Below are 56856 nucleotides of genomic sequence, written 5' to 3'. Positions count from 1 at the left end.
GGACCGGGAGCCCTCGTAGATGCAGTCGACCGGGCACTCTTCGATGCACGCCTTGTCCTTCACGTCGACACAAGGCTGCGCGATGACGTAGGTCACGCTGTCGTTCCTCCTCGATAGGGCGCTGGCGGGCCTCCTCAGGCCCTGCCGCCTGGCGCGCGGGAGCGCGGCGTCGTCGATGCCCGCCCCTAGTATCTCCGTTCTTGGCCATGATCCGAACAGGAGGGGTGAACTGACCTGTGGAAATCTCTGCGACGGGGCGCCTCGAGGTCCGTATCACCACTGCTGACGTGGGTAAACGGGTCTCGGTACGCCGCCTGAACGATCCTGCGGTTCCGGGTGAGAAGTTCACCGACACGGTGGGTGTTCTCGCATCATGGGACGGCGGTGTGCTGCTGATCACACGGAAAGACGGCGAGACCGTCCACATCGCGGAATCCTCGCTGGTCGCGGGCAAGGTGGTGCCGAGCGCTCCGGCTCGCCGCCGGGGCCCCTCCGCCTCCTACGAGGAGCTCGCGCATGTCTCCACGCGCGCGTGGCGGCCCGTGGAGAGCGAGCGGCTCGGCGAGTGGGAGCTGCGGGCCGCGTCGGGGTTCACCCGCCGGGCCAACTCGGTGCTGCCGCTCGGCGACCCGGGCATACCGCTGGACGAGGCCCTGGACGCCGTACGGCGCTGGTACGGCGACCGTGGGCTGCCCGCCTACATCCAGACCGCCACCGGCGCCGAGGGCACGCAGGAGCAGCTGTGCGCGGAGCTGGAGCGGCGGGGGTGGGTGCGCGAGGTGACGGCCGAGCTGTGGACCGGCGCGCTGGCGCCGCTCGCCGACCGGGCCGAGGGCACCGCCGTGCTGCTCTCCCGGGAGGCGGACGAGGCCTGGCTGGCGCGGTATCAGCGCAAGGGGGTGAGCGAGGTGGCGCTGAAGGTGCTGGGGAGCGGACCGTCGGTGTGGTTCGCGACCGTGCAGGGCGCCTCCGAGGGGGCGGCTCCCGCCGCGATCGGGCGGTGTGTCGTCGACGGGCGCTGGGCGTCCTTCGCCGCCGTCGAGGTGGACCCCGGGCAGCGGCGGCGCGGGCTCGCCACCACGGTGATGGCCGCGCTGGCCGCGCGGGCGCTCGAGGAGGGCGCGTCGGCCGCCTGGCTCCAGGTCGAGGCGGACAACACGGGCGCGCGGGCGCTGTACGCCGGGATGGGCTTCGCCGCGCATCACGCGTACCACCACTACCGGGAACCGGCCGGTCCCGCGAGCGACCGGTACGGATCGCCGTGACCGGGCACGAGCCAGCTATGCGCCCCCTCTACCCCCCACCCCCGGAACGCTCCGCGGAACTGCGCCGCCGGTTCGCCGAAGAGGCGCGGGCCGAGCGACCCGACCTGTCCCTGCTCTGTCTGCTCGTCGCAGCGGAGGCGGACGGGACGCTGGACGAGGCGGGCATGGACGCGGCCCAGATCGAACTGGACCGGCTGGCGGGACAGCTGCCGTTCCGGCCGGGCGGGCCGCGGTCCTGGGCGGTGTCCCTGCGGGAGCTGCTCGGGGAGCGGTGCGGGTTCCGTGGCTCCGCCGCGGACTATCAGCGGCTCCAGTCGTCGTTGCTGCATTCCGTGCTGCTGCGGCGGCGGGGGCTGCCGATCCTGCTGTCCGTGGTGTGGATGGAGGTGGCCCGGCGGGCCGGGGCCCATGTGTACGGGGTCGCGCTGCCGGGGCACTTCGTCGTCGGGTTCGGGGCGGAGGAGGAGCAGGTGCTCGCCGACCCGTTCGACGGGGGGCGGGTGCTGAGCGGGCCGGACGCGGAGTTGCTGGTGGCGGGGGCGACGGGGGCCGCGCTGCATCCGTCGATGCTGACGCCGGCGGATCCGTTGGACGTGGTGCTGCGGATCCTCAACAACGTGCGCGCGTGGGCCACGGCTCGGCCGGAACGGTCGGATGTTGCGCTGTGGGCGGTGGAGTTGGGGTTGCTGCTGCCTTCGCATCCTGCTCGGTTGCGGTACGAGCGGGCGCAGTTGCTGGTGCAGCGGGGGGACTTCCTGGGCGGGGCCCGGGAGTTGGACGCGTACGCGGAGGTCGTGGGGGCCGTGGACGAGTCCGCCGCGGCGCGGGTCCGGGGACAGGCTCACGCGGCGCGGGCGATGCTGAACTGATGGTCGTGGGGCGCTACAGCCAGCCCTTCTCCCTGGCCAGGCGCGCCGCTTCCGCCCTGTTGCGTACCGCCAGTTTCTGGATCGCCGTCGAGAGGTAGTTGCGGACCGTCCCCTGGGACAAGTGGAGCTTGGTCGCCAACTCGGCGTTCGTGGAGCCGTCCTCCGCCGCTCGCAGCACCTCCCTCTCCCGGTCCGTGAGCGGGTTCGCGCCCTCCGCCAACGCCGCTGCCGCCAGGGTCGGGTCGATGACCCGCTCGCCCGCCAGCACCTTCCGTACCGCCGCCGCCAGTTGGGCCGCCGGGGCGTCCTTGACCAGGAAGGCGTCGGCGCCGGCCTCCATCGCGCTGCGGAGGTAGCCGGGGCGGCCGAAGGTGGTGAGGACGACCAGCTTCACCGCGGGCAGCTCCCGGTGGACCTGGGCGGCGGCCTCGATGCCGGTGGCACCCGGCATCTCGATGTCCAGCAGGGCCACGTCGACGTCGTGGGCGCGGACCGCGGCGAGGACCTCGTCGCCGCGGGCCACCTGGGCGACGACCTCGATGTCGTCCTCCAGGCCGAGAAGGGCGGCCAGGGCCTCGCGGACCATCGACTGGTCCTCGGCGAGGAGGACCTTGATCGCAGTGCTCATGCGCCGGATCCTACGGGCGCCGGGGTACCGGCGGGGACCCGGGCGACCAGCAGGAACCCGTGCCTGGTCCGGCCCGCCTCCAGGGTGCCGCCCGCCTTCTCCAGGCGTTCGGTCAGGCCCGTCAGCCCGTTGCCGGGACCCGCGCCGGAGCCCTTTGAGCCGTTGTCCTCGACGGAGAGCTCCCAGACCGGGCCGTCGAGGGTCTGCCGCCGCAGCACCTCGACCGTGCAGCGACTCGCGCCGCTGTGCCGTACGACGTTGGTGACCGCCTCGCGCAGCGCCCAGGCGAGGGCGCTCTCGCCCTCCTCGGCAAGGCCGTCGAGGTCGGGTTCGGCGGGGATCTCGGCGATGACGTCGGCGGCGTTCAACGCGACCTGCGCGCCCGCGAGTTCGTCGGAGAGCCGGGTGCGGCGGTAGCCGGAGACGGCCGCGCGGACGTCGACGAGGGCCTGGCGGCTGACCTGTTCGATGTCGGCGACCTGCTGGGCCGCCTTGTCGGGGTGGTCGGGGAGCATCCGCCCGGCGAGTTCGCTCTTGAGGGTGATCAGCGAGAGCGAGTGGCCGAGGAGGTCGTGCAGGTCCCTGGCCAGGCGCAACCGCTCCTCGTTGGCGGCCAGTTGGGCCACCGTCACCCGTGCCTTGCGCAACTCCACGGTCGTCCGCACCAGTTGCTTCACGCCCATCATCGCGAAGCCCAGGAGCAGCACCACCAGGACCAGGCTCCAGTCGTCCGACCCGACGTGCAGGCCGACCAGGAGCATCGCGAGCGTGTTGCCCCCGACCGCCCAGTACGCGACCCGCTGCGGCAGCGTGGCCCCGCAGGTGACGGAGACGTACACGAACAAGCCGATCCACGCGCCGCCGAGGGTGAGGCACAGGACCACGGCGAGGGTGCCCAGCAGGGCGACGAGGGCGCCCACGGTCGGGCCGGAGAAGGGCCGGCCCATGTTCCGGAAGACCAGGGTCAGATAGACGCCGGTGAAGGAGACCAGGGCCAGCCAGCCGGCCACGGTCGCGGCGGTCGAGTGGGCGCCGGAGTCCAGGTCCCGCACCGGCGCGCCGAGGAAGACCAGCCAGGGCAGGATCCAGACGAGCTTGCGCACCGCGTCGGCCCGGTTGCGGGGCGGCTGGCCCATCCGGATCCGGTGCTCGGCCCCGGGCCGTACGTCCGGGGGCAGCTGGTCGTCGGTCATCGCACTCACGCCTTCAGCGTGTCCTTCCGGTACAGCCAGGCCGCGCCGCCGGTGAACAGGACGAAGTAGACGGCGAGGACGGCGATGTCCTTGGCATGGGGCGTCCGGCTCTGCTCGATCGCCTGCCCGAGGGCAGCGTACGCGTGCGTGGGCACCCACTTGGCGATGTCCTGGAGCCATGTCGGGAACGTCGTCGTCGGCATCCACAGGCCGCCGAGGATGGACAGCCCGAAGTAGGTGATCATCGTGATCGGACGGACCGCGTCCCCGGTCGCGAGGTAGCCGAGGGCCACGCCGAGCGCGGCGAAGACCAGGCTGCCGGCCCAGATCGCGCCGGTCAGGGCGAGCCACTGCCAGGCGTCCAGCCGTACGTCCTTCACGACCGCCGCGACGGCGAAGACGACGACGATGGACGGCAGGCTGACCACCGCGGCGCTCGCCGTCTTGGCGAGGACGTACCCGCGGCCCGGCAGCGTGGTCAGCCGCAGCTGCCGTACCCACCCGCCTTCCCGTTCCTTGGCTATGCGCTCGCTGTTGCCCATCAGGACGGCCGTCAGGGCGCCGAAGGAGGCCATGGAGACCATCATGTAGGTCGGCAGGGTCAGGCCGGTGCCGTCGACCTTGCCGGTGCTGTCGGCGCTGCCGGCGATGAGCAGGAACAGAACCGAGGGGTAGATCACGGAGAAGAACAGGAACTTGCGGTTGCGCAGGGCGCGGGTGAGTTCCAGCTTGATCAGGCTGTTCATGACTGCTTCGCCTCCTCGGCGGCGGTGATGGCGACGAACGCCTGCTCCAGGCCGAGTCCGGCGACCTCGAGGTTGCGGGGGAAGACGCCGAGGCCGTAGAGAGCGTGGACGGTGGCGTCGGCGTCGCCGGACTGGATGCGGACGGTGGGTCCGGAGACGGTGAGCGTGGTCACGAACGGCAGGCCGCGCAGGGCGGTCTCGTCGACCGGACCCTCCAGATCGAAGGAGATCCGGCGTAGGCCCGCCTTGGCCTTGATCTCGGCCGCGGTGCCGTCGGCGAGGAGGCGGCCGCGGTGCAGGACCAGCACGCGGTCGGCGATCGCGTCGGCCTCCTCCAGGTAGTGGGTGGCGAAGAGGACGGTCCGGCCCTGGTCGGCCTGCTCGCGCATGGTGGCCCAGAAGCCCTGGCGGGTGGTGACGTCCATGCCGGTGGTCGGCTCGTCCAGGACGATCAGGTCGCTGTCGCCAGCGGTCGCGAGGGCGAACCGGACCCGCTGGGCCTGGCCGCCGGAGAGCTTGTCGACCTTGCGGTCGGCGATCTGGGAGATCCCGGCGCGGGCCAGCACCTCGGAGGGGCGGTACGGCCGCGGGTGCAGGTCGCAGGCGAGCCGCACCAGCTCGGCGACCGTCACCTCGTCCATCAGCCCGCCGCTCTGGAGCATCGCGCCCACCCGCCCGGCGACGATCGCCTCCCGAGGGCTTGCCCCGAAGAGCCGCACGCTCCCGCTGTCGGGGTTCTTCAGCCCGAGCAGCAGATCGAGCGTGGTCGACTTCCCGGCACCGTTGGGCCCGAGAAGGGCCACGGTCTCCCCCGGATGCAGCTCCAGACTCAGCCCGTCCACGGCCCGGACCTCGCCGTACGCCTTGCTCACCTGGTCGAACACGACCGCTGTCGTTGTCATGAGACCCAGGGTGGCGCTCTGGCCCCCTCGCCCGGCAGTGTCGGCGATCCTGACTGCCGGATGACAGATGTCATACGACGAGAGGGGGCACCCGGCGCGTGCCGGGTGCCCCCCTCTCGTCGGGGCGAGGACCGCTAGCTGGGGTTGGTGTCGATCGCCCCGGTGCGCTCCGCCGTCGTCTTGCCGAGCAGCACCTTGCGCAGTACGGCGACGACGTCCTGCGGCAGGACGCCCCGCTCGCCGGTCGCGGTCTTGACCTTCACGCCGTCGAAGACGCCGCCGTACGCCTCCTTCAGCGCCTTCAGGTCGTACGTGTCCACGAGCTTGCCGTCGATGGCCTTGACGCCGAGGATCTTCGGCAGGGACACGGCGCCGAACTGGATCGGCTGACTGCCGCCCGTGATGGTGACGACCTCGGACATCGCGGGCTCCGCGAACGCCTTCATCATGCGGTCGACCTCGGCGTTGGTGATCGACGGCTGCTGGGCGGTCGTCGCCACCGTCACGGTGCCGCCGTTGCCGGTCTCCACCTGGGTGCGGTACGCGTCCTCGACCGCGGTGGTCGACTTGGCGACGTCGATGCCCTTGCCCGCCTTGCCGTAGACGGCGACGGCCTTGCCCGCGGAGGTGAACTTGATCGTGCCCTCGGTCACCGAGCCGGAGGCGCCGCCCGCGTCCTTGAGGGCCGCGGTCAGTTTCTCCTCGTCGACCGGCATCTCCGGGTCGACGACCCGGTGGTTGCCGAAGAGGGAGCCGATGACGGACATCGGGTTGTAGTCGCTCTGCGCGGCCGCGGCGACCGTGGCCTGCTCGTCGAACTGGAGGCCCGCCTGGTCCGGCTTGAGCTCGACGGTCTTGCCGCCGACCGAGAGCTTCAGCGGCTTGTTCACCCGGTCGCCGAAGGCCTCGTCGAGCTTCTTGACGGCGTCGTCGCGGGTGCCGCCGCCGATGTCGACGCCGAGCACGGTGGTGCCCTTGGGCACGTCGGAGTGGTTCATCAGCAGCCCGGCGCCGTAGGCACCGCCCGCGATGACGAACACGCCGCCGACGACCAGGACCAGCTTGTTGCGGCCCTTCTTCTTGGGCTTCTTGGACGAGGCCGGCACGTTCTGCGCGACCGGCTCCGGGAGCTTGGGCGCGGTGTGCTGCATCGGCCCGTCGGACGGGGCGCCCGGCCCGAACGGGGAGGTCTGGGCGCCGGGCGGCACGACCGGGATACCGCTGGTGACGGTGTGCCCGGAGACGTTGTCCGGCGGCGCGCCGGGCATGCCGTAACCGGGGGTGCCCGGCTCGGGGGCGGGCTTCTGCGGGGTGAGGATCGCCGTGTCGTCGCTCAGTCCGCCGCCGGGACCGCGTCCGGGTCCGCCGTGCGGGAGGGTGCCCGCGCCGGGGCCCGCGAGGCCGGCCATCCCGGCCGAGGCGCCGGGAGCACCGGGGCCGCCGGTGCGGGGCTGCCCACCGGGGACGCCGGGGCCACCGGGGGCGCCAGGGCCTGCGGGGCCGCCGAAGCCGCCCTGGTTGCCGGGACGGCCGGGGCTGCCGGGGCCGTTGGGGCCGCCAGGGCCACTGAAGCCGCCCGGGACGCCGGGAGCGCCCGGGGCGCCAGGTCCGCCGGGTCCACCAGGCCCACGGTGGCCGCCCGGGCCGGTCTGGCCGCCGAGCGGCGGTACGACCGGGCCGTCGCCGGTGACCGGGCCGCCGGTCGGGCCCGCGGGGCCCTGGGGGCCGCCACGGCCGGCCGGGCCGCCGAAGTCGTTCGGACCGCTGAAGTCGTTGGAGGGGTCGAAGCGGTGCGAGCCCGTGGAGTTGTTGAAGTCGTTCAGGTCGTCGAGGCGGTGCGAACCGGTCGAGCTGTTGAAGTCGTTCGGACCGTCGAAGCCGCCCGCACCACCGTAACCACCCAGTCCACCCTGGCCGTTCTGACCACCCTGGCCGTTCTGACCGTTCTGCGCACCGCCGCCGTTCTCCGCGAAGTACGGCAGTTCGTCGCGCCGCGGCTCGCCGCCCGGGCGCGGGCCCGTCGCCAGCGCCTCGGTCACGTCGAAGGAGCCGGTGCCGCCGCCGTGTCCGGGCGCCACGGGGCCGCCCGTCGCGCCGCCGGGAAGACCCGCACCGTTCGTACCGCCGCCCGGACGGGAACCGCCCGGCACGCCCATGGAACCGACCACACCACCGGGGCGCCCCGCGCCGGGAGCGGGAGCGGCACCGGGACGCGGACCGGCCGGAGCCGCACCCGAACCCCCGGGCAGACCCGCCCCGTTGGACGCGCCGCCGCCCGGACCGCCCTTGGCGGGGCCGGACTTGCGCGGCGCGAACCAGTTGCTCGCCTTGTCCTCGGTGGCCGGAGCCGCCTCGGCGGGAGGCTCGACGGCGCCGATGGAGGTCGCGGCGCCCGGCGCCGGTGCCTCGGACTCGGTGTCGCCCGTGCCCTCCGCGTCGGCGACGGGCGTACGCACGACGACCGGCGGAATGGGCCGCGACCCGGGGATGTTGATCCGGATCCGGGTCGTCAGCGTGGTCTCGGTCTTGCGCTCCTCGGACTGCGCGCCCGAACGGCCCGCGTCCGTACCGTCGTCGGAAGCCATGGGGGTCCCATAGGGCGGCGTGCCCGAGGGGTAGGCGGCTCCGCCGCGCCCGTTGGGCCCGGAGGACGGACTGTCAGTTTCACGACTCAAGGCAGGTTCTCCCGGTTGGCTCCACCGCCCGTGTCGACCTGGACTGCGCGGACGGCTCGGCGGCGCGCACCACCATACTGGCCACTTCTGGCGCGTATCCCACGACCGCTGGGGAAACCCACACCGGACTCGCACGTCGCAGTTGCGGCGAAGTAGTACGTCACTTGGCAAGTCGGACGGGATCGCCGTCCGGTTGCCGCCCCTGCCCAAGCGTGGCGCAGATCACAGCTGTGGCCATCCCGCCGAGCAGGAAGAGATAGGAGCCGGTTCCCGCGCCGAAGAGGAAGTCCCCCTCCGGTCGGCTGGCGGTGAGCAGGATGACCGCGAGCATCCAGCCGCCGGCGGGCGCGACGGCCCCGCCCCGGCCGCCGACGGCACGCGCGCCGCCCAGACAGAGCCCGGCCTCCCCGGCGAGCGCGAGCAGCAGCCCGCCCGGGAACCAGCCGGCCTGCACCAGTGCCCCGGCGGCGCCGACGACCGCGCCGAGCACGAAGAGGCCGAGGAAGATCAGTGCCCGCCCGGCGGACGGGGCCCGCAGGGGCTGGGCCAGCATCGAACCGCGCCCGTCGCTCATGACGTCTCCCCCACACCCGCGAACAGATCGGTCTCCCGCGCCCCCGGCCCACGCTCGCCGCGCACCAACTCGTAGTACTCGGTGGTGAAGACGGGCTGCGCGAGGTCGTTGGAGAGCACGAAGTACGGCTCGGCGACCGTGACCTGGGTGGCGTGCGCGGCCATCGCGGCGGCCTTGGCCGCGGCGTACGCGGTGCCGTCGATCTCGGTGGTGATCCGCTCGTCGGCCACGACCCCGGGGACGTCGTCGAGGACGCCGGGCTTGTCGAAGGGAAGCCCCGGCAGCACCTCGGCCAGGCGCTCGAAGGCCTGCTCGCCGACCGAGCGCGGTACCCGGTTCCAGTAGATCTTGGGGATGGTCCAGCCCGCTTCGGCGGCCAGTTCGGCGGCGCGCATGGCGACGCGGTGGGCCTGGATGTGGTCGGGGTGGCCGTAGCCGCCGTTGTCGTCGTAGGTGACGAGGACGTGCGGACGTACTTCCTGGATCACCTCGACGAGGTGGGCGGCGGCCTCGTCGACGTCCGCCTGCCAGAAGCAGGCGGGGTCGTCGTTGTCGGCCAGGCCCATCATCCCGGAGTCCCGGTAGCGGCCGGCGCCGCCCAGCAGACGGAAGTCCTCGACGCCGAGCGCGCTCATCGCGGCGGTGAGCTCGCCCAGCCGGTACTCGCCGAGGGCGGCGCCGGTCAGGTGCTGGAGCTCGGCCGGGATGACCTCGCCGCGCTCACCGAGCGTGCAGGTGACCAGGGTCACCCGGGCACCCTCGGCCGCATAGCGAGCCATGGTCGCGCCGTTGTTGATCGACTCGTCGTCCGGGTGCGCGTGCACCAGCAGCAGACGCCGGGCGGATGGTTCCGTCATGGGACCACCCTAAAGGCGTCAGAACTTGATGCTGCCGATCATCCCCGCGATGTTCGTCGTCAGCTCACTGATCGTGGGGGCCATGGTGGAAGAGGCCAGGTAGAAGCCGAGCAGCATGCAGACGATCGCGTGGCCCGCCTTCAACCCTGACTTCTTGATCAGCAGGAAGACGATGATCGCCAGCAGCACCACCGCCGAAATCGAGAGTGCCACGGCGGCTCACCTCCAAAGATCCCAAGAACGCGGGGAACGGACCAAGGGGCAGATAAATCCATACGGGTGCCAGCAGGTTCATACCCACTATGCGCTAGTGATCATAACTATCCGTGCGCGCGCATCGGTCGGCGCACGGCCGCACAAGGGGGCGCATGGCCAAACTAAGGTCGGAGGATGACGACGACGTCCGACTCCTTCCCCCGCCGGCATGCCCGGACCCAGCGGTTCACGCTCGGGGCACCGCGCGCGTTCACGGTGGCCCCCGACGGTTCCCGTGTCGTGTTCCTGCGCTCGTCCTCCGGTACGGACCGGGCGAGTTCGCTGTGGGTGCTCGACCCCGCGGACGGCGGGGAGCGCGTGGCGGCCGACCCGCGCGCCCTCCTGGGCGGCGCCTCGGAGAACCTCTCCGCGGAGGAGCGGGCGCGGCGTGAGCGCAGCCGTGAGGGCGGTGCGGGCATCGTCGGCTACGCCACCGACACGGCGGTCGAGTTGGCGTCCTTCGCCTTGTCAGGGCGGCTTTTCGCGGCGGAACTGCGGGCCGGGACGGCACGTGAACTGCGCGTCCCGGGGCCGGTGATCGACCCGCGCCCCTCCCCCGACGGCCGGTTCGTCGCCTACGTCGCCCAGGGGGCCCTGCGGGTCACGGGCGCCGAGGGCGAGGGCGACCGGGCACTGGCCGAGCCGGAGCCCGCGGCGGGGGCGGGTCAAGTGACCTACGGGCTCGCGGAGTTCATCGCGGCCGAGGAGATGGGGCGGTCGCGGGGCTTCTGGTGGTCGCCGGAGTCGGACCGGCTGCTGGTCGCGCGCGTGGACGACACTCCGGTGCGGCGCTGGTGGATCTCGGACCCGGCCAGCCCCGAACGTGATCCACAGCACGTCGCCTACCCGGCGGCGGGTACGGCGAACGCGGAGGTACGGCTGTTCGTGATCGGCCTCGACGGGGCCCGTACGGAGGTGTCGTGGGACCGCGCCCGCTATCCGTATCTGGCGCATGTGCACTGGTCAGCGGCGGGTGCACCGCTGTTGCTCGTACAGGCGCGGGACCAGCGCAGCCAGCTGTTCCTGGCGGTGGACCCGGAGTCGGGGGCGACGCGGATGGTGCACGCGGACGAAGATCCAATTTGGCTTGATCTTTTCCCGGGGGTGCCCTGTTGGAGCCCTTCCGGGCAGCTCGTCCGGATCGCCGACGAGGGTGGCGCGCGGGTTCTGGCGGTCGGCGAACGCCCGCTGACGGGACCGCAGTTGCATGTCCGGGCCGTTCTGGACGTCGCCGCCGACGACGTGCTGATCTCGGCGTCGGCCGGGGAGCGCGCGGCGGTGCCGGAGACCGGCGAAGTGCATGTGTACCGGGTGAACGAGCTCGGCATGGAGCGCGTCTCGCAGGAGCCCGGCGTGCACTCGGCGGTGCGCGCCGGGGGTGTCACGGTCCTGGTGTCCGCGACGCCGGACCGGCCCGGGAGCCGGGTGCGGGTGATGCGGGACGGGAAGCAGACGGCGACTGTCACGTCGTATGCCGAAGATCCCGGTATGTCCCCGCGCGTGACGCTCACCGAGGGGGGCGCACGGCGGATCCCATGCGCCGTGTTGTTGCCTCGGGACCACCAAGGGGATGCGCTGCTTCCGGTTTTGCTTGATCCCTACGGGGGACCGCACGGCCCTCGCGTGCTGGCCGCGCACAACGCGCACCTGACCTCGCAGTGGTTCGCCGACCAGGGGTTCGCGGTGGTCGTCGCCGACGGACGCGGTACGCCGGGGCGCTCGCCGGCCTGGGAGAAGGCGATCCACCACGACCTCACGGTGTCCCTGGACGACCAGATCGAGGCGCTCCAGGACCTCGCGAAGTCCCACCCGCTCGACCTCTCCCGGGTGGCGATCCGGGGCTGGTCGTACGGCGGCTGGCTGGCGGGGCTCGCGGTGCTGCGCCGCCCGGACGTCTTCCACGCGGGGATCGCGGGGGCACCGGTGACGGACTGGCGGCTGTACGACACCCACTACACCGAGCGGTACCTGGGAGACCCGGCGACATCTCCGGAGTCCTACGCCAAGAGCTCACTGCTCACGGACGAGGGGCTCTCCTCCCCCGCCGAGCCGCATCGCCCCCTGATGATCGTCCACGGCCTCGCGGACGACAACGTGGTCGTGGCCCACGCCCTGCGCCTCTCCTCGGCCCTGCTCTCCGCGGGCCGCCCGCACGAGGTCCTACCGCTGTCCGGGGTGACCCACATGACCCCACAGGAACAGGTCGCCGAAAACCTGCTGCTCCTCCAAGTCGACTTCCTCCGGCGCGCTCTCGAACTTCCCACGGAGCACCGCAACCATTAATTGAGGAACCACGACGATGCACCGGCCAGGTCCGCGAGAGCGGCGCCGGTTTAGGCGCAAAAAGGGGCAACGGACCGGGGTGACATGGCGCACCCCGGTCCGTTTACGGCACCCGCACGGCCGTACGTTCTTCAGCCTGACGCGTCCGTATATCGGGACCGGGTCGGCGAAGTTGCCTGCGTGTTAACGCAGTTGATGGGCATTTGCGCCATTGGTGAGCAGCGCTACGGCGGTGAGCAGCGCGGCCACGGCGCTGATCGTCTCCGGGCTCAGCCCGGCGCACACCGTCACGATCACCGTGATCGTGATGATGACGACCACCCTGTGCCACCCGTTCGCGCCGTGTGTCCAACCCCTCCGGGGGGCATCCACACTCTGAGGTACGGTCATTCCGTATCACCTTCCAGGTTCGCCTGGGGGCGGGCCTTCAGCGCGGTGTTGGTTGGGAAGCCGATCGCGCTGGGGGCCCTTTCCTGTGCCGGGTCGTGCCCCGGTTCCTTTCCCGGAGTTGTACCCCGACTGCGCTATTGACCATAACTATCCGTGCGTGCGCATCGCTTGGCGCATGGCCGCACAAGGGGGCGCATGGCCAATATGGTCGGGGCATGACGGCCGGGCCACGGCGTCAGTCGCTGCCCTCGTCCACCGGCACCACCCGCTTCTCCTCCGCGAAGTGGCAGGCCGAGTCGTGGGCCGCCGGGCCCGGCAGCAGGCGGAACTCGCTCGGTACCGCGAGGGCCGGTACCTCCAGGGCGCAGCGTTCCTGGGCCTTCCAGCAGCGGGTGCGGAAGCGGCAGCCGGAGGGGATGTTCGTCGGGGAGGGGACGTCTCCGGAGAGGATGATGCGTTCGCGGTGTTCGCGGGCCTCCGGGTCGGGGACCGGGACCGCCGAGAGCAGTGCCTGGGTGTAGGGGTGCGTGGGGTGGTCGTAGATCTCCGCGTCCTTGCCGACCTCCACGATGCGGCCCAGGTACATGACGCCCACGCGGTCCGAGATGTGGCGGACGATCGACAGGTCGTGGGCGATGAAGACGTAGGAGAGGTCGAACTCGTTCTGGAGGCGGTCCATCAGGTTGATGACCTGGGCCTGCACGGAGACGTCGAGCGCCGAGACCGGCTCGTCGGCGACGATCACCTCGGGGCGGAGCGCCAGGCCCCGCGCGATGCCGATGCGCTGGCGCTGGCCGCCGGAGAACTGGTGGGGGTAGCGGTTGATGTACTCCGGGTTGAGGCCCACCACGTCCAGGAGGTCCTGGACCTTCTTCCGGCGGTCGCCCTTGGGGGCCACCTCGGGGTGGATCTCGTACGGCTCCCCGATAATGTCGCCCACCGTCATCCGGGGGTTGAGGGAGGTGTACGGATCCTGGAAGACCATCTGGATGTTGCGGCGGACCGATTTGAGGGCCTTGCCGGAGAGCTTGGTGATGTCCTCGCCCTTGTATCTGATCGTCCCCGAGGTCGGGCGCTCCAGGTTCACCAGCATCTTGGCGACCGTGGACTTGCCGCAGCCCGACTCGCCCACGATGCCGAGCGTCTCGCCGCGGCCCAGGGCGAAGTCGACTCCGTCGACCGCCTTCACCGCGCCGACCTGCTTCTTGAACAGGATCCCCGTCGTCAGCGGGTAGTGCTTGACCAGCCCGCTGACCTCCAGAATCGGCTCTCGGTGCTCAGCCATTCAGGCACTCCCTCCAGAAGTGGCAGGCGCTCCTGCGGTCCTCCGAGACCTCGTACAGCGGGGGCACGTCGGTGCGGCACACGTCCTGGGCCATGGGACAGCGGGGGTTGAAGGCACAGCCCGGCGGGATGTTCATGAGGTTCGGGGGCAGGCCCTTGATGGCGTAGAGCTCCTGGCCCTTCTGGTCCAGGCGCGGGATGGAGTCCAGCAGGCCCTTGGTGTAGGGGTGGGCCGGGGCCTTGTAGATGTCGTGGACGGGGGCGGACTCGACGATCCGGCCCGCGTACATCACCGCGATCCGGTCCGCGACGTCCGCGACGACGCCGAGGTCGTGGGTGATGAGGATGAGGCCCATGTTGTACTCGCGCTGCAACTCCGCGAGCAGGTCCATGACCTGGGCCTGGACCGTGACGTCCAGCGCGGTCGTGGGTTCGTCGGCGATGATGAGCGCGGGTTCCAGGGCCATCGCCATCGCGATCATGATGCGTTGGCGCATACCGCCGGAGAACTGGTGCGGGTACTGCTTGACCCGTTCCCTCGCGGCCGGGATACGGACCCGGTCCATGAGCTCGACGGCTCTGGCCCGCGCGTCCTTCTTCGACATGCCCCGGTGGACGATGAACATCTCGGCGAGCTGGTCGCCCACGCTCAGCACCGGGTTCAGCGACGACAGGGCGTCCTGGAAGATCATCGCCATCTCGGCGCCGCGGACCCTGCGCCGCTCCTCCTCCTTGAGCTTCAGCAGGTCCCTGCCCTGGAAGAGGATCTCCCCGCCGGTGATCCGCCCCGGCGGCATGTCGAGGATCCCCATCACCGCCTGCGCCGTCACCGACTTGCCGGACCCCGACTCACCGAGCACGGCGAGGGTCTCCCCCGCGTCCACCGAGTAGTCGACCCCGTTGACGGCCTTGGCGACCCCGTCCCGCGTCCGGAACTCCACATGCAGATCACGAACTTCGAGCAGCATGACGCCGACTCACCTCGGCTTCCGGTCGAGGGCGCCGCACACGCGTCGCCGGGCGGGATGACGCTGAGCAACGACCCGGTCCCCGGGCACCACGGCCTCCCGGACTACGGACGCCGCCACGGTGACCGGCTGGGCGGTGGCGCGGTCCGGGAGATCGCGGGACGCACCGCGCCGGACCAGGAGTTCGTCGGCCGGCCCGTTCGCTTGCCACGCGGTCACGCCGTCACCTCAGTTTCGGGTCGAGGGCGTCGCGGACCGCGTCGCCGAGCATGATGAAGGCGAGGACGGTGAGGGCGAGGGCGCCGGCCGGCCAGAGGAGCATGTGGGGGGCCTGGCGGATGTAGGCGGAGGCCGAGGAGATGTCGATGCCCCAGCTGACGGTGGGGGGCTTCAGGCCCACGCCGAGGTACGACAGGGTCGCCTCCAGCGCGATGTACGTGCCGAGGGCGATCGTCGCCACCACGATCACCGGGGCCACCGCGTTGGGCGCGATGTGGCGAAGCAGCTGGCGGGAGTTGGACGCGCCCAGCGCCTTCGCGGCCTGTACGTAGTCGTTCTGTTTGGCCGTGATGACCGAGCCTCTCGCGATCCGGGAGATCTGCGGCCAGCCGAGCAGCACCATGAAACCGATCACCGGCCAGACCGTGCTGCTGGTGACCACCGACAGCAGGACCAGGCCGCCCAGGACCACCGGGATCGCGAAGAAGACGTCCGTGATGCGCGAGAGCACCGAGTCCCAGAACCCGCCGAAGAAGCCGGCCAGTCCGCCGAGGATCGAGCCCAGGATCGACACCCCCAGCGTGGCGCAGACGCCGACCGTCACCGACGTACGGGCGCCGTACACCGTGCGGGTGTAGACGTCGCAGCCCTGGCCGTCGAAGCCGAAGGGGTGTCCCGGCTGGGAGCCCTCCTGGGCCTTGGCCAGGTCGCACTTGAGGGGGTTGCCGGAGGCGATCAGGGACGGCCAGAGCGAGATGACGACCAGGAAGAGGATGACCAGGCCGGAGACGAGGAAGACGGGGTTGCGGCGCAGGTCGCGCCAGGCGTCGGACCAGAGGCTGCGGGGCTTGTCCGCGGGGCCCGTGCCCTGGGGTCCGCCAGGCACCTTCTCCAAGGTCTCGCCCTCGCTCATCGCCAGATCCATGGCGCCGCCCATACCGGTCGCGGCGATCGCTTGGTCGTCGTGAGGCTGCTCAGGCATAGCGGATCCTGGGGTCGAGGACGGCGTACAGGAGGTCGACGATCAGGTTGGCCACCAGGAACACCAGGACCAGGACCGTCACGAACCCGACGACGGTCTGGGTGTTCTGCCGCAGGATCCCCTGGTAGAGCTGGTAGCCGACGCCGTGGATGTTGAAGATGCGCTCGGTGACGATCGCGCCGCCCATCAGGGCGCCGATGTCGGTGCCGATGAAGGTGACGACCGGGATGAGGGAGTTGCGCAGCAGGTGGCGGGTGATGACCCGGCGCCTCGGCAGGCCCTTCGCCACCGCCGTACGGACGTAGTCGGAGCGGCTGTTCTCCGCGATCGAGGTGCGGGTCAGCCGGGTGACGTACGCCAGGGAGACCGACGCCAGCACCAGGCCCGGCACGATCAGCTCGCTGAACGTGGCGTCCGTGGACACCGACGGTTTGATCCAGCCCCACTCGACGCCGAGCAGGAGCTGGAGCAGCAGACCGGTGACGAAGGTCGGGACGGAGATCACGACGAGGGTGAACATCAGGACCGAGGTGTCCACGGGCCGGCCGCGGCGCAGGCCCGTGACGACACCCAGCGTGATGCCGATGACGATCTCGAAGAGGATCGCGACGATCGTCAGGCGGATCGTCACGGGGAACGCCGTCGACATCAGCTCGGTGACCTTCTGCCCGTTGAACGCGGTGCCGAAGTCGCCGGTGAAGACGTTCCCCATGTAGGTCAGGTACTGCTGCCAGACCGGCTTGTCGAGGCCGAACTCCTTCTTCAGCTGGGCGGCCGTGGCGGGGTCGCACTGCCGGTCGCCGCACAGGCCCGCGATGGGGTCGCCCATCACGTTGACCATGAGGAAGATCAGGAGGGTGGCGCCGATGAACACCGGGATCATCTGGAGCAGACGCCGGACGACGTAGCGTCCCATGGCAGGCTCAGCCGACCTTGATCTCGTTGTAGACGGGGACGCTGAACGGGTTGAGCTTGACGTTGGAGAGCCGCTCCGAGTAGCCGGCGCTGCCGTTCTGGTACCAGAGCGGGATGGCGGCCATGTTGTCCCGGACGACCTCCTCGGCCTCCTGGAACTTCTCGATCGCCTTGCCGGTATCGGTCTCGGCGTTCGCCTCGTCGACCAGCTTGTCGAAGTCGTCGTTGGACCACTTGCCGTCGTTGGAGGAGGCGTTGGTGTAGTAGAGCGGCTGGAGGAAGTTCTGGATGAGCGGGTAGTCCATCTGCCAGCCCGCCCGGAACGGCCCGCTCATCTTCTTGTCGGTGATCTGGGTGCGGAAGTCGGCGAAGGTGCCGACCGGGTTGCCGACACAGGCCTTGTCGTTGTCGAGCGCGTTGTTGATGGAGTTGCAGACCGCGTCGACCCACGTCTTGTGGGAGCCGGTGTCCGCGTTGTACGTGATCTTGATGCTGCCGCCGGGGAGCCCGCCGCCCTCCTCGATGAGCTTCTTGGCCTCCGCCGGGTCGTAGTCGCAGGCGTCGCCGCACAGCCCGTCCTGGAAGCCGCCCTCCTTGCCGAGGACCGGGGAGGTCCAGTCGGTGGCGGGGGTGCGGGTCTTCTGGAAGATCGTCTCGGTGATCTGGTCGCGGTCGATCGCCCGGGACAGTCCGGTGCGGACCTTCTCCATCCCGTCCTTGCTCCAGTTCTTGTCGTAGAACGGGAAGGCGAGGGTCTGGATGATGCCGGCCGGGGTGTTGATGTACCGGTCGCCGAGGTCGCTGGAGACGTTCTTGAGCTGGGCGGCCGGGACGTCGTCGACCAGGTCGAGGTTGCCGGCCATGAGGTCGGTGTAGGCGGTGTTGTTGTCGGTGTAGACCTTGAGGGTCACCCCGCCGTTCTGCGCCTTGTCGTCACCGGGGTAGTCGGCCCGCTTCTTCAGGACCATCTGGGAGCCCTTGGTGTACGAGTCGATCGTGTACGGGCCGTTGCCGATCGGCTTCTTCACCCAGGCCGCGTGGTCGGTGAAGAAGGCCTGCGGGAGCGGGGCGTAGGCGGGGTAGCCGAGGGTGTCGGGGAAGGTCGAGAACTTCTGGCTGAGCTTGACGGTGAAGGTGTTGTCGCCGGTGACCTTCAGCCCGGAGAGCGTCTGGGCGCTCTGCTTGCTGCCGTCCTCGGGGTGCGCCTTGTCGTAGCCGTCGATGTAGCTGAAGAAGTACGCGTTCTTCTGGTTGTTCTTGAGGCTGGCGCCGTAGTTCCAGGCGTCGACGAAGGACTTGGCGGTGACCTTCTCGCCGTTGGAGAAGGTCCAGCCGTCCTTGACGGTGATGGTGAAGTTCTGGGAGTCGCTGGTCTCGATCTTCTCGGCGAGCATGTCCTCGGCCGCGCCGGTCTCCGGGTCGTACTTCTTCAGGGACCGGAAGATCATGTCGAGGACCTTGCCGCCCTGCACCTCGTTGGTGTTGGCGGGCTCCAGCGGGTTCTGCGGGTCGCCCCAGGAGGAGCTGAGCGTCGCGCTGCCGTCGCCACTGCCGCCGCCGCTGTCGCTGTCCCCGCCCCCGCAGGCCGTGGCGGCGAGGGCTACCGCCACCGCGCATGCGGCCCATTTGGCGTGCGTGGCTCCGCGCATGGAGTTCCTCCTGTGTGACTGCACTGTTCCGTTACCGGCCAATATCGGCATAAAACAGGCAGACCGCACGGCACCTCACCCTTCCGGGGGACGGCGCAATGGATCTTCACGATCCGATGCCGAACCGTTGGATTGCGACCCTCCTATGTACGGATTTCACCACCTCACAGTCCGCATATCGAACTCATTGCCCGATTAGGGCAGTTGGCCCGATGTAAGACACGAGGTGATCACGGCACGCTACACGCGTAGCTACAGACAGGTCAAAGAAAGGCAAAGAAAGTAAAGAGAAACCCAAGCCGACCGAGATTTTATTGACCTTGAATGAATTGCGTTGAAAAAGTCCGGCGTAGCCCGTAGGGACCGCCCTGCGGAGTCCTTGATCCACAGGGCACGGAGCATCATGACCCCCCCAACCCCTTCCCCGGTCACCTCACTCGAGGTGACCGACGAAGACAGCGCGGCACCGGTGAAGTCCTCGGCTCTCAAGGGCAACGAGAGCCGCTCGCCGGGACGGCTCGCCTGGAGCCGCTTCAAGAGGGACCGCGCAGGCGTCATATCGGGCTACGTGGTCCTCTTCTTCTTCGTCGTGTCGATCGGCGCTCCGCTGATCGCCAAGCTGTACGGCAAGAACCCGTACACGACGTACGGCATCAACACTCCGGGGCTGCTCAACGAGTTCGGTTTCCCGGTCAAGGCCAACGGCGGCATCAGCGGTGACTTCTGGTTCGGCGTCGAGCCGCAGCTGGGCCGCGACGTGCTCACCTTCCTGCTCTACGGCATGCGCAACTCGCTGCTCATCGCCACCGCGGCCACGCTCCTGACGACCCTGCTCGGTGTCGTCATCGGCATCACCGCCGGCTACCTGGGCGGCCGCACCGACTACTTCGTCGGCCGGGTCATCGACATCCTGCTGGCCTTCCCGCAGACGCTGTTCTTCATCGCCTTCTGGCCGGTCGTGCTGGCGATCTTCGTGTCGCCCGAGGAGAACACCCCGATCTGGCTCACGGTCACCAGCCTCATCGCCGTGATGACCGCCTTCGGCTGGGCCTCCATCGCCCGTCTGCTGCGCGGCGAGGTCCTCGCCCTGCGCGAACGGGAGTTCGTCGAGGCCGCCAAGGTCACCGGCGCCTCGCCGGCCCGGATCATCTTCAAGGAACTGCTGCCCAACCTGTGGACGCCGATCCTGATCCAGTCCACGCTCCTCCTGCCCGCCTACGTGACGGCGGAGGCGGGTCTCGCCTTCCTCGGCGTGGGGCTCACCGACCCCACGCCCGACTGGGGCGTCATGCTCCAGTTCGGCGCCAAGTACTACCAGGACGACATCACATTCATGCTCTTCCCTGGTCTCTCCATGGTGATCTTCGTCGTCGCCTTCAACCTGCTCGGCGACTCGGTCCGCGACGCGCTGGACCCCAAGACGAAGCGCTGAGCTCCCCCTCCGACCGGGCGACGGGGCTCGGCCGGAGACACCAAGCACCATCCCAATCCACAAGAAATCGGGTCAGCCATGTCTCTTTCCCGCAGAAACTTCGTCATAGCAACATCTGTCGCGGCCGCGGGCTCGACGCTGCTGTCCGCGTGCAGCAGCGGCGACGCGGGCGGCAGCGGCGGCGGCGCGACCGAGGGTGCCAAGACGTACTCCAAGGTCACCGTCGGCACCGCGGCGGACTCGACCGGCCCCGCGCCGGAGATCGCCGGGGCGAAGAAGGGCGGGACGATCTACGGTCTGGCTCCCGACGACTTCTCGCACCTCGACCCGGGGCGCATCTACTACGCGTACAACTCCACCGCCGCGCTGCTCCTGCACCGCTGCCTGACCGGCTACAAGGTCGCCGAGGACGGCTCGCAGAAGCTCGTCGGCGACCTCGCCACGGACACCGGCACGATGTCCGACGAGGGCAAGACCTGGACCTTCACGCTGAAGGAGGGTCTGAAGTGGGAGGACGGCAGCGAGCTGACCGTCGAGGACGTGCGCCACGGCATCGAGCGCCTGTGGGCCCCGTACATCATCGAGTCCGCCAGCTACGTCCAGATCGCCCTGACCGGCAAGGGCGGCAAGTGGCGTGACGCCTACGAGGGCCCCTACAAGGGCAAGCACCTCAAGGAGATCGTGACGGACAAGGCCAAGCGGACGATCACGTTCAACCTGGCCGAGGCCCGCCCCGACTTCAACTTCACGATGGCGATGCACTCGTACGCCGCGGTGTCCCCGAAGCTGGACACCAAGGAGAAGTACGACAAGAACCCGGCCGCCTGTGGTCCGTACAAGATCAAGAACCACACGACCGACAAGTCGATGACGCTGGTCCGCAACAAGAACTGGGACCCGGCGACCGACTCGATCCGCAACGCCTACCCGGACGGCTTCGAGTTCACCTTCGGCATCGAGACGCTGGACTCCACGGACCGTCTCATCGCCTCCCAGGGCAACGACGCCTTCGCGGTCTCCATCTACAAGGGCGTGCCCGCCGAGCGCATCCAGAAGGTCCTCACCGACCCGGAGCTGAAGAAGCGCACCTTCAACGGCCTGCTCACCGGCACGTACTACTACGCGATCAACACCAAGCGCGTCACCGACCTGAAGGTCCGCCAGGCCCTCAACCACGCCTGGCCGCTCCAGCAGATCCGCCAGATCTACGGCGGCCCGTCCTCCGGCGACTTCGCGACCACGATCCTCAGCCCCGACATCCTCGGCCGCGAGAAGTTCGACGTCTACGGCAAGCTGAAGAAGCCGCAGGGCGACCCGGCCGCCGCGAAGAAGCTGCTGAAGGAAGCCGGCAAGGAGGGCATGAAGATCGTCTACGCCTTCCCGCAGGACCCGACCTACAACAAGACCAAGGTCGTCATCGAGAACGCGCTGAAGGAGGCCGGCTTCACCCCGGTCATCAAGCCGGTCGACTCGACGACGTACTACGACCAGATCCAGAAGCTCGACAACAGCTACGACGTGATGTGGTTCGGCTGGTCCCCGGACTGGCCGACCGCCTACACGATGATCCAGCCGCTGTTCGACAGCGCCAGCGTCGGCGACGGCCTCTACAACGTCTCGCAGACGAAGATCTCCTGGATCGACGAGACGATCCAGAAGAACATGGTCGTCACCGACCAGAAGAAGGCCGGTGCCGCCTGGGCCGCGCTCGACAAGCGGATCATGGAAGAAGTCGCGCCGATCATCCCCGAGATGTACCAGCGCCGTTACTACGTCTACGGCAACAAGGTCGGCGGAGCGATGTTCGACCCGAACTTCTCCGCGACCCTGCTCTACAAGACGTTCGTGAAGGCCTGACGACCGGCCCTCGTGGCGGGGCGGCCTCCGGCCGCCCCGCCTCCTTCCCCCCTTCGGCATCCGTCAGGAAATCCCAACTGCCATGCTCCGCTTCCTTGCCCGACGAATTCTCGGCGCCGCGGTGATCCTGCTGATCATCAGCGCCATCGTCTTCGTCCTGTTCTACGCCGCCCCGCGCGACCCCGCCCGCATCGCCTGCGGCAAGGCCTGCACCCCCGAGACCCTGGAGCTGGTGCGGAAGAACCTGGGGATCGCCGATCCGCTGCCTGTGCAGTACTGGGACTGGCTCAAGGGCATCTTCGTCGGCCGCGACTACACGTCGTTCGGCAACTGCAACGCGCCCTGCCTCGGCTACTCGTTCCAGAACCGCGAGCCGGTCCTCGGCACCATCATGGACCGCTTCCCGACCACCCTGTCGCTCTCCCTCGGCAGCTCGGTCATCTACCTCGTCTTCGGTATCGGCGCGGGCATGCTGGCCGCCGTGAAGCAGGGCAAGGCCCTCGACAAGATCGCGAGCTCCGCCTCGCTGGTCGCGTCCTCGATGCAGATCTACGTCGTCGGTGTCCTCGCCACCTATCTGCTGGTCGACCAGTGGCAGGTGCTGGACCGGGCCAGCTACACCCCCTTCACGGACGATCCGGCGGCCTGGGCCAAGGGCCTGCTGGTGCCGTGGATCGTGCTCTCCCTGATCTGGACCGCGAACTACACCCGTATGACGCGCTCCCAGATGGTGGAGGCGCTCAGCGAGGACTACGTCCGCACCGCCCGCGCCAAGGGCCTGTCCCGCCGTACGGTCTTCTTCCGCTTCGCCTGGCGCGGCGCGATGGGGCCGATCGTCACCATCTTCGGCCTCGACCTCGGCGTACTGCTCGGCGGTGCGATCATCACCGAGTCGACCTTCAGCCTCCAGGGCCTCGGCATGCTCTCCGTCAAGGCGGTCAGCACCAACGACCTGCCGATGCTGCTCGGTGTCGTGCTGGTCGCGGCCGGCGCGATCGTCGTCTTCAACATCGTCGTCGACGCCCTGTACGCCCTCATCGACCCGCGCGTGCGCCTCGCTTAAGGAGAGACCATGAGCACCCCCTTCCTCTCCGTCCGCGACCTCAAAGTCCACTTCTCCACCGAGGACGGCGTCGTCAAGGCCGTCGACGGGCTCTCCTTCGACGTGGAGCGCGGCAGGACCCTCGGCATCGTCGGTGAGTCGGGCTCCGGCAAGTCCGTGACCAACATGGCGGTCCTGGGCCTGCACGACCCGCGCAACACCACGCTCGACGGCGAGATCCTGCTCGACGGCAAGGAACTGATCACCGCCTCCGAGCGCGAGCTGGAGAAGCTGCGCGGCAACAAGATGTCCATGATCTTCCAGGACGCGCTGGCCTCCCTGTCGCCGTACCACACCATCGGCGCGCAGATCGGCGAGACGTACCGCAAGCACACCGGCGCCTCCCGCGGGGCGGCCCGGGCGCGGTCGATCGAGATGCTGCGCCGGGTGGGCATCCCGCAGCCCGACATGCGGGTGGACGACTACCCGCACCAGTTCTCCGGCGGTATGCGCCAGCGCGCGATGATCGCGATGGCGCTGGTCTGCGACCCCGAGCTGCTGATCGCCGACGAGCCGACCACGGCCCTCGACGTGACGGTCCAGGCCCAGATCATGGACCTGCTCAAGGACCTCCAGCAGGAGTTCGGCACCGCCATCATCTTCATCACCCACGACCTCGGTGTCATCGCCGACATCGCGGACGACGTGCTGGTGATGTACGGCGGCCGCTGTGTCGAGCGGGGCACCAAGGCGGAGGTGCTGCGCACCCCGGACCACCCCTACACGCTGGGGCTGCTGGGTTCGATGCCGAGCCTGCACGGCCCGGTCGACGTGCCGCTCTCCCCGATCCCGGGCTCGCCGCCCTCGCTGCTCAACCCGCCCTCGGGCTGCCGCTTCCACCCCCGGTGCGCCTTCGCGGAGAAGGTCGCGGGCGGGCTCTGCTCCAGCGCGCAGCCGACCCTGGAGGTCGCGGACGGGCGGGGTTCGGCGTGCCACCTGACGGCCGAGCAGAAGCGCGAGCTCTTCACCGAGCACCTCGCGGCCCGGACCCACTGACGTAACAGAGACGGGACTTCACCACCATGAGCAACACCACCCCCCTCCTGGACGTCTCCGGCCTGACCAAGCACTTCCCGGTCAAGGGCGGGTTCCCGATCCGTCGTACGGTCGGCGCCGTGCAGGCCGTCGACGGACTGGACTTCCAGGTCAACGAGGGCGAGAGCCTCGGCCTGGTCGGCGAGTCGGGCTGCGGCAAGTCGACCACGGGCCGGCTGATCACCCGGCTCATGGAGCCGACGGCCGGCAGGATCTCGTACCGCGGCAAGGACATCACGCACGCCAGCCGCCGGGAACTCGCGCCGATCCGCTCCGAGATCCAGATGATCTTCCAGGACCCCTACGCGTCCCTGAACCCGCGGCAGACGGTCGGCAAGATCATCTCGGGTCCGATGGAGATCAACGACATCAACCCGGCGGGCGGCCGCGAGAAGCGGGTCCGCGAGCTCCTGGAGATCGTCGGCCTGAACCCGGAGCACTACAACCGCTTCCCGCACGAGTTCTCCGGCGGCCAGCGCCAGCGCATCGGGGTCGCCCGTGCCCTGGCCCTGGAGCCGAAGCTGATCGTGGCGGACGAGCCGGTGTCGGCCCTCGACGTCTCGATCCAGGCGCAGGTCGTCAACCTGCTCCAGAAGGTGCAGCAGGAACTCGGCATCGCGTTCCTGTTCATCGCCCACGACCTCGCCGTCGTACGGCACTTCTCGCAGCGCGTCGCCGTCATGTACCTCGGCAAGATCGTCGAGATCGCGGACCGCGACGACCTGTACGGCAACCCCCGTCACCCCTACACGCGGGCGCTGCTGTCCGCCGTGCCGGAGGCGACGGTGGACGAGACGCCGCCCCGCGACCGCATCCGTCTGACCGGCGATGTACCGTCTCCCCTGAACCCGCCCTCGGGCTGCCGTTTCCGTACGCGGTGCTGGAAGGCGACGGACAAGTGCGCCGCCGAGGCACCCCCGCTGGTCCAGGTCGAGGGCAACAAGCCCGGCCACCTGACCGCGTGCCACTACCCCGAGACGGAGGGAACCGTTCCGGCCCCCCGACTCTCCAAAGACCCCGAGGCAGCGGTCTGACAACACCCCTTTTCCGTCAGCCGCCGCCCTTGTGGAACGGACTTTCTCGGCCCATTGACCCGAGCCCATGAACGTCCGGTTCCAGGGGAACGAAGGCCCGTGCCTCCCCAGGCGCGGGCCTTCGCCACACCCGGATCTCGTCATATGAGGATCCCGTCATACGACCCGGATACCTGTGACAGACTGCCGCGATGGTTGATCGCTCGTTCGCGGATCTCTCGCTCGCCGCGCTGTACGACTCCCTCAACCCATGGGGGCCGGGTGACGACTTCTACGCCGGGCTCGTGAGGTCCGCGCCCAGCGTGCTGGACATCGGCTGCGGCACCGGACGGCTGCTCGCCCGATGCCGGGAGCTGGGCCATGCCGGACGGCTGACGGGCCTTGAGCCGGCGGCCGCCATGCTCGTCCAGGCGAGGCGACGGGAACCGCGGGTGGAGTGGGTCCTCGGAGATCTGCGCTCACACTCCTGGGGCGGGGAGTTCGACCTCGTCACCATGACCGGCCACGCCTTCCAGGAGCTGATCGGCGACGAGGAACTGCGCACCGCCCTGCGCGCCGTCCGCACCGCCCTGGCGCCCGGCGGCCGGTTCGTCTTCGACACCCGAAACCCGACCGCCCGAGCGTGGGAGACCTGGACCCCGGACCGAATCCACGAGGCCGCCGACCCGGAGGGCGCGGTCGCCTGGATGTGGCACGAGGTGGTCCACCCAGTACAGGGCGACCGAGTGACCTTCACCTCCACCTACGAGGGCGTCCGCTGGGACAGCCCTCAGGTGACCACGAGCACGCTGCGCTTCCTGGACACGCACGGCCTGCGGAGTTTCCTGGCCGAGGCGGGGCTGATGATCGAGGAGCAGTACGGGGACTGGGGCCGGGGCCAGGTGACGCAGGCCAGCCCGGAACTGATCACGGTGGCGCGAAGCGCCCCGTGATCAGGGGCGCGGGGAACTGCGCGACAAGCCCCCACCGGCGCGCAGCCGACACACTGGGGACCCGGCACCCCCCTTAGTCGCCCAGCTCCTCCTCCAACGCAGCCAACGCAGGATCCAGCACGATGTCCTCGTCCCGCCCCTCGATCGTCGGCTCCTCCGGAAAGTGGCAAGCCGTCAGATGCCCCTCCCGGTTCCCCGAGATCCGCACCAGCGGCGGCTCCTCGGACGCGCACTTGTCCTGCGCCTTCCAGCACCGCGTACGGAACCGGCACCCGGACGGCGGCGAGATGGGCGACGGCACGTCACCGGCCAGCCGGATGCGCTCCCGGTCGGGCGCGCCCTCCTCCGCCAGGTTCACCTCGGGCACGGCGGACAGCAGGGCGTGGGTGTAGGGGTGCCGGGGGCGGGCGTAGATGGAGTCGCGGTCGCCGACCTCGATGATTTTGCCGAGGTACATGACGGCAACGCGCTGCGAGAAGTGCCGTACGACGGCGAGGTCGTGGGCGATGAACAGGAACGCGATGCCGAGTTCCTGCTGCACCTTCTGGAGCAGGTTGACGACCTGAGCCTGGATCGAGACGTCGAGAGCGGAGACCGGCTCGTCCGCGACGATCAGCTTGGGCTCAAGCGCCAACGCCCGGGCCACGCCGATGCGTTGCCGCTGGCCACCGGAGAACTCGTGCGGGAAGCGGTTGTAGTGCTCCGGGTTGAGGCCGACGATCTCCAGGAGCTCGCGGACCCGCTTCTCGCGGCCGCCCGCCGGGTTGATGTCGTTGATCTCCATCGGCCCCGAGATGATCTTGCCGACCGTCTGCCGCGGGTTCAGCGAGGAGTACGGATCCTGGAAGATCATCTGGATCTCGGAGCGGATCGGCGCCAGTTCCCGGCGGCTGGCATGCGTGATGTCCTTGCCGCGGTACGAGATGCTGCCGGCCGTCGGCTCCATGAGCCGCGTGATCAGCCGGCCCGTGGTCGACTTGCCGCAGCCCGACTCGCCGACCAGCCCGAAGCTCTCACCGACGTGCACGCTCAGGTCGATGCCGTCGACGGCCTGCACGGCACCGACCGTACGACGGATCGGGAACCCGCCCTTGACCGGGAAGTGCTTGGTGAGCCCCTCGACGACCAGCAGCGGCTCGCCGCCACCGCCGGTGACCGCCTCGCGCGGGGCGGGGAGGACCAAATCCTCTTTCATGACTGTCCTCCTAGACCTAGCCCAGACTGGGCTTGATCTCCTCGATGAAGATGGTCCGCTTCTGGTCCGCCGTGAGATGGCAGGCGGAGGCGCGGTCCGGGGCCAGCAGGGGGCGTTCGTCGACGCAGCGGGCGCCCTCTACCCGGCCCTGGAAGGTGCAGCGCGGGTGGAAGCGGCAGCCGGACGGCGGGTTGAGCAGGGAGGGCGGGGCGCCCGGGATCGGCGCGAGCGGGGCGCCGAGGTCCGAGTCGATCCGTGGCATCGAGTTCAACAGGCCCCAGGTGTACGGGTGTTGCGGCGCGCGCAGCACCTCGTTCGTGGTGCCGCGCTCGATCGCGCCGCCCGCGTACATCACCATGATGTCGTCGGCCATGTCGGCGATGACACCGAGGTCGTGCGTGATGAAGATGATCGCCGAGCCGAACTCCTGCTGGAGGTCCTTGAGCAGATCCAGGATCTGCGCCTGGACCGTCACGTCCAGCGCGGTCGTCGGCTCGTCGGCGATCAGCAGGTCCGGGTCGCAGACCAGCGCCATCGCGATCATCGCGCGCTGGCGCATACCGCCGGAGAACTGGTGCGGGTAGTCCTTCGCCCGCTCCTTGGGGTTGGGGATGCCGACCTTGCCGAGCATCTCCACGGCCCGCGCCCAGGCCACCTTCTTGGAGGCGCCGGTGTGCTTCATGTAGGGCTCGGCGATCTGCCGGCCCACCGTGTAGTACGGCGACAGGGCGGTCAGCGGGTCCTGGAAGATCATCGCGACCTTGTTGCCGCGCAGCTTCTCCAGTTCGGACTCGCGGGCGGTGGTCAACTCCCGCCCCTCCAGGAGGATCTCGCCCTCGACGGTGGTGAACTTCGGGTTGTGCAGCCCCAGGATGGTCAGGTTGGTCACGGACTTGCCGGAGCCCGACTCGCCGACGATGCCCAGTGTCCGGCCGCGCTCCAGGTCGAAGGAGAGCCCGTCGACCGCGCGGACGATGCCGTCCTCGGTCCGGAAGCTGACGTGCAGGTCCCGCACCGAGAGGAAGGCGCCCGCGTCGGACGGGACGGGCGCCCCGGCCTCCTTGGTCAGAGTGGTCACGACAGAGCTCCTAGGACAGCCGCACGCGCGGGTCGATGAGGGCGTAGCAGGCGTCGACGACGATGTTGCACAGCAGGATCACGGCGGCCGCGAACAGCATCACGCCCAGCAGCAGCGGCAGATCGCTGAACTGCACCGACTCCACCGCGAGCCGCCCGAGGCCGGGCAGTCCGAAGGTGTACTCGGTGATGATCGCGCCGCCGAGCAGCGAGCTGAGGTCGATGCCGAGGATGGTGATGATGGGGATGAGGGAGCCGCGCCAGGCGTACCGGAAGAAGACGTAGCGGCCGCTCATGCCCTTGGCCCGGGCGGTGCGGACGTGTTCCTCCTGGAGCTGCTCGATCATCGCGGAGCGCGCCATACGGGTGTACTGCGCGGCGAAGATCGTCGACAGGACGACCCAGGGGATCATCAGGCCGGTGAACCAGGCGGCCGGATTGTCGGTGAGGGCGGTGTACTTGGGCTCTTCGAAGGCGTGCGTCTGGTACACGAGGATGGCGAGCGCCAGTGGGCCCAGGAAGTAGATCTGCATCGAACTGAGCACCATGGAGCCCGCGGTGAACGACTTGTCCACGAGGGTGCCCCGCTTCCAGGCGGCGAGCAGTCCGGTGCCGAGCCCGACGAAGAGGAACACGATCGTGGCGCCGAACGCCAGCGAGAGGGTGAGCGGCAGCCGGTCCATCAGGGTCGACCAGACCTGCTCGTTGGTGTGGTACGAGTACCCGAAGCACGGTGCCGGGCAGGGCCCCTGAGGGAAGTTGTCGCGGCCGGCCACCAACCCGGACAGGAAGATCCAGAACTGCTCCGGGATCGACTTGTCGAGCCCGAGGGTGTGGTGGATGCTCGCCAGGGCGTCGGGTGTGCACGTCTTGCCGCACATCAGCAGCGCCGGGTCGCGGGGCATGCCGAAGAAGAGCAGGAAGGCGACCACGGTCAGCAGGACCAGGATCACGAGTGAGCCGAGGATCCGGCGAAAGAGGAAGCGCAGCATCTCAGAGGCAGCTTTCGGGCTTCAGGCCTGGCGGCGGGGTGCGCCCCGACACGGGTCGGGTCGGGGCGCACCCCACCGCTTGGACGGGTTACTTCACGAACAGCCTGCGCGGGTCGACGCCGCCGATGACGTCGTCGTACACCAGGCCGCCGATCTTGGACCCGGCGATCTGGGTCTGCTTGTAGTACGCCGTCGGGATGTTGGAGACGACGTCCTTGACGATGTACTCGTTGATCTTGTTCCAGGCCTCGGCCGCCTTGACCGGGTCGGTGAGGGCGGCGGCCGCGTCGATGTCGGCGTTCACCTTCGGGTCGTTGATGTGCGAGTAGTTGGCCGCGCCGTCCTGGATCTGCCGGCCGTCGTACAGCGGCGGGATGACGGTCGAGGCGCTCGGCCAGTCGGCACCCCACGCGGTGTGGTAGATGTCGTAGTTGTTCTTGACCTTGCTGACCTGGTCGTAGTACGTCTCGGCCGGGATCTCCTGGCGCTGCACGTCGAAGCCGGCCTTCTCCAGGCCCGCCGCCATGGCGGTGGAGTACTGCTGGCCCTCGGGGGTGTTGATGTAGCCGAAGGTCAGCTTCAGACCCGTCTTGCCGGCCTTCTCCAGCAGGGCCTTGGCCTTGGCCGGGTCACCGGCAGGCTTGGCCTTCTTGCCGAAGGGGTCGAACTTGGGGTCGTAGCCGGTCACGGTCGGGCTGATCAGACCGCCCGCGACCTCCATCGCGTCGGTGCCGCCGAAGGCCCGCACGAACGGCGTGATCGGCAGGGCGTAGGCGATGGCCTCGCGGACTTCCTTGGACTGCATCTCCGGCTGGGACAGGTTGATGTTCATCTGACCCACGTACGGCTGGTAGCCGGAGACCGTACGGGACTTCAGCGCGGCGTCGTTGAGGACCTTGGTCAGATTGCCCGCGTCGACCTGGTTGGTGAAGCTGATCGCGGTCGAGTTCGCGCCCGAGTCGTCGAGGATCGCCTTGGTGGAGTCCTCGAACTGCTTGTTGAACTCGAAGTTGAACTGGTCGACGTACTGGTGGCGGACCGCGTCGGTCTTCGCGTCCCAGTTGGTGTTCTTGACCAGCGTCATCGACTTGCCGGACTTGAACTCGGAGATCTTGTACGGGCCGGAGGTCATCGGGGCCTTGTCGTACTTCTCCTTGGTGTCCTTCTCCTGCGACACGATGGAGTAGCCCGCCATGGCGAGCGCGTACGGCAGGTCGGACTTGGCCTCCTTGAACTTGAAGACGATCGTCTTGTCGTCCGGCGTCTCAAGGACGGTGTCCGGGAGGTGCTTGCCCTTGTAGGGGCCGTCCGGGAGGAGCTTGCGGTACTCCGTGCCCGGGGTGTTGGCCATCCACTGCTGGATGAAGGTCGGGCCGTTGGAGACGAACGGCGCGAAGAGCCGCTCGAAGGTGTGGCGCACGTCCTTGGCGGTGATCGTGGAGCCGTCGGCCCACTTGACGCCGTCCTTCAGCGTGAACTTCCAGGTCTTGCCGCCGTCGGTGGTGGTACCGCTGTCGGTGGCCAGGTCGCCGACGACCTCGTGCTTCTGACCGTCGTCGCTGGTCGCCTTGTAGCTGGTCAGACCGCGGTGTATCAGCTGCGACAGGGCCATCTCGTCGGAGACGTAGATCTGTCCGGGGTCCAGGTGCGCGAAGCTGTCCCGCTGGAGCACCGTGATCGTGCCGCCCGGCTTGGCACCCGCGAGCTCGGCGGCCGGGCCGGTCGAGGCCTTGGCGTCGCCGAAGGTGATGCCGGACTGCTGCCGCTCGGCGTTCTCCTTGTCCTGCTTGTCGTTGTCGTTGCCTTTGCTGCCACCCTCGCTGCAACCGGTGAGCACGAGAGCCCCCGCCGCCAGCAGTGAGAGCGCGGCGTACGCGCGGCGTCCACCCTTACCCATCACTCAGATTCCACCCATCTTGTGTCACCGGTGTCACTCACCAGTGCGATTTGAAGTGCGGACCGGCATAGAACGTGCCATCCGGTCTGTGTCGGGCGAGGATGCCCACAACTCGCCGGTCAGCGCGCCGTCTTGGGATCGAAGGCGTCCCTGACCGAGTCCCCGAGCAGGTTGAACGCCACGATGAAGATGATCATCGAGATGCCCGGGAAGAACATGTAGGTGATGTCGTTCTGCATCACGAGTTCGGTCGACGCCTTGGAGAACATCTGCCCCCAGTCCGGCGTCGGTTCGACGAGCCCCACGCCGAGGAAGGACAGACCGGCCTCGGCGGTCACGAAGGCGGGCAGCATGTACGTCGACTGCACCAGGATCGGCGTGACCACGTTGGGCATGATCTCCCTGCGGATGATGCGCACCGGGGACGCCCCGCTCACCTTGGCGGCCTCGATGAACTCCCGTTCTCGCAGGGCGAGTGTGGTGCCGCGCAGAATGCGGCCGAGGCTCATCCAGCCCAGGAACCACTGCACCACGATGAGGGCGACCACCCGGACGTACACCGGTGTCTCGTCCCGGGGGCTCACGAAGAGGGAGACCACGACCGGCATGCTCGCGATGAAGAACAGCTGGGCCGGGAAGGCGAGGAGGAAGTCGATGACCCGGCTGATCAGGTTGTCCACCCGGCCGCCGAGATAGCCGGCCGCGACACCGAGGATGATGCCGGTCAGCACGGTCGCGACGGTGACCGCCAGCGAGATCATCAGGGAGTTGCGGATGCCGTAGATCAACTTGGTGAAGACGTCGTAGCCGTTGCCGGGCTCCAGGCCGAACCAGAACTCGCCGCTGATACCGCCGTTGGGCTGGATCGGCACACCGGCGCTGTCGAAGAGTTCGGGGCGTTCGTCCGCGTACACCGTGTACGGGTTCTTGCCGTACACCTTGGCGATCAGCGGGGCCGCGAGGCCGATCACGAAGAAGAAGATCACGACATAGGCCGAGATCACCCCGGTGCGGTCGCGCTTGAAGCGGATCCACATCAACTGGCCGGGCGAGCGGCCCTCCAGTTGCTTGGCCTCTTCCGGTTTCGCCTTCGGCTCTTTCTCGCCGTCGACGACGACCGACGTACCGCCGCCCTCGATGTCGATAGGACTTGTCACAGTTCGCCCATTTCACAGGTGTGGGTGTGCCGAACCGGCGACCGGCGCGAGAGGTGCGCGCGATCGCGGTTCGGATCATGAAGAAGAGTCAGCGGCGTCGTACCGCGTACGGGAGAACCCGCAGCCGGACGCGCGTAGGGTCAAGGGCGTGGCGGCCCTTCAGAGCCAATCGCCGTGCGCCGAGGCGCGGTTGCCGGCTACTGCGGACGCTGTGACCCACCTGGTGCTTGTGACACCGCGCATGGGACTCCTCCTCATGACTCCACGTGTTCACCAACAGGAGGGGGTACATGCCTTTCCTCCGACACCCCTGACGGAGGGTCAGGCACCCCCTGGTGCTCGTGAGTCGGCGCCGTCCCCACGGCGCGAGACCCATTGACCCGAGCTCTACGCGGCTAACTATCTGCCATGAGCCAACCGGCGACCACCGTCTTTAAATCTCGATTCAGTCACAGCTGGCGCGTACATCTTCCGAAATTTGGACAAACCGTCTGGCGGGATAAGGCCGCGAAACGGACGTGTTACATGCGTATCGGGCGAGGATCACCGCATTACGGACATCACTCACCGGCCGCGCACAGGAACCCGCCTGAAAACCAGTTGCAAAAAGCCCGGGCACCCCCAAGATGGGGGTGCCCGGGCTTCAAGCGACGGGTTGTCAGCCGTGCTTGGCGCGGCTCGCGGCGCGGGCGCGCTCGCGGGCGTCCAGGTTCACCTTGCGGATGCGAACCGCCTCCGGGGTGACCTCCACGCACTCGTCGTCGCGGCAGAACTCCAGGGACTGCTCCAGGGAGAGCTTGCGCGGCGGCACGATCGCCTCGAACGAGTCGGCCGAGGAAGAGCGCATGTTGGTGAGCTTCTTCTCCTTGGTGATGTTCACGTCCATGTCGTCGGAGCGCGAGTTCTCGCCGACGATCATGCCCTCGTACACCTCGGTGCCGGGGTCGGTGAACAGCACACCGCGCTCCTGGAGGTTCGTCATCGCGAAGGCGGTGACGGCACCGGCGCGGTCGGCGACCAGCGAGCCGTTGTTACGGGTCTGCAGGGTGCCGAACCAGGGCTCGAAGCCCTCGTGGATGGAGTGGCCGATGCCGGTGCCGCGGGTCTGGGTCAGGAACTCGGTCCGGAAGCCGATGAGACCACGCGACGGCACGACGAACTCCATACGGACCCAGCCGGAGCCGTGGTTGGACATGTTGTCCATCCGGCCCTTGCGGACACCCATGAGCTGCGTGACCGCGCCCATGTGCTCCTCGGGCACGTCGATCGTCATGCGCTCGACCGGCTCGTAGGTCTTGCCGTCGACGTCCTTGGTGACGACCTGGGGCTTGCCGATGGTCAGCTCGAAGCCCTCGCGGCGCATCTGCTCGACCAGGATGGCGAGCGCGAGCTCACCACGGCCCTGGACCTCCCAGGCGTCGGGACGCTCGGTGTCGATGACCCGCAGCGAGACGTTACCGATCAGCTCGCGGTCCAGGCGGTCCTTGACCTGGCGGGCGGTGACCTTGCGGTCCTTGACGGCCGCCTTGTTGTCGGCGCCCTTGCCGGTGCCGCCACGGCCGACCAGCGGCGAGGTGTTGGTGCCGATGGTCATGGAGATCGCGGGCTCGTCGACCGTGATCAGCGGGAGCGGGATCGGGTTCTCGGGGTCGGCCAGGGTCTCGCCGATCATGATGTCCGGGATACCGGCGACCGCGCAGATGTCACCCGGGCCGGCCTTCTCGGCGGGCTTGCGGGTGAGCGCCTCGGTCATCATCAGCTCGGTGATCCGGACGTTGCTGACCGTGCCGTCACGCTTGATCCAGGCGACGGTCTGGCCCTTGCGCAGCTCGCCCTGCTCGACGCGGAGCAGCGCGATACGGCCGAGGAAGTTGTCGGCGTCCAGGTTGGTGACGTGCGCCTGGAGCGGGGCCTCCTCGTCGTAGGTCGGGGCCGGGATGTGCTCCAGGATCGTCGAGAAGAACGGCTCCAGGCTGTTGGAGTCGGCCGGGACCGTGCCGTTCTCCGGCTTGGTCAGCGAGGCGATGCCGTCACGACCGCAGGCGTAGACGATCGGGAACTCGATCTGCTCCTCGTCCGCGTCCAGGTCGAGGAAGAGGTCGTAGGTCTCGTTGACGACCTCGTCGATCCGGGAGTCGGGCCGGTCCGTCTTGTTGATGCACAGGATGACGGGCAGCCGCTGCTGGAGCGCCTTGCGCAGCACGAACCGGGTCTGCGGGAGCGGGCCCTCGGAGGCGTCCACCAGCAGCACCACGCCGTCCACCATGGACAGACCGCGCTCGACCTCACCGCCGAAGTCGGCGTGGCCGGGGGTGTCGATGATGTTGATGGTGATGACGTCCCCCCCGTCCTTCGGGTGGTACTTCACCGCCGTGTTCTTGGCGAGGATCGTGATGCCCTTCTCACGCTCCAGGTCGTTCGAGTCCATCATGCGGTCGTCGACGCCTTCGAGCTGGTGGGCGGCGAAGGCGCCGGCCTGCTTCAGCATTCCGTCGACGATGGTGGTCTTGCCGTGGTCGACGTGGGCGACGATGGCGACATTGCGAATGTCGTGGCGCGTAGCGGACACAGACATGGTGCGGCGTACTCCCGGAGTGGTCAGAAGGCCCCTGCTGCGTACGTCCGTGTGACGCGGGCCTGCCGGGCTTGACACGCCACGGCCTCACCCCATGGTACGTGGCATTGGCGGGGGCGGCCTCCGGGGGCCGTTCAGGCCTGCTCCGCCGCCCTCGATCCGGTCGGGCAGCTCCGCTCGGCGGCCTCGTGGGCGGCCGCGCTCACCTGGGGTTCACCGGCGCAGGGGAGGAACCCGGAGCCGGTCCCCTCCCAGGTCCGTACGTGCCCCTCGACCGGCTCACCGCTGTCGCAGGTGTAGGTGAAGTCGGCGTCGACGAGCTTGATGGAGTTCCAGGCGTAGTAGGCGCCCTGGAGATCCCCGCTGTCCGCCTCGTGGTAGGTGTCGAACCTGGGGTCCGGTCGGTCGGCCGCGTCGCCGAGCGGTCCCTCGGCCTTCAGGTGCTCCCCCAGCGCGTCCAGCACGCCGGTCCTGCCCACACCGTCCGGTACGGCGGTCACGGTGGTGGAGTACCTGACAGCGGTGTCGACGCCCCTGAGCCGGGCTTTGTAGGAGTCGGTCCTCTTCTTGATCACGATGGGGTCGGCGAGATGGGTCAGCTTCTCCGTGTGCGTGACGCCGGACCAGGTGAAGGTCCCGTCCGCGCAGGCCCCCGCCTTGTCGTCGGAGCCCGAGCCGCAGCCCGTCAGCCCCGCCGCCAGGACCGCCGTCGCGGCCCCCGCCACCCAAGCACGCATCCCCGTCGTCCCTTTCCCCTCGTGTACGACGGCCGCCGCCCCGCTCGATGCGGGGCGGCGGCCGTTCGTGTGCTGAAGGGAATGATCGCCTACTTCCCTGTGGGGCTCGCGGCCGGCCCGGCCGCCCCCTTCTTCAGGAAGCCCATGTCCTCGTAGACCGGCGTCTGGAAGCCGAAGGCGCCCGCGTTCACCACGTTCTTGCGCGCGGCCGTCAGCTGGGGCCGCTGGTACAGCGGGATCGACCCCGCCGCGGCCCAGATCCTGGAGTCGGCCTTGCGGATCAGGCTCCGGCTCTGGTTCTCGTCCAGTGTCGCGATCGCCTGGTCGAAGAGCTGGTCGACCTGGTCGGTGCCGACCCGGGTGTAGTTCTGCTCGACGTTCAGGGAACCGTCGGCCGCCGGCACCGGCTTGGCGTAGATGGGGCGGCCGTCGGTGGCCGGGAAGGCCGAGGCCGGCCAGGAGTACAGCGCGAGGTCGTACTGGCCGGAGGCGATGTGGTCCTTGAAGTAGCTCTCGTCCTCGACCTTGGAGATCTCGGTGCGGATGCCGACCTTGCGCAGCATCTTCGAGATCCGGTCGGCCACCGTGCGCAGCGTCTGCGAGCCGGGACCCGAGGGAAGCACGAAGCGGAGGGTGAGCTCCTTGCCGTCCTTCGCCAGCGCGCCCGCCGCGGCGCCCGCGGGAGCGGCGGTGCCGCGCGGGGCGTAGGCACCCGGCGCGCCGCCCTGCTTCAGCTTGTCGGTGTACCGCTTGCCGTCCTGCGCGAGGTGCTTGGCGCCCTCCCCGCTCTTCTCATGGGCCTTGCGGGGCGTGTCGGCCTTGTGGGCCTTGGGGTCCTTCTTCTTCTCCCGGTCGGCGTCGCGCCGCGCCTTGTCGTCCTCGCCGACGATGTACGTCCCGTCGTCGCCCTCGGACTCCTCGGACTCCTCGGAGGACCCCCCGGCCCGCTCGCCCTTCGCCCCGGCGGCCTTCTCCTTCTTCCCCGTCTTCACCGGACCGCCCCGCACCCAGCCGGCGTCCGCGAGCAGGGCCTCGGCCTCCTCGGCGTCCTGGCCGCCGATCGCACCGCTGTTGTCGGCGTACGCGGCCTGTCCGGCGAGGGCGAGATGGCTGCCGACCGGTTCGGCGGGCAGGCCGAGCGGGGTGAGGACGACCGAGGCGAGGGCGTCCCGGTCCAGGGCGCGGGCCACCGCACGGCGGACCCGCTCGTCGGCGAGGGGGCCGTCGGCGCCGTTGAGGGCGAGCTGGGTGTAGGCGGGCTCCAGGGAGCGGCGGACCTCGAAGCCGCGCAGTGCCTGCTGCTGACGGGCGTACTCCGTGATCGCCTTGCGCTGTCTGCCGCGGGCGGTGGTCTCCTCGTCCGCGGCCTCCTCGTCGGAGCCGTTGGCGACGGCCCAGGAGCGCAGCGAGTCGGCCGCGGTGAGGCCGCTGCCGGGGCCCATCAGCGGGGTGCCGCTCGCACCGCTCTTCGCCTTCGCCGCGAGGGTGATGCGCTTGACCGACTCGGGGTCGATCTCGGCCAGGTCGAGCCGGCCCGCGGCGAGCGCGGCGGCCCGCTCGTCGCGCGGTACGGCGCGCAGCACGATCTCGTCCAGCTTGGCGGGGTGGCCCCACCAGCGGGGGTTGCGGGTGAGGGTGACCTCGTCCGCCTTGCGGTCGACCTTGGCCGGCCGGTAGGGCCCTGCGGTGACCTTGAGCTTCCTGCGCGCCCCGTCGTTGAAGGAGTCCGGGGTGCCCATGACGTCCTTCGGGTACAGCGGTGAGAACAGCGACTTCCAGTCGGCGTAGGGCCGCCCGAAGGTGACCTTGACCTCCAGGTCGTTCTTCCCGCGCTCGATCCTCTCGATGCGGTCGTACCCGGCGTTGCGGGCCGTCCAGTACGCGGTGTCCTTGCCGGACAGGGCCCGCCACTGCGCGGCGAAGTCCGGGGCGCCGATCTCGCGGCCGTCGCTCCACACCGCCTGCTGGTTGAGCTTGTACAGCACGACCTGCTTGGGCTCGGTCTCGACGACCTCGGCCTTCTCCAGGTAGTCGGGGTTGACCTGCGGGCGCCCGTCGGCGTCGAGCCGGTACATGGAGGGCAGGACGGCCTGGGCGATGCGGGTGGTGGTGCCGTCGGCGTCCGCCTGGAAGGTGTTCAGGGTCTCCGGCACCGAGTCCACGGCCCAGCGCAGGGTGCCGCCGTCGGCGACCGCCGCGCGGGCGGCCGGGGCGATGTCCTGATCGGCGAGCGGCCTGCCGGCCGGGTCCTCGGAGCTGCATCCCGCGAGCGCGGGCACGGTCAGCGCCCCCGCGGTGAGGAAGGCGATCGAGCGCATGACCGTGCCACGCGAAGGCCTGGGTCCGACACCGTCGTGGGACATGCCGCATACCTCCGGGGGTGCGCCGCCGGTTTGGATCACGTTTGGCGGTATATGGAGCTGATCAGATGTATGCGGCCACTGAAGAGGAAAGGGTTCGGCAGCGGGCGGCGACACGGCGAATGCGGCGCGCAAGCCCACCCATGCGGCGCAATCCCGGGCGTACGGGGGGCGCGCGCGGAGGTACACGATCCGCCAATCCGTGCACGTCCCTTCACACCGGCAGGTGTGACGCGCAACACTCGCAGGCGCACATGAACGTTGCCGCCCGAAGTGAGGTCACGTCATGTCCGTCCACGATGAACTGACAGCAGCCCAGCGCAGCCTCGACGAACTGCTCCGGTATGTGAAACGCCTGGAACAGCAGTTGGGCAGCGGCGGACTGGAGATGCGCCGCGTCCGCGTCGACGCCGACCGCCTCCGCGAGAGCCTCGCACTGCTGAAGGAGGCCGACCCGGCGCTCGCCAACGCCAAGCGCCCCGACCTGGTCTCCATCCCCGACACCCCGTACGACAACACCCTCTGGACGGACTCGGACGACGAGGGACTCGGCGCCCGCGACCGCCACGCCCCCTGAACCCGACCGGAGTCATGAGTTGGCCACTGGTACGGAACCCCATCCGAACAGCGGCGGCGTACGAACCGGTACGCGCGCCGCGATCGACGCCCCGCATCTGCGGACCGACCGCTGGTGGCTGGCCCCCGCCGCCACCGCCGCCGGACTGATCGTCTTCGTCGTGTGGTCGACGTGGCGGGCCTTCGTCGACACGAACTACTACGCGGCCCCCTATGTCTCGCCGCTCTACTCGCCGTGTCTGGCGGAGAGCTGCGAGCCCATGCGCGGCGGGCCCAACTGGGAGATCTTCGGCAGCTGGTGGGGCCTGTCCCCCGCGATCCTCATCCTGATCTTCCCGCTCGGCTTCCGGCTGACCTGCTACTACTACCGCAAGGCCTACTACCGGGGCTTCTGGGCGTCCCCGCCGGCCTGCGCGGTCGCCGAGCCGCACAGGAAGTACTCCGGCGAGACCCGCTTCCCGCTGATCCTGCAGAACCTCCACCGGTACTTCTTCTACGCCGCGGTCCCGGTGGCCGGCGTCCTCACGTACGACACCGTGCTCGCCTTCCGCGACGAGCACTACGAGTGGGGACACATGGGGCTCGGCACCCTCGTGTTCCTGGTCAACATCGTGCTGATCTGGGCGTACACCCTCTCCTGCCACTCCTGCCGGCACATCGTCGGCGGGCAGCTCAAGCACTTCTCCAAGCATCCGGTGCGCTACCGGATGTGGCGCTGGGTCGGGAAGCTCAACGCCCGTCACATGCTGCTGGCATGGACGTCACTGGCGAGCGTGACGCTCGCGGACGTCTACGTCTATCTCGTCGCGTCCGGTGTCTTCGACGATCCGCGCTTCTTCTAAAGGGGATGCCTTCTGATGTCCGTGGTCGACCGCCAGGAGTGGGACGTCGTAGTCGTCGGCGCGGGAGGCGCCGGCCTCCGCGCCGCCATCGAGGCACGCGAGCGGGGCGCCCGTACGGCCGTCATCTGCAAGTCCCTCTTCGGCAAGGCGCACACCGTCATGGCCGAGGGCGGCATCGCGGCGGCGATGGCCAACGCCAACGAGCACGACAACTGGCAGGTGCACTTCCGCGACACCATGCGCGGCGGCAAGTTCCTCAACCAGTGGCGGATGGCCGAACTGCACGCGCAGGAGGCCCCGGACCGGGTGTGGGAGCTGGAGACCTGGGGCGCGCTGTTCGACCGCACCAAGGACGGCCGGATCTCCCAGCGCAACTTCGGCGGCCACGAGTACCCGCGCCTCGCGCATGTCGGCGACCGCACGGGCCTGGAACTCATCCGCACGCTCCAGCAGAAGATCGTCTCGCTCCAGCAGCAGGACAAGAAGGAGACCGGCGACTACGAGTCCCGTCTGAAGGTCTTCCAGGAGTGCACGGTCACCCGGGTCCTCAAGGACGGAAGCCGCGTCTCCGGCGTCTTCGCCTACGAGCGTGAGTCGGGCCGTTTCTTCGTCCTTCAGGCCCCGTCCGTGGTCATCGCGACGGGCGGCATCGGCAAGTCCTTCAAGGTGACGTCGAACTCGTGGGAGTACACCGGCGACGGCCACGCGCTGGCGCTGCTCGCCGGCGCGCCCCTGCTGAACATGGAGTTCGTGCAGTTCCACCCCACGGGCATGGTCTGGCCGCCGTCGGTGAAGGGCATCCTCGTCACCGAGTCGGTGCGCGGCGACGGCGGGGTGCTGCGCAACTCCGAGGGCAAGCGGTTCATGTTCGACTACGTCCCGGACGTCTTCAAGGAGAAGTACGCCGAGTCGGAGGCCGAGGGCGACCGCTGGTACGAGGACCCCGACAACAACCGCCGGCCTCCCGAGCTGCTCCCCCGCGACGAGGTGGCCCGGGCCATCAACGCCGAGGTGAAGGCGGGCCGCGGCTCCCCGCACGGCGGGGTCTTCCTGGACGTCTCCACCCGGATGCCGGCCGAGGTCATCAAGCGGCGGCTGCCGTCCATGTACCACCAGTTCAAGGAGCTGGCGGACGTCGACATCACCGCGGAGGCGATGGAGGTCGGCCCCACCTGTCACTACGTGATGGGCGGTATCGCGGTCGAGTCCGACACCGCCGCCGCACGCGGGGTGCCGGGGCTGTACGCGGCCGGCGAGGTCGCGGGCGGTATGCACGGCTCGAACCGGCTCGGCGGCAACTCCCTGTCCGACCTGCTGGTGTTCGGCCGCCGGGCGGGCCTGCACGCGGCGGAGTACGCGGCGGCCCTGGCCTTCGAGCGCCCCGCGATCGACGAGGACCAGATCGACACGGCGGCCGCGGAGGCACTGCGCCCCTACTCGGCGGAGTACCCACCGGAGGGCGATCGGCAGGACGCGCGCCCGCCGGAGAACCCGTACACCCTGCACCAGGAACTCCAGCAGGCCATGAACGACCTCGTCGGCATCATCCGCCGCGAGCCCGAGATGAAACAGGCCCTGGAGAAGCTCGCCGAGTTGCGGGTACGGGCCCGGCGGGCCGGGGTCGAGGGCCACCGCCAGTTCAACCCGGGCTGGCATCTCGCCCTGGACCTCAGGAACATGCTGCTGGTGAGCGAGTGTGTGGCGCGGGCCGCGCTGGAGCGCACCGAGTCGCGCGGCGGCCACACCCGCGAGGACCATCCGACGATGGACCGCAAGTGGCGCCGTATCAACCTGCTGTGCCAACTGACCGACCCCACGGGCGGGTTGGCGGCCACCGACCCGGTGCACGGCCAGATCGAGCTCACCCGTGAGACCACCGACCCCATCCGTCCCGACCTGCTCGCCCTCTTCGACAAGGAGGAGCTGGTCAAGTACCTCGCCGAAGAGGAGCTGTACGAGTGAGCAGCTACAAGGCCAGCTTCAAGGTGTGGCGCGGCGATGTGGGCGGCGGCGGCCTGGAGGACTTCGCGGTCGAGGTGAACGACGGCGAGGTGGTCCTCGACATCATCCACCGCCTCCAGGCCACCCAGGCGCCCGACCTCGCCGTCCGCTGGAACTGCAAGGCGGGCAAGTGCGGTTCGTGCTCGGCGGAGATCAACGGGCGGCCGCGGCTGATGTGCATGACCCGGATGTCGGTCTTCACGAGGGAGGAGACGATCACCGTGACTCCCCTGCGTGCCTTTCCGGTGGTCCGCGACCTCGTCACGGACGTCGGCTTCAACTACGACAAGGCGCGCGAGGTCCCGGCGTTCGTGCCGCCGGAGGATCTGGGGCCCGGCGAGTACCGGATGATGCAGGAGGACGTGGACCGCTCACAGGAGTTCCGCAAGTGCATCGAGTGCTTCCTGTGCCAGGACACCTGCCATGTCGTCCGTGACCACGAGGAGAACAAACCGGCGTTCGCCGGCCCCCGCTTCCTGATGCGGGTCGCGGAGCTCGACATGCACCCGCTGGACGCGGCCGCCGAGGCCGGACTGGACCGCAAGGCGACAGCCCAGGACGAGCACGGCCTCGGCTACTGCAACATCACCAAGTGCTGCACGGAGGTCTGCCCCGAGGGCATCAAGATCACGGACAACGCGCTGATCCCCCTGAAGGAACGGGCGGTGGACCGCAAGTACGACCCGCTGGTGTGGCTGGGGTCGAAGATCAGGAGGAGGTCCTCGTAGCTCCGGCGTCCGCCGGGAACTGGGCCCGGCGCTGCACGTAGAGCCCGAGCGCGGCCACGGCCATGCCTGCCACCGCGAACGGGAAGAAGCCGGGATGGCGCGACTGGTCGAGCGGGCCCAGGAAGAGGAAGACGCCCGTCCCGGCCTGGTTCAGCAGCGTGCCGTATCCCCACACCCTGGGCCGGAGTATCTTCGCGCTGCCCCGCCCGGGGAGCAGCCAGCCCTTGGTGACGGCGGCCGTACCGATCGCCAGGCCGACCGTGATCACCACGGCGCCCACGATCCCCAGCACCTCGTTCATACCGATCATGCTTCCACGCGCTCTCGCACACACAAGAGTTTTGACCCGGCGATTGCCCGCACCGGGCCGGGCCTTGGAAAAGCCGTCCCCCTGACACCCCCCGGTCGCGCTGCCGCATTCCTGCTCATACGCTCCGAAATGTGACGTCATCCTTGTTCCGGGGCCGGCCGCGGCGCGCGACCTCGCACATATCCGTGCGGGTCGCGCACACCCTGCTGGGCGGCGTGGCCGGGGTGGTGTGGCTGGTGCTGCCGGGGATGACGTTCGACGACGGTGCCGCGGTCGCGGGGCCCCCGGCGCGGGCGGCGACCCAGTCGCAGGCCCAGGAGGAGGACGGGTCCTCGGCCGCCGACCTCGTACTTCCCCTCTTCGCGGTGGGCGCCGCGGGTGCCGTCGCGGGATACACCTACCTACGCCGAACCCGGCGGGCCCGGACCCGCACCACGCCCGGCGGGGCCCCCGTCCGCCTCTCCGCCCCGCCTCTCGCCGAACTCGACGAGCGGGCCCGTGCCCTGCTCGTCGCCGCCGACGACTGCGTCCGCACCAGCCGCACGGAACTCGGCTTCGTCGAGGCACGGTTCGGAGAGCCCGCCGTGGCCCCCTTCGCGGCGGCCGTCCAGGACGCCGAGGGCGAGCTGGCGGCCGCCTTCCGGATGCGGCAGCAGTACGACGACGGGGTACCGGAGGAGCCCGCGGCCCGGCGGCACGCGCTTGCCGGGATCGTCGGGCGGTGCGAGGAGGCGGGGCGGCGGCTGGACCAGGAGGCCGCCGGGCTGGATCAGCTGCGGGGGCTGGAGAGGGGCGTGGGCGAGGCGCTGGAGGTCGCCGAGGGCCGCTTCCGGGCGCTGGCCGGCCGGACCGGAACGGTCGAGGCTCTCCTCGCCGATCTGCACCGGCGGTACGCCCCGTCCGCCACCGCCCCCGTCACCGGCCATACCGAACAGGCCAAGGACCGCCTGGTGTTCGCCACCCTCCGCCTCAACGAGTCCCGCCAGTCCGCCGACCGCCAGGAACCCGACACCGCCGCCGCACACCTGCGCGCCGCCGAGGGCGCCATCGCCCAGGCCACCGTCTTCCTGGACACCGTCGAAAGGCTCGGCACGCGACTGTCGGCCGCCGAGGCCCTGGTCCCGGCCGCGCTCACCGGCGCGGAGGCGGCCATCGCGGGCGTACGGGAGGACAGCGCCGAGGCACCCGCCGGCGAACTGCGCGCCCGGATCCGCCATGCCGACGGCGTCCTCGCCGCCGTACGGGAGGAACTGACCGCCGGGCCCTACGACCCTCTGGACGCCCTGCGCCGGATCGTGCGGGCCACGGCACCGCTCGGTACGGAACCGGCCGCCGGGGTTCTGGGACATGCCGCGCTGCTCGTCGGCCGGGCCGGCACGGCCGCCGCGGACGATTTCATCGGCACGCATCGGGCGGCGGTGGGTGCGGCGGCCCGCACCCGCCTGTCGGAGGCCCGACGGCTGCTCACCGCGGACCCGGTCGCCGCCGACACCTGCGCCCGGGAGGCCCGTGGCCTGGCCGAGCAGGACGTACGGGTGCACGGGAACCCGGCAAAGGAGCACGAGAGCGGGGTGGCGGGAGCGACCCTGGGCGGGATCCTGGGGCCGGACGGAGCGCCCACCAGCTTCGGCGGCCCCCGCACTTCCGGCCGCCGGACGCCGAAGTCGCCCGAGCCGTAGACACCCGGACTCCCGGACTCCCGGACTCCCGGACTCCCGGACTCCCGGGCTTCCGGGCTTCCGGGCTTCCGGGCTTCCGGGCTTCCGCCCAGGAGGCGGGCTCAGAACAGGCTGAGCAACGCCTCCGCGGGATCCACCAGTCCCGTCTCCCCGTCCGGCAGCGGCAGTTCGAACCACACCGTCTTGCCCCGGGGCGTCCTGCGCGAGCCCCACGCCGCGCTCAGCAGACCCACGAGCTGGAGCCCCCGGCCGCCCTCGTCGGTGTCCCGCGCGCGTCGCCGACGGGGCTGGACCAGCCCGGAGTCCCACACCTCGCACACCAGGGTCCGGTCCAGCAGCAACCGCAGTCTGATCTCGCCCTCGCCGTACCGCAGCGCGTTCGTCACCAGCTCGCTGACCAGCAGTTCCGTCGTGTCGACGAGCGGCTCCAGGTCCCACGACAGCAGCTGCCCACGGGCGTACTCCCGGGCCCGCCCCACACTCCGCGGCTCCCGCGGCAGCGTCCAGTCGCCCACGGACCCCGCGGGCAGACCCTGGACGCGGGCCATGAGGAGGGCGATGTCGTCCTCGCCGTGGTGGGTGTCGAGGGTGTTGAGGACGTGGTCGCAGACGTCCTCCAGGGGCCGGGCCGGGTCGGTCAGCGCGCCCACGAAGGCCTGGAGGCCCTCGTCGAGGGGGTGATCGCGGCTTTCGACCAGTCCATCCGTGTAGAGCGCGAGCAGAGCGCCTTCGGGTAGTTCGACCTCCACCTCCTCGAAGGGCTCCCCGCCCACCCCGAGCGGCATGCCCGGCGGCACGTCCAGCATCAGCGCAGCCTCGCCCGGCTCCACCAGCACCGGCGGCAGATGGCCGGCGTTGGCGAAGGTGCACCTGCGGGTCACCGAGTCGTAGACCGCGTACACACAGGTCGCGAGGTACACCTCGGACAGGTCGGCCTCGCGGGGGCGGCGGGCCGCGCGGGTCGCCTGCTGGACTCCGCCGGGGGCACCGAGGCCGCGCGCGATCTCGTCCAACGCGCTCAGCACTTCGGCGGGTTCGAGATCGAGCAGCGCCAGGGTCCGTACCGCGGACCGCAGTTCGCCCATCGCCACCGCCGCGCGCAGCCCGCGGCCCATCACGTCGCCGACCACCAACGCCGTCCGGTGGCCCGGCAGTTCGATGACGTCGAACCAGTCGCCGCCGACCTCGCTGGGCCGATCGGACGAGGAGTTGCCCGGCAGGTAACGGCAGGCGATGTCGAGGCCGGAGGCGACCGGATCGCCCGGAGGCAACAGGGACCGCTGGAGTATCAGCGCCCGCTCGTGCTCACGGCGGTACAGCCGCGCGTTGTCGATACAGACCGCCGTCCGCGCCGCCAGCTCCACCGCGAGATCCCGGTCCCGGTCCCCGAACGGCTCACTGCCCTTGGTACGGGCGAACTGCACGAGTCCTACGACGGTGTCGTGGGCGACCATCGGCACGGCGATCGTGGACTGCACGAGGCCGCCCTCCTCGGCCGGGATGATCTGCGGGCGGGCGGTGCGCAGGGCGTCCGCGCAGGGCGAGTTGAAGGGGTAGTGGTGGACGGCGCCGACCGACACGGGCGGGCCCGCGCCGATGAAGGGGGCGTCGGAGACCGCGCTGGCGAAGGCGACCCGGCGCAGTTCCGCGCTGCCGTCGGCGAGGCCGGGCGGGGCCTCGTCACCGGCCAGGAGCCCCTGGTAGAGGTCGACGGTCGCGAGGTCGCAGAAGCCGGGGACCACGACGTCGAGGAGTTCGCGGGCGGTGGTCTCCAGGTCCAGGGAGTTGCCTATGCGGGCGCCGGCGTCGTTCAGAAGGGCGAGATTGCGCCGTGCGGCGGCGGCCTCGCGGGCGGCGGCACGGCGGGAGGTGATGTCGAGCCCGAGCCAGGCGATGCCGATGGGACGGCCGGAACCGCTGTGCACGCGGTAGAGGTTGACGGACCAGTGACGGCGGTCGTCGGATCCCGGCACGAAGCCCGTGACGTGCATGTCCGTGATGGAGTTGCCGGTCTCCAGGACCCGGCGCAGGGTCGCGGCGACCCGCTCGGCCTCCGGACTGCGCAGATAGTCGTGGACACCGCGGCCGCGGTGGTCGTCGGGGGTGCCGCCGAAGGTGGAGGCGAACTGCTGGTTGGCCCGCCGGACCCGCAGATCGGGGTCGATCAGCAGAAAGCCGAACGGAGATTGACCGAAAATAGCCTGCGAGGCGGCGAGGTCGGTCTCGATGCTACGCAGGGTGCGGACGTCGACGACGATACAGACGGCGGCCTTCTCGCCCTCCTCGGTCCGCGTCGGCATGACGTAGACCTCGGCGAGGGCCTCGGCACCCGCCTCCCGCTCGGCCGTCTCCGGCACCCGGAAGGGGACCACGCCGGTCCACTCGCGGCCGTCGAGGATCTCGGCCATCTTGCGCTGGCCCTGTTCGCGCTGGCCGGGGTCGATGAACGCCTCGATGGGGTCCATGCCGACGGCCCGGTCCGCGGGGATCCCGAAGAGCTGCTCGGCGCGCAGGCTCCACTGGTCGACGAGCCCGTCGGGGCCGATGGAGAAGGACGCGACCTTGATGTAGTCGTAGATGGAGCCGGGCGGACTGCTCTGCCAGATCGCGTCGCCCTGTGGAGTCCCGTCAGGAATTCCGGGGGAGGCCAGGTGTGTCCCGCCCGTGGCACCACGCGTCACGTCCGCCGCGGCATCACCCGCGGCCTCCGACCTCGCGCCGTCCGACGGGTCCTCGGACTCCGTGGCCTTCGCTGGTATCTCGCTCACGCGAACCGTCCCCTCCAGCTCACCGCGTCCGGCACCGGTCACCGGCAGCGGCTGCCCGCAGTATCCAGCACTACGGCGCCGCACAACACGGTGTTCACGATCACAGCACGGTCCCAGCGTTTTTTGGACCGCACCGCGACAACACTTCCAGTCTTCTAACCAGCCAACACGCTGTCGAACCACACGCTCCGGCAACCGCCAGTGGCCTGAACCAGTCACTGGACAGCGTGGGCGGTGCCGTACAGCCCGGACGGCCCCGGCTCATTGCGGTACCGCGAGCTCGAACCACACCGTCTTGCCCGCCTCGCCGGGTCTGGTGCCCCAGCGGCGCGAGGAGTGGGCGACGAGCTGAAGACCGCGGCCGCTCTCGTCCTCGGGCCGGGCCACACGCTCCCGGGGCGGGTCCGGGAGCGGGTCCGAGACCTCGACCAGGAGGACGTCGTCGAGGCCGGTGGGGCGGACGAGGCGCACGCCGATGGGGCCGGTGGCGTGCCGCAGTGCGTTGGTCACCAGCTCGCTGACCAGCAGGGCCGTGATGTCGGCCAGGCTGTCCAGGCCCCAGTCGCGCAGCCGGCCGCGGACAGCACCACGGGCGGCGCGTACGGCGCCGGGGTCCGCGGGGAAGGTCCAGTCGGCGCAGTCGCCTTCGGTGTCGATCACGCCGATCACTTCCCAGGCCACGTTCCATGTCCGGTTTCATGGGGTTAATGGGCACATACCCGATATCCGGGGCGTGGTACCGCGTGGGAGGGCGCGTTGTGGTGCGAACGGCGTATCGCGGGGCGCCTAAGGGGGTGGGGGTTCGGCTGCGTTCGCGGCTGCGGGTGCGTTGTGGTTGATCGCGCCCACGCGGCGGAGCCGCAAATCGACACAGCCCCGCGCCCCTAGGTTGCTACAGGTGGCCTGCGATTTTTTGGACCGCTTCTACGTCCTGGTCCAGCCACGGGACTTCCCAGAGCTCTTCCCTCGTCAGCCAGCGGAGCTCGTCATGGTCCTGTAGGGGCTTGGGGGTCGGTGAGCCCGGGAGAAGGCGCGCCACCCAGACCTGTAGGACGTACGGAGACTTCAGGGGCCACTCCCCCGGGATTCGTTCCCCCACTTCCACCTCTACGCCGAGTTCCTCGTGCAGCTCGCGCGCGAGGGCCGCTTGTGGGGTCTCGCCGGGTTCGACCTTGCCGCCGGGGAGTTCCCAGCGGCCGGCGAGGTCGGGGGGTGCGCTGCGGCGGGCGGCGAGGAGGTGCTCGGCGTCGAGCAGGGCCGCGCCCACCACCACGATCGGTTCCGTCATGCGCCGGAGCCTACTTGTGGGTCTGTTCGCCGGGTCAGTTCGCCGTCGCGCTGCTGCCGTTCTGGCCGATGCGCTCGACCCAGTACAGCTGCTTGTGTCCGCGGTCGTCGAGGCTGTCCGCGATCTTCTGGGCCTCGGCGCGGGTGGCGTACCGGCCCACGCGATAGCGGTTGCCGTTGTCGTCCTGGCGTATGACGAGCCAGGGCAGAGTGATCGTGCCGTCGTTCATCACGCCCCACCGCCCCTTCCCGCCCGGCCCCACCCGAGTCCTGCTCGCGGCTCTCGTCGTACCCCGCCCACTAAGGAAACCGCAATCCGCATATGCCCGAGCCTACGCCTAACCTTTACGCAGCGGATACGGATTCTCACAAAGAGGTACGCAACCAGCCAGAACGCAGGGGGCGCGCGTTGCCGAACGCGCCGTGCAGGGGCGGGAATGCATCCGGTCAGGGCGGTCTGGGCACACCTGGGGCGACCTGCGAGAACGGCCAGATTCCAACGCAGGTCGGGGAGAGGTGGGTTGGGCGGGGATCAGGGGCAACTGCCGTGGCGGCGTGCGCTACTTCACCGGGAGGTGGTAGGCGACCTGGTAGCGGTCCGCCGGAATCACCACGTCGGCCGTCTCGACGGGGCGGCCGGAGGCGTAGAACGTCCGGTGGACGACCACGACGACATGGCCGGGGACGCCACCGAGGGCGAGCAGTTCCTCGGCGAGGCCGGGGCGGGCGCCGACCTCCTCGGTGACGTTGTCCACGATCACGTCGATGGCGCGCATCCGCTCGACGACGCCCATGCCGCCGAGCGGGCCCTCCTCGGGCAGCATCACGGGGGTGCGGCCGGTGAGGGCGAGGGGTTCCCAGGACGTGGAGAGCATCATCGGCTCGCCGTTGTCCCGGTAGACGTACTTGGTGCACATCACGCGGTCGCCGGGCCGGATGCAGAGCCGGTCGGCGACGGCGACGCTCGCCTCGGTCTGCGCGCTGCTGGAGGACCAGGTGCCGCGCACCTCGAGGTCGGCCTGCTCCTGCCGGAAGGGCGTGGCCCCGCCGTCGGGGCGGAAGCCCGAGCGGGCGACCCGGCGCGGTACCGGGCGCTCGCGCACATAGGTCCCGGAGCCGGAACGGCCCTCGACCAGCCCCTCGGCCATCAGCACCTTGCGCGCCTCCAGGGCCACGGTGTCCGAGACGCCGTACTCCTCGCGGATTCTGGCCTGGGAGGGCAGCCGGGTGTGCGGTGGCAGCGAACCGTCGGCGATCTTCTGGCGGAGATCACCCGCGACGCGCAGATACGCCGGCTGCTCACCGAATGTCACTGGCCGCTCCCATCAGGTTGTACAGACAGCAACAGCGTGGCAACCGTGGGTTCCGCGATGCAAGCAAAGGCCAGAGAATCACTCGATGTAGTGACATGTGCCCGCTCCGGGCTTTACGCAGGCACTTTCTCCCCGCTATAGCGGGGATCACACATCGAGTTCCCCGGCACCCCCGGTGCCGCTCCCGCTGTCGTAGTCCTCGTCGCGCGAGGGCACCGTACTGGCCAGGCCCAGAGCTTCGCGGGCGGTGACGGTGGTCTTGCCGTCGATGACCTCGTAGCCGGCGTCGTAGTGCTCGTAGTACGTGTCGACGTCCTCGGCGTCCGCCGCCTTGGCCCACTCCTTGCGGGCGTCCTCCAGGTCCTTCACGAGGGCGGCGACGGGCCGCTCGGCCTCTGCGGACCAGGAGCGGGCGCGCAGCGCCTCGGCCTGCTCGCCGAGCACGGTGTCGACGTCGGCCGCCCAGTCCGTGTTGGCCGGCAGATCGTCCTCCGCGTAGTCCTCGGGCTCCTCGATCAGGACCGTGTCCAGGGCGTTGGAGGCCTTCAGGAAGGCCATCTGGTCGGCGTCGAGATTCGTGGCGTCGTTGCGCAGCGAGCCGGTCAGGCTCCTGTCCTCGTCGGTGTTGCCGAACAGACAGGTGATCTCGCGGTCGCCGAAGGACCAGCTGTCCTCGGACGGCACCAGGTAGTAGACGTCGACGTTCTTCGGTACGGCCCAGGCGTCCATGGCGTACGCCTCCTGGAGCGCGTAGCACCGGTCGTCGGCGGTGTCCTCGATCGCGCTGTCGCCCGGGAAGGCGCCGCCGGGGAGCTTGACGACGGCGAACACCTCGCCGTGATGGGCGCCGGCGCAGGGCACCTCGTCGACGTCGTAGGTCTCGCCGGTGAGGGCGCCGGTGCCGGAGTCGAAGCAGTCGCCCTTCTTGAGCGAGTAGGCGCTGCCCCCGCCGTTCGCGGCGTCCTTGAAGCCGTCCCAGAAGTCGGCGGCGGCGCCGGTGGTGAGCGACAGGGTCCACAGGACGAGGCCGACCGAGGAGAGCACGGAACCCGCGATCGCCATGCCCTTGCCGCGCTCGCCCTTCTTCCTGATCTGGCTCAGCGCGATCAGCCCGAGCACCAGGCCGACGGCCGGCAGGAAGCACAGGACGCCGAGGACCAGGGCGGCGATGGCGAGGCCGTTGACGGGCACGGGCTGCGCGTAGCCGCCGTAGCCGTAGCCCCAGGGGCCGGGCGGGACGTACGGGCCCGGCGGGTACGGCCCTTGGGGCTGGTGGGGGCCGGGGGGCGGGGGTATGGACACGGGTACCGTGCTCCTGGTTCGGGCTGGCGTGAGAACTTGCGTGCGACTGGGCGCATGGTAAGCGCGGGGTGAGTGGGGGCGGAATGGCGGTCACGAATGCGACGATCCGGGCGGTCAACGACCTGACCGCCCGGTGGGCGGCCGCCACGGAGGGCGGGACGGTCTTCTCGGCGGCGGGGGTGTGGCCGCTGCTCGCCTTCCTGGCGGACGGGGCCGACGGTCCGGCGCGGGGTGAGCTGGCGGACGCGGTCGGGCTGCCCGCCGGTGAAGCGGCCGCGGCGGCACGGGAGTTGCTGGCCGGCATGGGGCGGATGCGGGGGCTGGACTCGGCGCTCGGGCTGTGGACCAGGCGGACGCTGGAGCTGCGGGAACGGTGGGAGGCGGGGCTGCCGGCCGAGGCGCACGGGGTGCTGACGGGGGACGCGGCCGTCGACGGGGCGGCGCTGGACGCCTGGGCGGCCGAGCGGACGGGTGGGCTGATCGAGAAGATGCCCGTGCCGTCGACCGACGACACCGAGATGGTCCTGGCGAGCGCGCTGGCGTTGCGGACGAAGTGGCTGAGCCGGTTCCAGGACGGGCCGATGTGGCCGGCGGCGGGGCCGTGGCGGGACCGGCGGCTGGCCGGGTTGTACCGGAGCAGCGCGGTGTTGGACCGGATCGGGGTGGCGGACACGGCCGAGGGGCAGGTGACCGAGCTGAAGGTGCTGGGGAACAACGCCCTCGACGTACATCTGCTGCTCGGCGAGGAGCGGATGACTCCCGGGCAGGTGCTCGGAGCGGGCGTCGGCGTCCTGGCGCGGCGGTATCCGGTCGTGCCGGGGCCCCGACTGCCCCTCGGGGAGGCGGGGCCGGGCGTGTCGGTCCAGCGGGTGCGCAGCCAGAGGCCCGACCCGCCGACGCTGCACATGGCCACCGTCGCCTTCGACCTGGCCGCGAGCCACGACCTGCTGGAGCTCCACCGGGTCTTCGGTCTCACCGCCGCGAGGGACACCGGCCGGGGCCACTTCCCCGGCATCAGCGGCTACCCGCTCGCCATCGGCTCGGGCCGGCAGTCCGCCGTGGCGAGCTTCACCGCCCGCGGCTTCCGCGCCGCCTCAGTGACGGCCTTCGGCGCCGTCGGCGCGGGCATCCCCGAGCTCCGCTGGGTGACCACCAGGCTCTACGCCACCTTCGACCGCCCCTTCGGCTTCCTCGCCGTGCACCGGCACTCGCGGCTCGTCCTCGCCGCGGGCTGGGTCACCGATCCGACGCCGTACCCGGAGGACCCCGAGTACGACGAGGACGACGAGGACTTCTGACCAGGACTTCTGACGGGGACTTCTGATGATCGACGCGGTGAACGGGCTGACCTCCCGCTGGGCAGGCACCCTCAAGGGCGGGACCGTCTTCTCGGCGGCCGGTGTCTGGCCCCTGCTCGCCTTCCTGGCGGACGGGGCGGCGGGCCGGGCACGGGAGGAGCTGGCGGAGGCTCTCGGGGTGCCCGCGGGGCGAGCGGCCGCGGCGGCGCGGGAGTTGCTGACGGTCCTGGGTGCCGTGGACGGGTTGGACTCGGCGCTCGGGCTGTGGAGCAAGCGGTCCGTGGAACTGCGCCCGGAGTGGGCGGCGGGCCTTCCGGCACAGGCACACGGCGTGCTGACGGGCGACCTGGACGCCGATCACGCGGCCCTGGACGCCTGGGCCGCCCGGCGCACGGGCGGGGCGATCGCGCGGATGCCGGTGACGCTGCGGCCGGACTCCTCGCTGGTGCTGGCGACCGCGCTGACGGTGCGGACGGAGTGGGAGGTGCCGTTCCAGGGCGATCTCGTGCCATGGGCGGACCAGGACCGGGCCGGGCTCAGCCGTACCGACTCGGACCTGGACGGCGTGGCGGTGGCGCGGACCGCTGCCGGGGCGGTGACCGAGGCGCGGGTGCGCGGGACCGGCGGCGTCGATGTGCATCTGCTGCTCGGTGACGAGGAGTTGACGCCCGGGCAGGTGCTCGGCGCCGGGGTGGGCATCCTGTCGCGTGCGGTGCCCGCCGTACCCGGAAGCCGTCTGCCGCTCGGCGCGGTCGGGCCGGGGCTCAGGATCGAGACGGTGCGCACCGAGCGGCCCGAGCCGCCGAGCCTCACCCTCAACACCGTCGAGTTCGCCCTCGCCGCGGAGCACGACCTGCTGGCACACCCCGAGTTGTTCGGTCTGGCCACGGCGTCCGACCGCACCCCCGGCCACTTCCCCGGCATCGGCGCGGGACCGCTCGGACTCGCGGAGGGACGGCAGTCGGCGACGGCGGTGTTCGGTGCGCAGGGGTTCCGGGCGGCGGCCGTGACCGCGTTCGCCATGGACTGGCTCGGCTGGGAACCGGAGCCGGAGCACGAGTCCACGCGGGCCTACGCCACCTTCGACCGCCCCTTCGGCTTCCTCGCCGTCCACCGCGACACACGGCTCGTCCTCGCGGCGGGCTGGGTCACCGACCCGGAGCCCTTCCGCGAGGACGACCTGCCGCGCTGACGGTCTGGAGGTGACGGACTAGAACTGCAGCGCCCAGGCGTCGATCCGCCCCGTGTCCAGCGCCGCGTTGTCACTGACCCTCAGCCGCCACGTCCCGTTGGCCACCTCCGAGGAGGCGTTCACCGAGTACGTGGTGTCGATGTTGTCCGAACTGCCGCCGGTGCCGTACGCCTTGAGGGTGTACGCCGTGCCGTCGGGGGCGACCAGCTGGACCTGGAGGTCGCCGATGTAGGTGTGCACGATGTGCACCTCGACGGCCAGGGCGGCGGGCGCGTTGCCCGTGACGCCGGAGACCGTCACCGGGGACTCCGCGGTGGCGTTGTCGGCGATCGCGTAGTCCGCCGTGTTCTCGAAGCGCGGACCGGGCGGGGTGACGGTGCCGCCGGGCACGTTCAGGAGCCGGTTGGGCGAGCCCGTGCCGGGGCTGGTGACGACGCCGGTGGAGGCGAGGCCCACCAGTGCGGCGGAGACCTGCGCGGGCGTCGACGCGGGGTTGTCCGCCAGGTACAGCGCCGCCGCACCCGCCACGTGCGGGGTCGCCATCGACGTACCGGAGATGGTGTTGGTGGCGGAGTCGCTGGTGTTCCAGGTCGAGGTGATGGACGAGCCCGGGGCGAACAGGTCCAGGACCGTACCGTAGTTGGAGTAGCTCGCCCTGGCGTCGGTCGACGTGGTGGCGCCGACCGTGATGGCCTCGGTGACGCGGGCGGGCGATCTGGTGGAGGCGTTGGTCGTCTCGTTGCCGGCCGCGACGGCGAAGGTGACGCCGGAGGCGATGGCGTTGCGGACGGCCGTGTCGAGGGCGGTGTCGGCGGTGCCGCCGAGGGACATGTTGGCGACGGCCGGCTTGACCGCGTTCGCCGCGACCCAGTCGATGCCGGCGACGACCTGGGCGGTCGTGCCCTGACCGGAGTTGTTCAGCACCCGGACGCCGACGATGTTCGCCTTCTTGGCGACACCGTAGGACGTGCCGGCGACCGTCCCGGCGACGTGGGTGCCGTGGCCGTGGCCGTCCTGGGCGGTGTTGTCGTTGTCGATGGCGTCGTAGCCGTAGCGGGCCCGGCCGCCGAAGTCGCCGTGGGTGATGCGGACGCCCGTGTCGATGATGTACGCCGTGACACCCGTACCGGCCGAGTCCGGGTAGGTGTACGAGTTGTTCAGCGGGAGCGTCTTCTGGTCGATGCGGTCCAGGCCCCAGGACGGCGGGCTGGGCTGGGTCGCCGCGAGGGAGAAGGTGCGGTTCTGGACCACGGAGGCCACGGCCGGGTCGGCGGCGAGACGTTTCGCCTCGGCCGCGGAGGCCTCGACCGCATAGCCGTTGAGGGCCTTGGTGTAGGTGCGCTCGATGTCGGCACCGTACGCCTCGGCGAGGGCCCTGCCCTTGGCCGAACCGGCCCTGGTGTCCGCCTTCAGGGTCACGACATAGCTGTCGGCGACGGCGTTCACGGCGCCCTCGTACTGGATGCGGCCTTCGGGGGCGGCCGTGGCCGGGAGGGCGGAGACGAGACTCGCGGCGAGTGCGGCGGTCACGGTCGCTCCGAGCACCGCATATCTTCGTTGACGCATCACTGCCATCTGAGGGATCCTCCTCGATCGCTGGTGCGACTGGACGTGCTCATGTCAATTCGCTGTGGAGTCGCTGTGCGCTCGCCCGAAAGATTGAGGCCTCCACATGAATTGCACAAGGGCCCTGCACCCACGGAACGGACGTGCCACACAGCGTTCGTGACGGACCGTCACTCTCCCTGGCCTTCGCCCCGGGGGTCAGTCATCGAAGTCGGTCGCTCGCGTGCTCTTCTCCCAGGCCACGACGTCCTCGCGGATCTGGTCGAGGTGGCCGAGGACCGCGGTGACACCGTCGTCGCCGAGGGGGAGGCGGAGCGGGGTGCGGTCGGCGTGGAGGGCGGCCAGGATGACCGCGGCGGCCTTGGCGGGGTCACCGGGCTGGGAGCCGTCGCCGCCGGCGACGAAGCCGCGGGTGCCGCTGACCTTGGCGTAGACCCCGCTGTCCGCGCTCGCCCCGGCCCGGTCCGCCTCGAACAGCGAGGTCCGGAAGGCGCCCGGCTCCACGATCAGCACCTTGATGCCGTACTCCTCGACCTCGTCCGCGAGCGCCTCGGACATGCCTTCCAGGGCGAACTTCGTACCGCTGTAGGCGCCGAAGCCCGCGAAGGACATCTGCCCGCCCATGCTGCTCATCTGCACGATCGCCCCGGAGCGCCGCTCGCGCATCGACGGCAGCACGGCCCGCACCAGGGCCGCCGGGCCGAAGACATGCACGTCGAACAGGGCCCGCAGCTCCTCCTCGCCGGTCTCCTCGAAGGCCCCGACATGGGTGCGGCCCGCGTTGTTGACCAGGACGTCGATCCGCCCGTGCCGCGCCACCACGTCCCGTACCGCCGCCTCGGCGGCCGCCGTGTCGGCGACGTCCAGGCGCAGCGCCTCCACCTGGTCCGGGTGGGCGGCGACCAGGTCGTCCAGCGCCTCGGGCCGGCGGGCGGCGCCCACCACGATGTCGCCGTCGGCCAGCGCCGCCTTCGCGATCTCCCGGCCGAAGCCACTGCTCGCCCCTGTGATCAGCCAGACCTTGTTCATCTCACTCCTCGTTCCCGAATGTCCGCTCGGCTTGTGAACCACCTTGCTGCGTAAGTCGGTTGCCCGTCCAAGACCCACGGTGATAACCGATGGCTATGACAACGGACGTACACCTGCGGGATCTGCGCTACTTCCTCGCCGTCGCCGAGGAACTGCACTTCACGCGCGCGGCCGAGCGGCTGTACGTGTCCCAGCCCGCCTTGAGCAAACAGATACGGGCGCTGGAGCGGCAGTTGGGTGTGGAGCTGTTCCGGCGCGACCGGCACGGCGTGGCGCTCACCGGGGCCGGCGAGGCACTGCTGCCGCACGCCCGGCGGGTGCTGGCGGACTGGGCGGAGGGCGCCGCGGCGGTGGCGGCCGCCCGGTCCGCGCAGCGCGGCACGCTGGTCGTGGGGATGAGCACCAGCCCGGGGCGCGGCGGGCTGCTCCCCGCCATCCGCTCCCGCTTCACCGCCGCCCGTCCGGACGCCGTGCTCCGGGTGCGCCAGGTGAGTTGGGAGGACCCGACCGCGGGACTGGCGGACGGGGACGCGGACGTCGCGTTCGTCTGGCTTCCCCTGCCCGACGCCGGTCGCTACGACTGGACGGTCGTCGCCGAGGAACCCCGACTGATCGCCCTCCCGGAGACCCACCCCCTCGCGGCCCGCCCCGAGCTCGACTTCGCCGACCTGGCCGACGAGCCGTTCCTGGCCCTCCCCGAGAGCGCGGGCCCGCTGCGCGACCACTGGCTCGCCCTCGACGAACGCGCCGGCCGGACGGTCCGCGTCGGCGCCGAGATCGCCGGCACGGAGGAGACGTACGAGGCCCTGGTCGCCGGTCTCGGCATCTGCCAGGTCGCCGCGGGCAACGCCCCGCTGATCACGCTGGGCGGGGTGGTGACACGGCCGGTGCGCGGGGTGAGCCCGAGCCGGTACGCGCTGGCCTGGCGG

50 protein-coding genes (2 of these 50 cut by a window edge) are annotated in these 56856 nt (G+C 70.1%); 17 read left to right on the top strand and 33 right to left on the bottom strand.

Going from position 1 to position 56856, the window contains the following annotated elements:
• Positions 1 to 96: the 5' end (the start) of a ferredoxin gene (gene fdxA, locus ABKA17_RS02680; RefSeq protein ID WP_019058397.1), read on the bottom strand. The gene continues 225 nt to the left of window position 1, outside the view; 96 of the gene's 321 nt are visible here — the first part of the coding sequence; the start codon lies at positions 94 to 96; the stop codon falls past the left edge of the window.
• Positions 97 to 236: 140 nt separating this feature from the next.
• Between fdxA and ABKA17_RS02675 the strand changes: the two genes are divergently transcribed.
• Both ABKA17_RS02675 and ABKA17_RS02670 read left to right on the top strand, forming a co-directional pair.
• Positions 237 to 1265, top strand: coding sequence for a GNAT family N-acetyltransferase (locus tag ABKA17_RS02675; protein ID WP_353690167.1), 1029 nt, complete (start codon positions 237 to 239; stop codon positions 1263 to 1265).
• Positions 1266 to 1282: 17 nt separating this feature from the next.
• Positions 1283 to 2134 (top strand): transglutaminase family protein, encoded by an 852-nt coding sequence (locus tag ABKA17_RS02670; RefSeq protein WP_353690166.1) that lies wholly within the window; start codon positions 1283 to 1285, stop codon positions 2132 to 2134.
• Positions 2135 to 2147: 13 nt separating this feature from the next.
• On the opposite strand, the gene ABKA17_RS02665 is transcribed toward ABKA17_RS02670, so the two are convergent.
• From ABKA17_RS02665 to ABKA17_RS02630, 8 genes are all read right to left on the bottom strand, one after another.
• Complete coding sequence (locus tag ABKA17_RS02665) at positions 2148 to 2762, bottom strand: response regulator (RefSeq protein WP_353690165.1); 615 nt, start codon at positions 2760 to 2762, stop codon at positions 2148 to 2150.
• The gene (locus ABKA17_RS02660) at positions 2759 to 3955 is read right to left on the bottom strand and encodes a sensor histidine kinase (protein WP_353690754.1); all 1197 of its coding nucleotides are present in this window, start codon (positions 3953 to 3955) and stop codon (positions 2759 to 2761) included. Before ABKA17_RS02660 ends, ABKA17_RS02665 begins: the two co-directional genes overlap by 4 nt.
• Positions 3956 to 3960: 5 nt before the next feature.
• Positions 3961 to 4701 carry an ABC transporter permease gene (locus ABKA17_RS02655; RefSeq protein ID WP_353690164.1) on the bottom strand — a complete coding sequence of 247 codons (741 nt, stop codon included), beginning with the start codon at positions 4699 to 4701 and terminating at the stop codon, positions 3961 to 3963.
• The gene (locus ABKA17_RS02650) at positions 4698 to 5603 is read right to left on the bottom strand and encodes an ABC transporter ATP-binding protein (RefSeq protein WP_353690163.1); all 906 of its coding nucleotides are present in this window, start codon (positions 5601 to 5603) and stop codon (positions 4698 to 4700) included. Before ABKA17_RS02650 ends, ABKA17_RS02655 begins: the two co-directional genes overlap by 4 nt.
• A 134-nt stretch (positions 5604 to 5737) precedes the next feature.
• Positions 5738 to 8278: a hypothetical protein gene (locus ABKA17_RS02645; RefSeq protein ID WP_502994104.1), complete on the bottom strand. Its 2541-nt coding sequence runs from the start codon at positions 8276 to 8278 to the stop codon at positions 5738 to 5740.
• A gap of 160 nt (positions 8279 to 8438) precedes the next feature.
• Positions 8439 to 8852: a DUF6113 family protein gene (locus tag ABKA17_RS02640; protein WP_353690161.1), complete on the bottom strand. Its 414-nt coding sequence runs from the start codon at positions 8850 to 8852 to the stop codon at positions 8439 to 8441.
• Positions 8849 to 9709 carry an N-acetyl-1-D-myo-inositol-2-amino-2-deoxy-alpha-D-glucopyranoside deacetylase gene (gene mshB, locus ABKA17_RS02635; RefSeq protein WP_353690160.1) on the bottom strand — a complete coding sequence of 287 codons (861 nt, stop codon included), beginning with the start codon at positions 9707 to 9709 and terminating at the stop codon, positions 8849 to 8851. The genes ABKA17_RS02640 and mshB overlap by 4 nt, the downstream gene beginning before the upstream one ends.
• Before the next feature lie 18 nt (positions 9710 to 9727).
• Positions 9728 to 9922 (bottom strand): hypothetical protein, encoded by a 195-nt coding sequence (locus ABKA17_RS02630; protein WP_109496262.1) that lies wholly within the window; start codon positions 9920 to 9922, stop codon positions 9728 to 9730.
• A 177-nt stretch (positions 9923 to 10099) separates the two neighbouring features.
• On the opposite strand from ABKA17_RS02630, the gene ABKA17_RS02625 reads away from it, so the two are divergent.
• Positions 10100 to 12247: a S9 family peptidase gene (locus ABKA17_RS02625; protein WP_353690159.1), complete on the top strand. Its 2148-nt coding sequence runs from the start codon at positions 10100 to 10102 to the stop codon at positions 12245 to 12247.
• Positions 12248 to 12430: 183 nt separating this feature from the next.
• Here ABKA17_RS02625 and ABKA17_RS02620 read toward each other — a convergent pair whose 3' ends face one another.
• The 7 genes from ABKA17_RS02620 to ABKA17_RS02590 all read right to left on the bottom strand — a co-directional run bounded on the left by ABKA17_RS02620 (position 12431) and on the right by ABKA17_RS02590 (position 18654).
• On the bottom strand, positions 12431 to 12568 hold the full coding sequence (locus ABKA17_RS02620; RefSeq protein ID WP_353690158.1) for a hypothetical protein: 138 nt from the start codon (positions 12566 to 12568) through the stop codon (positions 12431 to 12433).
• A 304-nt stretch (positions 12569 to 12872) separates the two neighbouring features.
• Positions 12873 to 13922: an ABC transporter ATP-binding protein gene (locus tag ABKA17_RS02615; protein WP_353690157.1), complete on the bottom strand. Its 1050-nt coding sequence runs from the start codon at positions 13920 to 13922 to the stop codon at positions 12873 to 12875.
• On the bottom strand, positions 13915 to 14889 hold the full coding sequence (locus ABKA17_RS02610; protein WP_353690156.1) for an ABC transporter ATP-binding protein: 975 nt from the start codon (positions 14887 to 14889) through the stop codon (positions 13915 to 13917). The genes ABKA17_RS02615 and ABKA17_RS02610 overlap by 8 nt, the downstream gene beginning before the upstream one ends.
• Before the next feature lie 9 nt (positions 14890 to 14898).
• Complete coding sequence (locus tag ABKA17_RS02605; protein WP_353690155.1) at positions 14899 to 15108, bottom strand: hypothetical protein; 210 nt, start codon at positions 15106 to 15108, stop codon at positions 14899 to 14901.
• A gap of 4 nt (positions 15109 to 15112) precedes the next feature.
• Complete coding sequence (locus ABKA17_RS02600; RefSeq protein WP_353690154.1) at positions 15113 to 16090, bottom strand: ABC transporter permease; 978 nt, start codon at positions 16088 to 16090, stop codon at positions 15113 to 15115.
• Entirely contained in the window at positions 16083 to 17006 is a 924-nt protein-coding gene (locus tag ABKA17_RS02595) for an ABC transporter permease (protein WP_353690153.1), read from the bottom strand. Before ABKA17_RS02595 ends, ABKA17_RS02600 begins: the two co-directional genes overlap by 8 nt.
• A 7-nt stretch (positions 17007 to 17013) precedes the next feature.
• The gene (locus ABKA17_RS02590; protein ID WP_353690152.1) at positions 17014 to 18654 is read right to left on the bottom strand and encodes a peptide ABC transporter substrate-binding protein; all 1641 of its coding nucleotides are present in this window, start codon (positions 18652 to 18654) and stop codon (positions 17014 to 17016) included.
• Positions 18655 to 19057: 403 nt separating this feature from the next.
• Here ABKA17_RS02590 and ABKA17_RS02585 point away from each other — a divergent pair, with 403 nt between their 5' ends.
• The 6 genes from ABKA17_RS02585 (at position 19058) to ABKA17_RS02560 (ending at position 26046) form a co-directional block, all read left to right on the top strand.
• Positions 19058 to 20086, top strand: a complete 1029-nt coding sequence (locus tag ABKA17_RS02585) for an ABC transporter permease (RefSeq protein WP_353690151.1) — start codon at positions 19058 to 19060, stop codon at positions 20084 to 20086.
• 78 nt (positions 20087 to 20164) lie between these two features.
• On the top strand, positions 20165 to 21943 hold the full coding sequence (locus ABKA17_RS02580) for an ABC transporter substrate-binding protein (protein ID WP_353690150.1): 1779 nt from the start codon (positions 20165 to 20167) through the stop codon (positions 21941 to 21943).
• Positions 21944 to 22025: 82 nt separating this feature from the next.
• A complete protein-coding gene (locus tag ABKA17_RS02575; RefSeq protein ID WP_353690149.1) occupies positions 22026 to 23006 on the top strand; it encodes an ABC transporter permease in 981 nt (326 codons plus the stop codon).
• A 9-nt stretch (positions 23007 to 23015) separates the two neighbouring features.
• Positions 23016 to 24041, top strand: a complete 1026-nt coding sequence (locus tag ABKA17_RS02570; protein ID WP_353690148.1) for an ABC transporter ATP-binding protein — start codon at positions 23016 to 23018, stop codon at positions 24039 to 24041.
• Positions 24042 to 24067: 26 nt separating this feature from the next.
• Positions 24068 to 25114, top strand: coding sequence for an ABC transporter ATP-binding protein (locus ABKA17_RS02565; RefSeq protein ID WP_353690147.1), 1047 nt, complete (start codon positions 24068 to 24070; stop codon positions 25112 to 25114).
• A gap of 191 nt (positions 25115 to 25305) precedes the next feature.
• Complete coding sequence (locus tag ABKA17_RS02560) at positions 25306 to 26046, top strand: class I SAM-dependent methyltransferase (protein ID WP_353690146.1); 741 nt, start codon at positions 25306 to 25308, stop codon at positions 26044 to 26046.
• Between the two features lie 73 nt (positions 26047 to 26119).
• On the opposite strand, the gene ABKA17_RS02555 is transcribed toward ABKA17_RS02560, so the two are convergent.
• From ABKA17_RS02555 to ABKA17_RS02520, 8 genes are all read right to left on the bottom strand, one after another.
• Positions 26120 to 27241 carry an ABC transporter ATP-binding protein gene (locus ABKA17_RS02555; protein ID WP_353690145.1) on the bottom strand — a complete coding sequence of 374 codons (1122 nt, stop codon included), beginning with the start codon at positions 27239 to 27241 and terminating at the stop codon, positions 26120 to 26122.
• Positions 27242 to 27257: 16 nt separating this feature from the next.
• On the bottom strand, positions 27258 to 28319 hold the full coding sequence (locus ABKA17_RS02550) for an ABC transporter ATP-binding protein (RefSeq protein WP_353690144.1): 1062 nt from the start codon (positions 28317 to 28319) through the stop codon (positions 27258 to 27260).
• A gap of 10 nt (positions 28320 to 28329) precedes the next feature.
• Complete coding sequence (locus tag ABKA17_RS02545; protein WP_353690143.1) at positions 28330 to 29310, bottom strand: ABC transporter permease; 981 nt, start codon at positions 29308 to 29310, stop codon at positions 28330 to 28332.
• Between the two features lie 88 nt (positions 29311 to 29398).
• Positions 29399 to 31207 (bottom strand): ABC transporter substrate-binding protein, encoded by a 1809-nt coding sequence (locus ABKA17_RS02540; RefSeq protein WP_353690142.1) that lies wholly within the window; start codon positions 31205 to 31207, stop codon positions 29399 to 29401.
• A gap of 119 nt (positions 31208 to 31326) precedes the next feature.
• Positions 31327 to 32364 carry an ABC transporter permease gene (locus ABKA17_RS02535; RefSeq protein WP_353690141.1) on the bottom strand — a complete coding sequence of 346 codons (1038 nt, stop codon included), beginning with the start codon at positions 32362 to 32364 and terminating at the stop codon, positions 31327 to 31329.
• A 658-nt stretch (positions 32365 to 33022) separates the two neighbouring features.
• Positions 33023 to 34939, bottom strand: a complete 1917-nt coding sequence (gene typA / locus ABKA17_RS02530; protein ID WP_353690140.1) for a translational GTPase TypA — start codon at positions 34937 to 34939, stop codon at positions 33023 to 33025.
• 134 nt (positions 34940 to 35073) lie between these two features.
• On the bottom strand, positions 35074 to 35676 hold the full coding sequence (locus ABKA17_RS02525; RefSeq protein ID WP_353690139.1) for a hypothetical protein: 603 nt from the start codon (positions 35674 to 35676) through the stop codon (positions 35074 to 35076).
• An 89-nt stretch (positions 35677 to 35765) separates the two neighbouring features.
• A complete protein-coding gene (locus ABKA17_RS02520) occupies positions 35766 to 38039 on the bottom strand; it encodes an ABC transporter family substrate-binding protein (protein WP_353690138.1) in 2274 nt (757 codons plus the stop codon).
• Positions 38040 to 38322: 283 nt separating this feature from the next.
• Here ABKA17_RS02520 and ABKA17_RS02515 point away from each other — a divergent pair, with 283 nt between their 5' ends.
• The 4 genes from ABKA17_RS02515 to ABKA17_RS02500 are packed head-to-tail and all read left to right on the top strand — an operon-like array spanning position 38323 to position 42183.
• Positions 38323 to 38613, top strand: a complete 291-nt coding sequence (locus tag ABKA17_RS02515) for an Rv0250c family protein (RefSeq protein WP_353690137.1) — start codon at positions 38323 to 38325, stop codon at positions 38611 to 38613.
• A gap of 19 nt (positions 38614 to 38632) precedes the next feature.
• A complete protein-coding gene (gene sdhC / locus ABKA17_RS02510; protein ID WP_353690136.1) occupies positions 38633 to 39454 on the top strand; it encodes a succinate dehydrogenase subunit SdhC in 822 nt (273 codons plus the stop codon).
• Positions 39455 to 39469: 15 nt separating this feature from the next.
• Complete coding sequence (locus ABKA17_RS02505; RefSeq protein WP_353690135.1) at positions 39470 to 41416, top strand: fumarate reductase/succinate dehydrogenase flavoprotein subunit; 1947 nt, start codon at positions 39470 to 39472, stop codon at positions 41414 to 41416.
• Entirely contained in the window at positions 41413 to 42183 is a 771-nt protein-coding gene (locus ABKA17_RS02500) for a succinate dehydrogenase/fumarate reductase iron-sulfur subunit (protein ID WP_353690134.1), read from the top strand. Before ABKA17_RS02505 ends, ABKA17_RS02500 begins: the two co-directional genes overlap by 4 nt.
• Here ABKA17_RS02500 and ABKA17_RS02495 read toward each other — a convergent pair.
• Positions 42164 to 42484, bottom strand: a complete 321-nt coding sequence (locus tag ABKA17_RS02495) for a hypothetical protein (protein WP_353690133.1) — start codon at positions 42482 to 42484, stop codon at positions 42164 to 42166. The genes ABKA17_RS02500 and ABKA17_RS02495 overlap by 20 nt on opposite strands.
• Positions 42485 to 42624: 140 nt before the next feature.
• Here ABKA17_RS02495 and ABKA17_RS02490 point away from each other — a divergent pair, with 140 nt between their 5' ends.
• Positions 42625 to 44172, top strand: a complete 1548-nt coding sequence (locus ABKA17_RS02490; RefSeq protein WP_502994101.1) for a hypothetical protein — start codon at positions 42625 to 42627, stop codon at positions 44170 to 44172.
• A 101-nt stretch (positions 44173 to 44273) separates the two neighbouring features.
• Here the strand turns inward: ABKA17_RS02490 and ABKA17_RS02485 are convergent, their stop codons facing one another.
• From ABKA17_RS02485 to ABKA17_RS02460, 6 genes are all read right to left on the bottom strand, one after another.
• Positions 44274 to 46940, bottom strand: a complete 2667-nt coding sequence (locus ABKA17_RS02485; RefSeq protein WP_353690132.1) for a SpoIIE family protein phosphatase — start codon at positions 46938 to 46940, stop codon at positions 44274 to 44276.
• A gap of 261 nt (positions 46941 to 47201) precedes the next feature.
• Positions 47202 to 47609 carry an ATP-binding protein gene (locus ABKA17_RS02480; RefSeq protein WP_353690752.1) on the bottom strand — a complete coding sequence of 136 codons (408 nt, stop codon included), beginning with the start codon at positions 47607 to 47609 and terminating at the stop codon, positions 47202 to 47204.
• Between the two features lie 223 nt (positions 47610 to 47832).
• Positions 47833 to 48228: a (deoxy)nucleoside triphosphate pyrophosphohydrolase gene (locus tag ABKA17_RS02475; RefSeq protein ID WP_353690131.1), complete on the bottom strand. Its 396-nt coding sequence runs from the start codon at positions 48226 to 48228 to the stop codon at positions 47833 to 47835.
• Positions 48229 to 48262: 34 nt separating this feature from the next.
• Positions 48263 to 48457, bottom strand: a complete 195-nt coding sequence (locus ABKA17_RS02470; protein ID WP_353690130.1) for an SPOR domain-containing protein — start codon at positions 48455 to 48457, stop codon at positions 48263 to 48265.
• A gap of 330 nt (positions 48458 to 48787) precedes the next feature.
• Entirely contained in the window at positions 48788 to 49540 is a 753-nt protein-coding gene (locus ABKA17_RS02465; RefSeq protein ID WP_353690129.1) for a GntR family transcriptional regulator, read from the bottom strand.
• A gap of 147 nt (positions 49541 to 49687) precedes the next feature.
• The gene (locus ABKA17_RS02460) at positions 49688 to 50842 is read right to left on the bottom strand and encodes a DUF4190 domain-containing protein (RefSeq protein WP_353690128.1); all 1155 of its coding nucleotides are present in this window, start codon (positions 50840 to 50842) and stop codon (positions 49688 to 49690) included.
• A gap of 83 nt (positions 50843 to 50925) precedes the next feature.
• On the opposite strand from ABKA17_RS02460, the gene ABKA17_RS02455 reads away from it, so the two are divergent.
• Together ABKA17_RS02455 and ABKA17_RS02450 are read left to right on the top strand one after the other, a co-directional pair.
• Positions 50926 to 52140 carry a serpin family protein gene (locus ABKA17_RS02455; protein WP_353690127.1) on the top strand — a complete coding sequence of 405 codons (1215 nt, stop codon included), beginning with the start codon at positions 50926 to 50928 and terminating at the stop codon, positions 52138 to 52140.
• A 25-nt stretch (positions 52141 to 52165) separates the two neighbouring features.
• Positions 52166 to 53332 carry a serpin family protein gene (locus ABKA17_RS02450; protein WP_353690126.1) on the top strand — a complete coding sequence of 389 codons (1167 nt, stop codon included), beginning with the start codon at positions 52166 to 52168 and terminating at the stop codon, positions 53330 to 53332.
• 18 nt (positions 53333 to 53350) lie between these two features.
• Here the strand turns inward: ABKA17_RS02450 and ABKA17_RS02445 are convergent, their stop codons facing one another.
• Positions 53351 to 54907 (bottom strand): S8 family peptidase, encoded by a 1557-nt coding sequence (locus ABKA17_RS02445; protein WP_353690125.1) that lies wholly within the window; start codon positions 54905 to 54907, stop codon positions 53351 to 53353.
• A 189-nt stretch (positions 54908 to 55096) separates the two neighbouring features.
• On the bottom strand, positions 55097 to 55927 hold the full coding sequence (locus ABKA17_RS02440; RefSeq protein ID WP_353690124.1) for an oxidoreductase: 831 nt from the start codon (positions 55925 to 55927) through the stop codon (positions 55097 to 55099).
• A gap of 89 nt (positions 55928 to 56016) precedes the next feature.
• Between ABKA17_RS02440 and ABKA17_RS02435 the strand changes: the two genes are divergently transcribed.
• Positions 56017 to 56856, top strand: the 5' portion of a protein-coding gene (locus ABKA17_RS02435) for a LysR family transcriptional regulator (protein WP_353690123.1). It continues 69 nt past the right edge of the window; only the first 840 of its 909 coding nucleotides appear in the window; it begins with the start codon at positions 56017 to 56019; the stop codon falls past the right edge of the window.

This window comes from Streptomyces sp. RG80 (genome assembly GCF_040446465.1).
Lineage (GTDB): Bacteria > Actinomycetota > Actinomycetes > Streptomycetales > Streptomycetaceae > Streptomyces.
This window is presented reverse-complemented; position numbering and strand designations above follow the sequence as displayed.

What these genes read in the sequence shown, in the direction of transcription:
- ABKA17_RS02475 (WP_353690131.1), bottom strand. Translation starts at nt 48,228, where the DNA reads ATGACGGAACCGATCGTGGTGGTGGGCGCGGCCCTGCTCGACGCCGAG.
- ABKA17_RS02640 (WP_353690161.1), bottom strand. Translation starts at nt 8,852, where the DNA reads ATGAGCGACGGGCGCGGTTCGATGCTGGCCCAGCCCCTGCGGGCCCCG.
- ABKA17_RS02595 (WP_353690153.1), bottom strand. Translation starts at nt 17,006, where the DNA reads ATGGGACGCTACGTCGTCCGGCGTCTGCTCCAGATGATCCCGGTGTTC.
- mshB (WP_353690160.1), bottom strand. Translation starts at nt 9,709, where the DNA reads ATGACGGAACCATCCGCCCGGCGTCTGCTGCTGGTGCACGCGCACCCG.
- ABKA17_RS02590 (WP_353690152.1), bottom strand. Translation starts at nt 18,654, where the DNA reads ATGCGCGGAGCCACGCACGCCAAATGGGCCGCATGCGCGGTGGCGGTA.
- ABKA17_RS02455 (WP_353690127.1), top strand. Translation starts at nt 50,926, where the DNA reads ATGGCGGTCACGAATGCGACGATCCGGGCGGTCAACGACCTGACCGCC.
- ABKA17_RS02575 (WP_353690149.1), top strand. Translation starts at nt 22,026, where the DNA reads ATGCTCCGCTTCCTTGCCCGACGAATTCTCGGCGCCGCGGTGATCCTG.
- ABKA17_RS02610 (WP_353690156.1), bottom strand. Translation starts at nt 14,889, where the DNA reads ATGCTGCTCGAAGTTCGTGATCTGCATGTGGAGTTCCGGACGCGGGAC.
- ABKA17_RS02520 (WP_353690138.1), bottom strand. Translation starts at nt 38,039, where the DNA reads ATGTCCCACGACGGTGTCGGACCCAGGCCTTCGCGTGGCACGGTCATG.
- ABKA17_RS02515 (WP_353690137.1), top strand. Translation starts at nt 38,323, where the DNA reads ATGTCCGTCCACGATGAACTGACAGCAGCCCAGCGCAGCCTCGACGAA.
- ABKA17_RS02585 (WP_353690151.1), top strand. Translation starts at nt 19,058, where the DNA reads ATGACCCCCCCAACCCCTTCCCCGGTCACCTCACTCGAGGTGACCGAC.
- ABKA17_RS02555 (WP_353690145.1), bottom strand. Translation starts at nt 27,241, where the DNA reads ATGAAAGAGGATTTGGTCCTCCCCGCCCCGCGCGAGGCGGTCACCGGC.
- ABKA17_RS02565 (WP_353690147.1), top strand. Translation starts at nt 24,068, where the DNA reads ATGAGCAACACCACCCCCCTCCTGGACGTCTCCGGCCTGACCAAGCAC.
- ABKA17_RS02600 (WP_353690154.1), bottom strand. Translation starts at nt 16,090, where the DNA reads ATGCCTGAGCAGCCTCACGACGACCAAGCGATCGCCGCGACCGGTATG.
- ABKA17_RS02660 (WP_353690754.1), bottom strand. Translation starts at nt 3,955, where the DNA reads ATGACCGACGACCAGCTGCCCCCGGACGTACGGCCCGGGGCCGAGCAC.
- ABKA17_RS02445 (WP_353690125.1), bottom strand. Translation starts at nt 54,907, where the DNA reads ATGGCAGTGATGCGTCAACGAAGATATGCGGTGCTCGGAGCGACCGTG.
- ABKA17_RS02625 (WP_353690159.1), top strand. Translation starts at nt 10,100, where the DNA reads ATGACGACGACGTCCGACTCCTTCCCCCGCCGGCATGCCCGGACCCAG.
- ABKA17_RS02670 (WP_353690166.1), top strand. Translation starts at nt 1,283, where the DNA reads ATGCGCCCCCTCTACCCCCCACCCCCGGAACGCTCCGCGGAACTGCGC.
- ABKA17_RS02615 (WP_353690157.1), bottom strand. Translation starts at nt 13,922, where the DNA reads ATGGCTGAGCACCGAGAGCCGATTCTGGAGGTCAGCGGGCTGGTCAAG.
- ABKA17_RS02665 (WP_353690165.1), bottom strand. Translation starts at nt 2,762, where the DNA reads ATGAGCACTGCGATCAAGGTCCTCCTCGCCGAGGACCAGTCGATGGTC.
- ABKA17_RS02525 (WP_353690139.1), bottom strand. Translation starts at nt 35,676, where the DNA reads ATGCGTGCTTGGGTGGCGGGGGCCGCGACGGCGGTCCTGGCGGCGGGG.
- ABKA17_RS02560 (WP_353690146.1), top strand. Translation starts at nt 25,306, where the DNA reads ATGGTTGATCGCTCGTTCGCGGATCTCTCGCTCGCCGCGCTGTACGAC.
- ABKA17_RS02580 (WP_353690150.1), top strand. Translation starts at nt 20,165, where the DNA reads ATGTCTCTTTCCCGCAGAAACTTCGTCATAGCAACATCTGTCGCGGCC.
- ABKA17_RS02650 (WP_353690163.1), bottom strand. Translation starts at nt 5,603, where the DNA reads ATGACAACGACAGCGGTCGTGTTCGACCAGGTGAGCAAGGCGTACGGC.
- typA (WP_353690140.1), bottom strand. Translation starts at nt 34,939, where the DNA reads ATGTCTGTGTCCGCTACGCGCCACGACATTCGCAATGTCGCCATCGTC.
- ABKA17_RS02545 (WP_353690143.1), bottom strand. Translation starts at nt 29,310, where the DNA reads ATGCTGCGCTTCCTCTTTCGCCGGATCCTCGGCTCACTCGTGATCCTG.
- ABKA17_RS02655 (WP_353690164.1), bottom strand. Translation starts at nt 4,701, where the DNA reads ATGAACAGCCTGATCAAGCTGGAACTCACCCGCGCCCTGCGCAACCGC.
- ABKA17_RS02440 (WP_353690124.1), bottom strand. Translation starts at nt 55,927, where the DNA reads ATGAACAAGGTCTGGCTGATCACAGGGGCGAGCAGTGGCTTCGGCCGG.
- ABKA17_RS02570 (WP_353690148.1), top strand. Translation starts at nt 23,016, where the DNA reads ATGAGCACCCCCTTCCTCTCCGTCCGCGACCTCAAAGTCCACTTCTCC.
- ABKA17_RS02540 (WP_353690142.1), bottom strand. Translation starts at nt 31,207, where the DNA reads ATGGGTAAGGGTGGACGCCGCGCGTACGCCGCGCTCTCACTGCTGGCG.
- ABKA17_RS02470 (WP_353690130.1), bottom strand. Translation starts at nt 48,457, where the DNA reads ATGAACGACGGCACGATCACTCTGCCCTGGCTCGTCATACGCCAGGAC.
- ABKA17_RS02450 (WP_353690126.1), top strand. Translation starts at nt 52,166, where the DNA reads ATGATCGACGCGGTGAACGGGCTGACCTCCCGCTGGGCAGGCACCCTC.
- ABKA17_RS02495 (WP_353690133.1), bottom strand. Translation starts at nt 42,484, where the DNA reads ATGAACGAGGTGCTGGGGATCGTGGGCGCCGTGGTGATCACGGTCGGC.
- ABKA17_RS02505 (WP_353690135.1), top strand. Translation starts at nt 39,470, where the DNA reads ATGTCCGTGGTCGACCGCCAGGAGTGGGACGTCGTAGTCGTCGGCGCG.